Raw genomic sequence first — 57,671 nt, forward strand, 5'->3', positions numbered from 1 at the left:
TCGGCCGAGGTCAGCGTGTAGTCCTCGCCGGCGCGGTTCTCGTCGACGTGGGTCAGGCCGACGCCGAGATGGTCGCCGAACCAGTGTTTGCCGCGCACGCCGGCGGCGACGTCGTCGGCGTCGAAGTCGCTGGGCACCCACTCGTAATCGACGATCAGGCGTTGCGCGAACCCGTCGAGCGGCGCGTCGCGGGTCAGCGTCGGCAGGTTCTGCAGGGTGATCTGCGCCAGCGGGCGGGTCAGCAGCACGCGGCCCTGCAGCTCGTCGATCTCGTAATCGGCGCCGCGCAGCAGTTCCACGCGCTGCTCGACACGGCCGGTGGTGCGGTCGCGCACTTCCAGCACCACCCGGTCGGAGCCGGGCAGCACGTCGGTGTGCCGCAGGTAATACAGGCTGCCGCCGGTGCCGATGAACTCGCTGTGGCCGGGCGCGGTCTGCGCCTCGGAGGCGAACGCGCGCAGTTGCGTCACCGGGTCGCCCCAGGCATTGGCCATGCGCGAGCGCCAGTTCAGCGCGGCGCCGTACAGCGCGCGTGAGTACTGGCCGTACTCGGTGCCGGTGAAGCCGGTGGCGAAGTTGCCCCACAGCGCCTCGTTCTTGTCCCAGTCCGCGCGCAGGTAGAAGCGGCCCATGGTGTCGACGTCGCGCCATACGCGGGAATCGTCGCCGTAGGTCGGGTAGTACAGGTCGGGATCGAGCCGCCGGAACACGTCCTGCGGATCGGCCGAGGTGAAGCCGTCGAACAGGTCCTCGAGCGGACGGTTCTGCGTATCGGCCTGGGCGGTGACCAGGTACTTCCCGCCCAGCTTGGCCTTGCCGTAGAACGCCAGGCGGCCGTCGCTGAGGATGTCGTCCTCGCGGCCGGCCATCGCCAGGGACTGGCCGGGCCCGCTGGCGTCGTTCTGGTAGACGGTGACGTCGGCCATCGCCACGCCGAAGAAGTAGCGGCCGCTGACGTCGACGTCGAGCGCATGCACGATCGGCGCGGCGCCGTCCTGCCCATCGAGGCCGATCTCGAACCGGTGCTGGCCGACCGGCACGAGGTATTCGGCGACGAACTTGCGCTCAAGATCGACCGGATACGACTCGCCATTGATGCGCAGCGAGCGGCCTTCCGGCAGGTTGCGACCCTGCACGCGCACGCGCGAGCCGTAGATCGGGATGTTCTGCTGGCGCAGGCCGTTCCCGGCGAACGCGTCCTCCACGAGTTGCTGGGTCAGCGCCTGGTCGCCGCTCAGCGCGGTGCCGAGCGAACGTTCGACGCTCTCGCGCACCTGTCCGCGGGCGCGCTCCGCTTCGTCGGGGCGCACCAGCTGCAGCTTGCGCGGCGAGGTTTCGTCGAAATTGCCTTGCGCGTCGAACGCACGCAGCACGTAGACCAGTTCGTCGCCGGCGCGCAGGCGCAGGTCCGCCGGAAGTTCGCCGTTCCACTCGCTCTGCACGGCGGCTTCGACCGGGAGGTCCAGGCTCGCCACCGGTGCGACCAGGTCGCCGTCGCTGCCGCGGTAGATCCGCAGTTCGTAGCGGTCGACGAAGGCGGTGTAGTTGCTGCGCACGAACAGGCGCACCGGCTCGACGATCCGCCCCGCGTCGAAGGCGACCATCGACGGCGCGGTGATGCTGAGTTCCGGCACGCCCAGGTCGGGATCCTCGGTGGCCCAGATCGCGCCGCCGCCCGGCAACTGCACCGAGAACGTGCCGCGCGCCACCGCGCGACCCGGCTGGTCGAGCGCGACCGACACGCGCCGGTCCGGCTGCAACGCCTCGGAGGACGACTGCGCGTCCGTCCCGGTGGTCGCCGGCTGGTCGTAGCTGCGCGTGCGCACGCGGAACACCAGCTCGCCGGTCTCGCTGCTGCAGGCTTCATCGCCGCATTCGATCGCGGCCTTCGCCGGCTCGGCCTGTTGCGCCGAGGCGCTGGCGCTCATGCCGGCGAGGATGCCGATCAGGGTGGCGTCTAGCAATTTCATCTTCATGGTCCGGATCCCCCTTACCTGCGTTCCGTGCCGACGGGGGCCGCCGGATCGCTGCTTGCCTCGACCCGCACCTTGGCGCGGACCTCCGGACTCAAGCGCTGCGCGAGCGCCTGCTGCACCGCGCTGGCGCGTCGCAGTCCGAGCGCGGCGTTGTAGGCGTGCGAGCCGCGGACGTCGGTGTGTCCGACGATCGCCACCACGCCGCCGCCGAGTTGCTCGAGCCGTCTCGCGACCGCGTCGAGCAGGTCTTCGAACTCGGGCCGGATCCGCGACTGGTCGGTGTCGAACAGCACCGTGCCCAGCAATGCGCCGCCGGCATCCACGCCCGCGACCAGGCTGTGCGGATCCTCGACGCGCGTGCGCAGGACCACGCTGAGGCCGGCCTGCGCCTCGGCCGCCACCTGCGCCTGCAGCGCATCGCGCACCGCGGCCGCGCGGGCGAAGGCCAGGCCCTCGCTGTCGCCGTCGGCGGTGATCGCCACCTCGCCACCGCGATGGCGCTCGAACTGCTCCGCCATTCGCGTAATCGCCGGCAGGTAGGCCTCGCGCACCTCGGTGCTGCCGGGGGCGAAGATCACCTCGCCCAGTTCCAGTTCCACCCGGCGCTCGCCGCCCGGCAGCACCTGCACCGGCAGTTGCACGCCGAAGTCGAAGCGCACCGGCAGGCCCGGGGTCACGCGCCGCACCAGCGGATTGGCGGTGGTGAACGGCGTGCCCGGCGGCAGCGTGGCCGGATCGACCTTGAGGATGAAGTTGCGGCCATGGCCCCAGTCGCCGCCGTGCACGTCGGCCAGGTGGTAGCGGCCGTACTGGTCGGTCTCGATCAGCACGCCCTCCACCGATGCGATGCGCACGCCGGGAATGCCGCGCTCGTCGATGCCCGCATTGGAGATGACGTAGGCCACGTCGAACCCGCCTTCCACCGCGGACACCACGCGCTCGACCGTCGGCTCTGCCGCGTTCAACCCCTTCGCCGCCTCGCCGCTGCGTTCGAGCGTGGGGTTGCCGGCGGCGTCCATGCGCAGGGTCACGCCCTGGGCGCTGCTCAGCACGAAATCGCCGGTGAAATCGGCCGAGCGCAGGCGCTGGCGGATCACCACCTGGCGCGCCTCCACCGGGTCGGCTTCGGACTGCCGCGCCGCGATCGCACCCACGTCGATGCCGTGCAGCAGCGGTGCGCTGGCATCGGCCACCGGCTGCGGACCGTCGCCACGATCGATCGTGGTCGAACCGGCGACGTAGGCCGCGGGCGCGAAGCCGCCCTGCACGCGCACGTCGCCCAGGTCCGCGCGATCCTGCCAGCCGTCGCCGTCGCGATCGTCGAAGACCGTGCCGAAGACCAGACTGTCGTCGAGCAGCGGATCGGCGTCGAGCGCGACCTGCGCGGTGGCGACGTTCGAGATCGGCGTGTTCGCCCCGTCGACCGCGACCGCTTCGTTGACGTGCGTGCCGGCGCGCACGCCGGCGCCTACGCGCAACAGGTAGACGATGGTCGCCTGCCCGCCGGCCTCGATGTCGAGCCCGCCGATGCGCAGCGGATACCGCCCGTCCAGGGTGAAGGCACCGTCGCGGTCGGTCACCGCCATCGAGCCCTCGACGTAGCTGAAGCCGTCCGGCGGGGTGTCGACGAGGGTGGCGCCGGTCACGTTCACCGCACCGATGTTCTCGACCGCCAGGGTGTAGCGGACCAGGTCGCCGATCGCGACGTTGCGCACGGCCACGCTCTTGACGATGCGCAGCAGCGCGTCGTCGGACAGCTCGTGCCGGGTTTCGCAGACGGTGCATTCGGGCTCGACGTCGCTGGATTCGCCCACCACCACGTTCCCGACGCTGCCGCTGGCGTCCGCCGTGACCGTGGCCGGGTAGGTGAAGGCGTAGTCGCCCGGCACGGTGCCGGTCGGCAGGGTGCAGACCACCGTGGCGCCCTGCGCGGCGCAGCCCGCCGGCAGCGCGCCCAGCGCGAGGCCCGGCCCCGGGGTGTCGACCAGCCGCACGTCGGCGCGCGTGGCGGAGTTCTCCACCGTCGCCGTCAGCGTGTACTCGATGACGTCGCCGACGCCGACTTCCTGGTCCTCGCCGGGCGTCGCCTGCTTGGCGATGACGATCCGCGGTTCGACCAGGGGATGCTGGGTATTGCAACTGCCGCACGTCGGCGGCTGGCCGCCGGTGCCGGTGCCGCCGCTGGCGGCGACCACGTTGCTCACGATGACGGTCGCATCGGCATCCACCGTCGCCGTGTAGGTCAGCGCGTACGTGCCCGGCAGCGTGCCCGCCGGCAGCGTGCAGGTCAGCGTGCCGGTGCAGGCGAACGCGCCCGCATCGGTCACCTCGCCGAAGCTCAGGCCCTCGCCCAGGGTGTCGTCCAGGGTCAGCACCTCGCGCGTCGACGAACGTTCGACCGTCGCCTGCAGGGTGTAGGTGATGACGTCGCCCGCACGCACCGGGGTGTCGCTGCCCGGATCGGAGGACTTGGTCACGGTGACCACCGGCGCGATCACGTCGTGTTCGGTCGCACACGTGGTGCACTCCGGTTCCGGATCGCCGCCCGGCGGGTTGCTCGCCGTCACCACGTTGCCCAGCGTGCCGGCCGCATCGGCGTCCACCGTTGCGGTGTAGGTCAACGCGTAGGTCCCAGGCACCGTCTCCGCGGGCAGCGTGCAGGTCAGCGACCCGGTGCACGCGAACGCGCCCGCATCGGTCACCTCACCGAAGCCCAGGCCCTCGCCGAGGGTGTCGACCAGCGTCAGCACCTGGGTCGTGGCCGAGTGCGCCACCGTCACCGTCAGCGTGTAGGCCAGAGTGTCGCCCGGCGAGACTTCGCTGCCCGGCGCGGGATCGGACGACTTCGCCACCGTGATCGAGGTCGGCAGCACTTCATGCTCGGTCTCGCACGTGGTGCATTCCGGTTCGGGATCAGAACCGCCCGGCTGGTTGCTGGCTGTCACCGCATTTCGCAACGTGCCGGTCGCGTCGGCATCGACGGTCGCGGTGTAGCTCAGTGCATACGTGCCCGGCAGCGTGCCCGCCGGCAGGGTGCAGGTCAGCGATCCGCTGCAGGCGAACGCGCCGGCGCTCGTCACTTCTCCGAAGCCCAGGCCTTCGCCCGGCACGTCGACCAGCGTCAGCACCTCGGTCGTGGCCGAGTTGGCGATCGTCGCCGTCAGGGTGTAGGTCAGGGTGTCGCCCGGCGCCACTTCGCTGCCCGGCGCGGGATCGGACGACTTCACCACCGTGATCGAGGTCGGCTCCACTTCGTGCCGGGTCGAACAGGTGGTGCACTCCGGATCCGGATCGCCGCCGGGCGGGGTCGAAGGGACCACCACGTTGCCGACCGTACCGGTCGCATCGCCATCCACGGTCGCGGCGTATTCGAACGTGTGCACGCCGACCGCGGCACCGGCCGCCAGCACGCAGGTCACCACCTGGCCGCTCGCCGTGCAGCCGGCCGGAAATGCGCCTTCCAGCGTGAGGCCCGCGCCCAGGGTATCGGTCAGCGTGATCGCTTCGGTGGTCGCGGCGTTGGCGACGGTCACCGCCAGCGTGTAGTCGATCGTCTGGCCCGGGGTCACGGTCGCACCCGAGGCCGGGTTCGAACTCTTCGTCACCGTGGTCGCCGGGGTCAGCGGATGTTCGGTTTCGCAGCTCGTGCACTCCGGATCAGGGTCGCCGCCGGGCGGGGTCGTCGCCACGACCACGTTGCCGACCGAACCGGTCGCGTCGGCATCCACGGTCGCGGTGTAGTCGAACGTGTGCACGCCCACCGTGGCACCGGCCGCCAGCACGCAGGTCACCACCTGGCCAGCGGCGGTGCAGCCGACCGGCAGCGCGCCGTCCAGCGTCAGGCCCGCGCCCAGCGTGTCGGTCAGCGTGATCGCCTCGGTGGTGGCCGCATTCGCCACCGTCACCGCCAGCGTGTAGTCGATGGCCTGACCCGGGACCACGGGCGTGCCCGCGGCCGGCGTCGAACTCTTCGCCACCGACGTCGCCGGGGTCAGCGGATGTCCGGTTTCGCAGCTGGTGCACTCCGGGTCCGGGTCGCCGCCCGGGGGTGTCGTCGCGACCACTACGTTGCCGACCGAACCGGTCGCGTCGGCATCCACGGTCGCGGCGTAGTCGAACGTGTGCACGCCCACCGCGGCACCGGCCGCCAGCACGCAGGTCACCACCTGGCCGCCGGACGTGCAGCCGGCCGGCAGCGCGCCGTCCAGCGTCAGGCCCGCGCCCAGCGTGTCGGTCAGCGTGATCGCCTCGGTCGTCGCCGCATTGGCCACCGTCACCGTCAGGGTGTAGTCGATCGCCTGGCCCGGGCTGACGCTGGTACCCGGGGCCGGCGTCGAACTCTTCGCCACCGAAGTCGCAGGCGCCAGTGGATGTCCGGTTTCGCAGCTGGTGCAGTCCGGATCCGGATCGCCGCCCGGCGGCGTGGTCGGGACCACCACGTTGCCGACCGTCCCGGTGGCGTCGCTGTCGACCGTCGCGCTGTATTCGAAAACGTGCGGGCCCACCCCGGCGCCTGCCGCCAGCACGCAGGTCACCACCTGGCCAGCCGCGGTGCAGCCGGCCGGCAACGCGCCGTCCAGCGTCAGGCCCGCGCCCAGCGTGTCGGTCAGCGTGATCGCTTCGGTCGTCGCCGCATTGGCCACGGTCACCGTCAGTGTGTAGTCGATCGTCTCGCCGGCGCTCACCGGGGAGCCGGAAGCCGGGCTCGAGGCCTTCTCCACCGAGCTCGCGGGACCGAGGGGCGTGAGTTCCTCGCAATCGTTGCCGGCCGCGGTGCAGTCGATCGAACCGTTGGGGAAGCTCACCGCATTGGCGATGCTGGTGACGTTCGCCGGCAGGGGATCGTCGACCTGCACCACGAAGTCCAGCACCGCGCTGCCGTTCGCCGGCACGTTGAACGCGCTGGTGTTGGTGCAGGCGCTGCCGGTGCAGGTGAAGTCGTTGCCTGCGGCCACGTAGGCGCTGTTGGCCGGCACGGTCTCGGCCACGTCGCCGGCGAACAGCGTGCCCACGGCGCCACCGGCGTTGTCGATGGTGATCGCGTACGACAGCACGTCGCCCGCGGCGACCGCCGCACCGTCGACGTATGGCGCACCGTTCACTTCGGCCAGCGTCTTGACCACCGACAGCTCGGCCTGGGCGATCTCCGGGAATGCACAGGACGCCAGGTCGCGGGAACCGTTGGCGCTGGTCGGCGCCTGTGCCGCCAGGGTGCCCGTCGCCGGGTCGTAGGCGTAGTACTGGCTGGGACTGGAGTTGTTGGCCACGAACAGGCGCCCGTCGTCCGCGAACGCCACGCCCGCCCACTGGATAGTCGACGGCTGCCCGTCGAGCAGCGGCCGCGTCTGGCGGGTGGCCTGCGGGCTGCCCGGCGTCGAGAAATCGATGCGGTACAGGTCCTGTCCCGCGGCGATCCAGCCGAACCCGTCGGCATCGAAGGCGACGTCGCCCGAGCCCGGATCGGTGGGCGCGAAGTCGTACTGCAGGTTGCCGATGTCCTGCGCGCTGTAGCCGAACCCGGTCGCGTCGGCGGTCAGCCGGATCACCACCGGCGAAGAACCGCTGGCGATCAGGTAGCCGACGCCGTCGGGCGCCATGCCGGCACGCGGGAAGTCGCTGCTCGACAGCCCGGAGGCGAGCGCCTGGTACCAGCCGCCGTTGTCGGCGTCGTAGGCCCAGATCATCGAACCCGTGGTCGCATGGAACAGCATGCGATCGCGCACCGGATCGATCATCAACGCGTTGACGTTGCCACCCACCGTCGGCAGCGCCAGCTCCGGCACCGTCGCATCGGACGCCGCGCCGGGTTCGTAGCGCGAGATCTCCACGCCGTTGACGAAGCTGTAGATCGCGTTGGAAGTCGCGCTTCCACCTGGCGCGGTGCAGAAGCTGTAGGGCGCGGCCGCCGAGACCGTGACCGTCGCGCCGTCGGTGTTGTTGCCGGGATCGGTATCGGTGGTGCCCTCGGGCGCCGCGACCGTCGCCACGTTGGTGAGGGATGCCGATTGCGCGAGGACCGGCGATGCCGCCAGTCCCGCGAAACCCGCGATCAGCGCCAGCACCACCCCTGCGGCGGCCGCCCTGGCCTGCCCGTAACCGTTCGAAAGCACCTGCAACCCCCTAGGAAAGTCCGCGGCAAGCCAGCGCACGGATGTGCGTGGATGCCGCCCTTCGCCATGCGCATGACGATCAGGGGCGAGCAGTCCGTTCCCGGATACCCCGCAGATGCGGGGTGCTGGATCCCCCTGATCCGGACTCGCGGCGCGCGTCAACGACTCATCGCCCGGATGGCGACGCCGAAAGTGCGCGCACTGTAGAAACGCATCCGGCCGCCATCAATCGCGGTTTGCTCACGTTTGCTCACATGGCGTGAGTTACGTACCGGCGCATTTGCGCAATCATTCCCGCCATCCACACGGGAGACGACGCACGATGGTGTTGGGCAAGATGAGGCATTGGCTGCAGGTCCCGGCGATCGCCGACCCGGTCGATCGCCGAAACGCGCCGATGCTGCAGGTGATCCTGCTGGCGCTCGGGACCCTGCCGCCGGCGCTGTGGCTCTACCGCATCCTCGGCACGGACATCGCCTGGCGGCCCGGGGAAACCGTGAGCCTGTCGGCCAGCCTGCTGATCAGCGGCATCGCGCTGTGGTCGGTGGTGCTGATCCGTCGCGGCCGGTTCCAGTGGGCGATCCGCCAGCTGATGACCCTGGTCGCGGTCATCCTCGTGGGCTCGTATGCGCTCAGCGGCCTGGGCGCGCACATGTTCGAGATGCCGGTGCAGGTGCTGTGGCTGTTCGTCGCCGGGATGATGATCGGGCGCAAGGCGCTGTGGGCCATGTACGGCGCCATCGCGCTGGCGCTGATGCTCGGTGCCGGCGCAGACGTCAGGAACGACGTCATGGAGGCGAGCCACGCCTTCGGCGACGCCGTCATCCGCTGCGTGATGTTCCTGCTGATCGCGCTGGTGATCGATCGCAGCGTCGCGGCGCTGCGCGAAAGCCTGAAGGAGGCGCTGGCGCACGGAGCCGGGCTCGAACAGGCCAACATCCGCCTGCGCGACGAGATCGGCGCGCGCGAGCGGGCGCAGGCGCAGTTGCTGCACGCGCAGAAGATGGAAGCGGTCGGGCGCATGGCGAGTGGCCTTGCCCACGATTTCGGCCACCTGCTGACCCTGGTCAACGGCTACGCGGCCAATGCCCTCGAGGCCGACTCGGCCGGGGAGCGCGCAGCGGCGCTGGATGGCGTGCGCTCCGCCACCGCCCGCGCCAGTGCGCAGGTGCGCAAGCTGCTGCATTTCGGCAGGCGCGACATCGCCTTTGCCGAGACCTTCGACGCAGCCGGGACACTGCGCGAAATCGAACCCATGCTGCGCCAGACCCTGGGCGCCGCGATCCGCGTCGATCTGCAACTGCCCGACTCGCAGGCGCCGATCCGGTTCGATCGCGAGCAGTTCGTGCTGGTAATGCTCAACCTCGCCGCCAACGCCGCCGATGCGATGCCCGACGGGGGACGCTTCTCGGTGGCCGCGCGGGTCGTGGACGCCGCGACACTGGAGATCCTCGTTGGCGACGACGGCAGCGGCATTCCCGAGCCGCTGCGGGAGCGCATCTTCGAACCGTTCTTCAGCACCAAGCCGGCCGAGCACGGCACCGGGCTGGGGCTGGCGGTGGGCCGCGACCTGGTGGAGGCCGCGGGTGGCAGCCTGACGCTGGATCCCGCCGCGCGCGGTGCAGGGGCGGTGTTCCGCATCCGTTTGCCGATGGGCGGACGGGAGCTCCCGCCGCACACGTGACCCTCGCCGCCTGCGGCGGCCCGGGCGCGCCTATCGTTCGAACAGGTAGCCCACGCCGCGCACCGCCTTCAGCGGCAGGGCCTCGCCGGACGCGTCCATGCACTTGCGTCGCAACCGGTAGACCAGCATCTCCAGCCGGTGCGGATCGAATCCGTCGACGTCGCTGGTCAGGTGCGCGATCAGCGTTTCGCGGCTCACCGGCTGGTTCGCACGCGCGGCCAGGATGCCCATGATCTGGCGCTCGGCCTGGTTGAGCGTCACCGTGGCGCCGGAAGGCGCCGACAGCGACCAGCCGTGGCGATCCAGGGCCCAGCTCCCCTGGCCGGGCGCATCCGGCGCATCGCGACCCTGCTGTCGCCCCTGGACGTTGCGCAGCGTCTCCACCACCTCCTCCATCTCCAGCGGCTTCACCAGATAGGCGTCGATCCCCGCGCGCAGACCGCGCATGCGGTCGGCGCTGCGGCCATGCCCGGTGCACATCACGATCCCCAGCGAGGGCGACAGCCCGCGCAGGTGGCGCGCGATCTCCACGCCGTCGTCGTCCGGCAGCCCCACGTCCAGCAGCACCAGATCGAAGGGAGAACCGGCCCACATGCGGTAGAACTGCAGCGCACTCTCGAGGCCGACAGCGTCGAACCCGGCCCTGCGCAGGGCCGGCAGCATGATCTGCTCGCGCAGCTCCGCGTCGTCTTCGACGACTGCGAGACGGGTGCCGAGCGGCGTCTGGCCGACCTGACCCGCCATCATCCCTGAACGCGCGTGCGCGGGTGGATCGCCTGCATCACCACGGCCGCATTCCGTGGCGACCCGCCGCAGCGATCCCGGCCATCGCCGTTGCCGGCACCGACCGGGCGTCGCCCGTCGCCACGCTCATGCGGGGGACTTCCTGGCGGCATGCGCCGCGCCGCTGTCCGCGTCCGCCGCCCTGGCCGACCAGTCCATCGCCCGGCTGGCCTCGCCCGCCAGCACTCCCGTGGCCAGCGCCGCAGGCACATCGTCCAGCGCGCGCGCCGCGTCGCCGTCCGCTGCCACCCCCCAGAGCCCGGCCCATGCATTGCCGCCGGCACACTTGGCCACATGCAGTGCACGCTCGGCGGCACGCATCGCATCCCGCCAGTCGCCGCCACCGCCGACGAACAGTGGCAGCGAGGCCACGCCGATGGATACCGAAAGTGGCGGTGGTGGCGCGTCCCGGCCATCTCCGACCTGCAGTCGTTCGATCTGCGCCCGCAGGTGCGCGGCGAGCGCGAACGCCGCCTCGGGCGAAGTGTTCTCGCGCAGCACCAGGAACGCGCCGCCGTCCCAGCGTGCGACCACGTCGCCGGCATCGCAGGATTCGCGCAGGCAACGCGCCACCGCCGCCAGCACGCGATCGCCCGCGTCGTGGCCCTGGCGGTCGTTGATCGCCCGGAAACGGTCGATATCGATCAGCAGCAGCGCGGCGCGCGCCGCATCGTCCGTCGCCATGGCCTCGATGTGACGGGCGGCGCGATGGCGGTCCGGCAGTTGCGTCAGCGCGTCGGTGGCGCTGAGCGCTGCCAGCGCACGTTGCCGGCGTTGCGCACGGGCAAGCAGCAGCAGCGCGACCAGCGCCAGCACCGCCAGCACGACGATCGCGACGTCGCGCCACAAGGCGTCGCGTGCCTCTCCGGCACGGCCGCCCACTTCGGCCGGTGCCAGCTCGCTGGCGGCCCGTGCCTGCAGGCCCGCCAGCCTGCGCGCCGTGGTCCCGCGGTCGATCGCGCGACCGAGCTCGCGCGATCGCGCCGCGTGGCTCGCGGCCGCTTCGCGCTGTCCGAGCGCGGCGTGCACATCCGCCAGCAACCCGAGCGCATCGCGCTGTTCGGCAGTCAGGCGCGCCTGTTCGGCAATGGCCAGGGCCTCGCGCGCCGGTGCCAGCGCCTCCTGCGCGCGATCGAGGTCGAGCCTCGCGCGAGCCAGCCGCTGCAGGGTCACCGACTGACCCGCTACGTCGTGGCTGGCGCGCTGGCGCGCCACGATGTCGGCGAACTGCGGTTGCGCCGCAGCGGGGTCTCCGCGCAGGCGCAGCAGCTCCGCACGGTGACTGGCGATGCGGTCGCGCAGGCCCGCGAATTCAGGGGCGGCGGCGGCATTCGCGGACTCCGCCAGCATCGTGTCGGCCTCGTCGTGGCGACCGATGACGAGCAGGGTATAGCCCAGGTCGTAGGCCACCACGGGATTGGGGCGCGCACCCGAACCGGTCAACTCGCGATAGAGGTCGTACGCCTGGCGGAAATACGGCAACGCACCCTCCGGATCGTCGAACTCGGAGGCACGCACCTGCCCCAGGAAGCGCAACGCCTCCATCTGCATCGGCAGGATGCGCCGCTCGCGCGCGCCGTCCAGCACCGACTCCTGCATCGCCAGCGCTTCATCGAGGCGTCCCACCCGCACCAGCAACCCCGGCAGCCGCGCCTGTCCTTCCAGCCGGCCGATCGGCGTCACGCCCGGCGCCTCCAGCAGCGCCAGGGCCGCATCGATGCTGGCGCCACCGGCCTCTCCGCGACCGGACAGCACTTGCGCCGCCGCCAGGCACGCGGTGGCGATCAGGCGCTGGTCGGGCGAGGTCCCGGAAGCATCGAGCACCTCGCGGGCGGCGGCTTCGGCGGCGTCGGGCTGCGTCCCGACCTGGCGCTCGCAACGCGCCAGTGCCTCGGCTTGCGAGGACAAGGGAAGCACCGTCTGTGCCGCAGCGGCGGCACTCGCCACGAACAGGATCGCCGCCAGCCATGCGGCGCCATGTGGGGAACATCGCACCATCCAGCATCCTTGTGTCGGGGACCGGACGAGGTGCCCGCAATGCCACAACTATAATACCCATCCGCGGCGCAACGCCCGTCCTCGCCGGCCGACACGATCCCGTGCACGATTCCGACTCCACCGGCCGCTCCGATGCACGTGCACCCCGGCTGCTGCAACGCTGGCGTGCGCTTGCGCGGGTCGATCCGGCCGATCGCCGCAACGCATCGATGCTGCAGGCCGTGCTGGTGGCGTCCGCGCTGTTCCAGCCGGTGAGCCTGGCGCTGGCGTGGGCCAGCGCCGTCGGTGTCGACGCGATGGCGGTGGGCATGTCGATCGTCAACATGGCGATGCTGCTCGCCAGCCTGGCGTTGCTGCGCCACGGCGCCTTCGTCGCGGCGGCCCGGCTGTTCGTCGCGGTCACGCTGGCATTGCTGACCGCGGCCTATTTCCACTGGGGTCTGGCACCCCAGGCGCCGCAGCAACTGCTGCAGCTGGTGCCGGTGCTGATCGGCGGAGCGCTGCTCGGCCGCCGGGCGATGTGGACGACGGTCGCCTGGCTGGTAGCCCTGGTCGTGGTCGGGGGCTGGCGCGATGCGGCGGTGCTGGCCCACCGTCCCGACAGTCTGCTGGTGCTCGGCAGCCGCATGCTGGGCAGCATCTTCGGCTTCGTCATGGCCGCTTTCGTGCTCGACCAGGCCCTCGCCGGCCTGCGCGAGAATCTGGCGCTGGCGCGGCGCCGCGGCAACGAACTCGCCGCCGCGCGCGACCGCCTGCAACTGGAAATGCAGGAGAAGGAGCGACAGCGCGACCAGCTGGTACACGCGCAGAAGATGGAAGGCGTGGGCCGCCTGGCCAGTGGCGTGGCCCACGACTTCAACCACCTGCTCACGCTGGTGCTCGGCCATGCCGCACGCGGCCGCGCCAGCACGACCCTGGACGACGCGCACGGCGCATTGCTCGACGTGCAGTCCGCGGCACGCCGGGCCGCGGCCGTCAGTCGCCGGCTGCTGGACTTCAGCCGCATGGAGGATGCACGGCCGGAAGTCTTCGATCCCGCCGCCGCAATCGAGGAGATGCGTCCGATGCTGCGTCAGCTGTTCTCCGCAGGGACCCGCCTGGAATTGCAGTTGCAACCTTCTCCCGGCCTGGTCCGCTTCGACCGCGCTCAGTTCGAGCTGATCCTGCTCACCCTGGCCGCGAACGCCGGGGACGCCATGCCCGTGGGCGGGCGGTTCCAGGTCGCGCTGACCGCCGCCGGTCCGGACATGATCGGCATCTCGGCCCGCGATGACGGCCACGGCATGGACGCCGACGTGCGCGAGCGCTGCCTGGAGCCGTTCTTCACCACCAAGCCCAGTGGACAGGGCACCGGCCTGGGCCTTGCGGTGGCCGCGGGCCTGGTGCAGGCGGCCGGCGGCAGCATCGCCATCGACAGCGCGCCCGGCCACGGCACCAACGTGCGCATTGCCCTGCCCCGGGCGGGCTCGATCGACGCGGAGCGGGGCGTGCCGACGGCGTGACCGGCGCCTTCCGCGCCGCTTCCCCCGACCCGGGAGCCCGGCAACCGTATCCGTTCGGCCCGCGATGGCACCCCCGTGCTGCCGGCTCCTTCTGGCGCCGGGCAGGACGCAGGTGGTCGCGAAAACACGAAAGCCCCCGGGACCGGGGGCTTTCGGTTCGACGCATCACGGATCGCCGTGGCGACGCCGGATCAGAACCTCTGCGCGTAGCGGAAGTAGACCGTGCGGCCGTAGGCGTCGTACAGATCGAAGTTCCAGGGCCGGTTCTCGAAGCCCACCAGCTGCGGGTACTTGTCGCCGGCGTTGTTCACGCCGAGGGTGACGGTACCGTTCCAGGGCATCTCGTAGCTCGCCGAGACGTCATGGGTGGTGTAGCTGCCGACGCGCGTGTTGGCACCGCCGGCCAGGAAGCCGAAGGCCGGCACCGTGCCCGGGTTCTGCTGGTCGCCGATGTAGTTGACGTTCCAGTTGGCGCTCAACTCGCCCCAGCTCCAGGTGTTGCGCAGGCTGGCACGGGTGTCGGGCGCGGTGACCCAGCCGAGACGGTCCTTGACCGTTTCGCCGTCGGTGACGGTGTAGTCGAGCACGCGCGCGACCTGCAGCCAGTTCTCCAGCCGTCCGGCGGCGTCGAGGTCGAACCGGGTACGCAGGTTCAGGTCCAGGCCGCTGGTTTCCAGGTCGCCTTCGTTGGCGAACGCGGTGTTGATCTCGCTCACCGAACCGTTCGCACGCCGCAGCACCGAGGTGCCGGCAGGCAGCGGCATGCCGGCGTTGTCGAAGTTCACCAGTTCCTGGAACTCGATCTGCCGGATCCGGTCCTCGATCTCGATGTTGTAGTAATCGAGCGTCAGGTTCAGCCAGTCGGTCGCGTCCCAGGCCATGCCGATGCTGTACTGCCTGGAACTCTCCGACTCGAGCGCGAGGTTGCCGCTCGAATAGCTGTCGACCTGGTAGGAGACGACGTCCTCGTCCTCCGGTCCGTCGGCGATGTTGTCGTTGTTGGCGTCGCCGCCGCACTGCGCGGGGGTGAAGCCCGTCGCCACGCAGGTGCGGAAGTCCTGCACCTGTTCGGCGGAGAACGCGCGCTTGGAATAGATGAAGGTCAGCGGCGGTGCGCGGAAGCCTTCGCCGGCGGAGGCGCGGAAGGTCAGGTTGGCCAGCGGCTGCCAGCGTGCCGATATCTTGGGCGAGACATCGCTGCCGTAGTCGCTGTAGCGGTCGTAGCGCGCGGCCAGGGTGAAGTCGAAGGTGTCCACCACCGGGAACAGCCATTCCGCATAGGCCGCGTAGACCTCGCGATCGCCCGCGGCGGAGTTGCCGGAGGAACCGGCGACCACGCCCGCCTCCGACAGCGAGTCGTAGATGTCGGCGTAGTCCTCGGTACGGTATTCCGCGCCGAAGGCGAGCACGGAGCTGCCGCCGCCCATCTGGAACAGGTCGAGCGTGGCATTGGCGTAGAGTTCCTCGACGTCGAACCTGCCGTCGCGGCTGGTGGTGGCGGTGAATCCCTTGATCACTTCCTCGGAATTGCCGAACGGGTCGAACAGGTTGTAGGAGCCGTTCGCCGCGGCGGCCTCGGCCAGCGGCGTGACGATGTAGCCGCGGCCGATCTCCTTGAAGCTGGCGTCGCTGCGACGCAGGCCGAAATCGACATACAGCCGTTCCGTCGCCTGCCAGTTGAAGCCGAAGTTGAAGTCGACCACGCTGTTGTCGACGAAGTTGTCGCGGTTGCCGGCCGCGGCGTAGCGGTGGTAGACGAAGGCGCCGAGGCCGTCGCCCGGCACCGGGTCGTTGGGCGTGCCTTCGGGAACGAACAGCACGCCGGGCGTCGGCGCGTAACGGCCGAAGCTGTCGGCGGCGCTGTAGCTGGCCGAGGTATAGACCGACCAGTCCTGGTTGATCTGCCAGGTACCGCGGGCGAACAGCGACTTGTTCTTGACCGAAGCCTCGTTGGCGGCGATCGCGTTGAAGTCGAACACGCAGTTGGCGCCGTTGCGCCAGAAGTTCGGGTCGTCGCAGGCGTAGCCCGGCAACGCGCCGCCGGCCGCGCCTTCCTCGCCCGGCTCGGTCTCGCTCTCGAAGTAGAAGTTGTTGCCGTAGATCGAGCCGCCACGGACGTCGCCGCCGATCTGGTCGCGGGTGAACACCATGTCGCGCGAGTTCATCGAGGCGCCGAGCAGCAGGCTGCCGCGATCGGACGAGGTGCCGAACACCACCGAGGCCTCCTCGGTGTCGCCGCCCTGGACCTTCGGCGTACCGCGGCCGTAGCGCAGCTCGGCGCCTTCGAAGTCGCGGCGCAGGATGATGTTGACCACACCGCCGATCGCGTCCGAACCGTACAGCGCGGAGGCGCCGTCGGACAGGATCTCGATGCGCTCGACCGCGGCCAGCGGGATGGTGTTGAGGTCGGCGTTGGTGCCGGTGGACGGCGCGTACGGGGCGCGTCGGCCGTCGATCAGCACCAGGGTGCGGTCCGAGCCGATGCCGCGCAGGTCGACGTCTGCCACCGCCTGCGCCGAGCTGCCCGAGCGCGGCCGGAAGTTGCCGAACGAGGAGAACGTGGTGTCGCGCAGCAGATCCGACACCGAGACCTTGCCGCTGGCGTCGATGGCCGCGCGGTCGATCACGGTGACCGGGTTCGCCCCTTCGATGTCGGCGCGCGTGATGCGCGAACCGGTGACCTGGATACGGTCGAGGGTCTGCGTGCCCTCGCTCGCCGCGTCCTGTGCGAACGCCGGCATCGCCGGCAGCGCGCAGGCGATGCCGAACGAAAGCGCCGCCAACCGGCAGCCCGGCAGCCCGAAATTGGATGTCATGATGGGTACTCTCCGAATAATCGTTATGGGTGCGTTAAACGCACCCGAGACCTTACGGAGCTCAACCCGCGCTTGCTTGGCGCGCCATGTCGGGTGTGTTTGCGTTTCCTGTCCGTCCGTTCGCGTTGGCGAGCCGGTACAGCGATGGCGGCATCCCGTGCTGGGCACGGAACGCGCGCGAGAAGCTGCAGTTGTTCTCGAAGCCGCAGGCCGCTCCGACCTCGCTGACCGACAGCCGCGTGCGCCGCAGCAGCTTCGCCGCCGAACGCAGGCGCAGGCGCGCCGAGGCGGCCTGCGGACCCTCGCCGTAGAGTGCGTGGAAGGTCTTGGTGAAATACCAGACCGAGACGTTGCTCAGCTCGGCCAGCTCGGCGATGCGCACCGTGCGTCCGAGGTGGCCCTCGATGTGCAGCCAGGCGCGCTGCATCCGGCTGAACACCTGGCGCTTGCGACGCAGCGAGCGCCCCGGGCAGCGATCGACCATCTCCCGGTACGCGTGCTGCTGTGCGGCGAGCAGGCGCAGCACCTGCCCGAGCAGGTGGCGGTCGACCTCGCGCAGCGCCGCTTCGTTGCGCGCGAACGCCGCGCAGCGTCGCCACAGCCGCAGCGCATCCGAGCGCACGCCACGCGCGACTCCGCCGAGCCCGGGGAACACCACCACCTGCGCCGACTGGTGCAGTTGCGTCTGCATCGACGCGGTCATGGCGATGCCCACCAGCAGCGCGCCGGCGCCGGCGTAGACCGTGGGACGGGCGTCGCGTTCGAGCGACAGCCACTGGCCGCGGCCGAGTTCGAAACGGCCCTCCCGGCACTCGACCTCGGCTTCGCCGCGCAGCACCAGCCACAGCGTGGCGACCGGGGTCGAGACCACCAGGCTGCCGCCGCGGCTGAGCAGCATCAGGGCCGGTGTTTCATCGCATCCGGTTCGAGCGGCGAGTTCGAGCGCGGTACCGCGATCGCTCCAGGTGGTTTGCATCTGCATGGCCATTTCCTTGGGGGAGTCTGGCCACCTGTTTGACCCGTTCGGGTCCGAAACACAGGAACGAACGCCGAAATTTTGCCGAGATTGCGCCGCCGCGCATCCGAAAGTCATGCATCGCATGCCGGAACCATGACTTTCGCCATGCCTCGGGGAGACCTGCCACCATCAGCGAGGTACGCGCAGGCCCTGCGGCAGGGCGGCCCAGCCGATGTCGATGTTCTGCGACATCGGCAGTCCCAGGTACAACCACTCGCCGGCGCCGTCGACGCTGGGCGAGCCGGCGATCGCGCCACCGTCGCGCGACACGCAGGCGCCCGCGCTCCCGGCCTCGAGCAGCGGCCGCCAGCTGGTCGCGCAGCCGCCGCCCGGCCCGTTGTAGAACAGCCGTCCTCCGAACACGCCCCAGTGCCGGTAGTGTTGCGGGGTCGGGTCATCCGCCGAGACCCGGGCGATCTCGCGCAACGCGGGATCGGCGCGCCACAGCCCGACCTTCGACGGCCGGGTGAAGTAGATGTCGCCGCCGGTCGCGTCGTAGCGGGCCACGGCGACGTCGTCCACGGACGCGATCTCGCGCCAGTCGCCGCGCGTGTAGAGCACCAGGCGGATCCGGCCCTGGCCGCCGTCGACGCCCACCAGCAACCGGTCGGGATCGCCGGTGTAGGCCGCGAACACGGGATGGGCGTCGGGAACGTCCAGCCACTGGACCCCGCCGCCGACATCCACCTCGAACAATCGGTCGCCTCCGGCGGTCTTGCCCAGCACCAGCAGGGTCCGGCCATCGGACGACCACACCGGCAGGTGGCGCGGGACCGGGCGCAGCCCCTCGATCGCGCGCAGCGTGGCCGGCTGCCCCACTTCGCCCAGCCACAGCTGGACCGCCATCGTCCGGTCGGAAATGAAGGCCAGGGTGCGGCCGTCGGGCGAGACCGCGGGCAGCATGTCCACGCCGCTGGATTCGAACACCGGTTCGATCGGCGGCTCGCGCGCGTCGCCGTCGATGCGGACGCGGAACAGGCCGCTGCGCGACTGGTCGATCTCGAACACCATCGACCACGCCCGCGCGGCCAGGTCCGGATGCACCGCGTTGCCGGTCGACAACGTCGGCAGCGGTTCGATCGAACCGTCCGCGAGCCGGTAGAGATACAGGCCGGCTTCGCTCGTGACGTGGCTGAACACCAGTCCGCTGCCATCGGGCAGCCAGTCCCAGCCGCGGATGTCGCCGCCCAGGTGGGTCAGGCGCCGGGGCGTGCCCCCCGCGGCAGGCATCAGCCACAGGTCGGCGAGCGAGAGGTTGCGACGGAACGCCAGCCAGCGTCCGTCGGGCGAGTAGCGGGGCATGAGGTCGACGTCGCCGTCGGCGATGCCGTACTCGAGCGCCTGCCAACGGCCACTGGCGAGGTCGAGCCGCTGCAGCGGCGCGCTGGCATCCTCCGGCGCGCGCAAACCGCCCATCACGATCCCGCGTCCGTCCGGCGTCCAGTCGAACATCGAATACGCCTGCCGGAGGCAGGGACCCGCCTCCCGCGGCTCTCCACCGGCGGCAGCGACCACCATGACCCGGCAGTCGCCCTGCGACACGCGCACGAACGCGATGCGCGCGCCATCGCGCGACCAGACCGGCATCACGTCGGAGTGTCCCGGCCCGGGCGCGGTCAGGCTGCGCGCAGACACCTGCGCGACCGACTGCAGCATCAGCGAGCTTCCCTCGCCCTGCGCGCCGGTCCGCGCGAAGGCGACCGTCTCGCCGTCCGGCGAGAGGGCCGGCAGGCGCTCCTGGCCGGGGGTCGACGTGATCGCGCGGTACGCGACGTCCGGCGCGGCCGATTGCGGACCGGCCTGCTCCTCGATCGGCGCGGCATCGACCACGGAGCGCTTCGAGAGCGCGAGGACCACCGTCAGCAGGGCCGCGGCGGCCAGTGCCAGTATCGGCCAGGCGATCCGTGGTGCGCGGCGCGGCTCCGCCGCCGGTGCCGGCACGTCGGCACCTTCACCGGCGTCATGGTCGGGCTGCGGCAACGACGCCGCGGCTCGCGGCGCCAAGGCGGGTGCAACCGGGTCCACGTCTTCCGCCAGCCACTGCGCCTCCGCGATCAGCCGGTACCCGGCCTTGGCGATGGTTTCGATGTAGCGCGGCGCATCGCGGTCGTCGCCGAAGGCCTTGCGCAACTGCGCGACCGCCTGGGTCACGACGTCGTCGGTCGGCATCGTGTCCGGCCAAACGCGCTCGAGCAGGGTGCTGCGCGCGACCACCGTGCCGCGCTGTTCGACCAGCACCAGCAGTACCTGCATCGCCTTGACGGTGATGCGCAGCGGTTCGCCGCCATCCGGCCGCGACACCATGCGCCGCATCGTGTCGACCTCGCAGTCCAGGACGCGAAGCCGCGGGGCGGTGGCCGCGATCACGGGCGCGCGACCGCGGACGGCAGCCGCGTGCAGCCAGGGTTCGAAACGGATTGGGTGTCGTCGTGCATTCCCGTGTCCACGGATCCGGGTCGCCGGCGCCCGTCCATTCATCGCAGTACCTGCATGAAGCGTGGCACCAACGCCGATCGCGCGCATGTGTCATTGGTCTGGCTTCGCCGCGCGCCGACGTGCGCCGGCGCACGCCTTGCGCACCCATCCGTGGCGCCGGTCGGGATTCGCGTCCGGACACGCAACCGCGCGCCCGGGATCGCATCCGGCCCAGGTGAAACCGTCCGCATCACGCAGCCGCCGCACGACCGGTCACGCCAGGCCTCGACCGCGTTGCGGGAGTGGCGGGCTTGCATCGTCTGGCGTGAACGCCTGACGCAGGTCACCTGCACTTGCAGCAGATTCGCGGCACGCATGCGGTCCGTAGCCTTGCTCGCGTGGTCCACACCCGCCACGCACAAGAGGTCACGTCATGAAAGCCATCGCCATCCCGTTCGCCACACTGCTGTTCGCCGCGCACCTGCTGCCTGTGGAGGCGAGGCAAACGCAGGCACTGTCCGAATGCGTTGCGCTCTCGGCCGGGCACCAGGGCACGCGCGTGTCCGGGAAACAGTTCCTGCTCAAGGACGGGGACGCCCACTACAGGGTCCAGTTTGCCGGCCATTGCGACGCCGTCGCGCGCAGTTCGAAGATTCGAATCGAAACACAGGGGCAGCTCAACCAGCTTTGTCCGCAGGAAACGTCGGTACGCACAAGCAACGCGAGCTGCAGCGTACGCTCGGTTGAAACCATCGGCGCGGAAGAGTACGAACGTCAGGCGCGCAGAAACCGGCGCTGATCAGGCGGATCCGTCTACGGAACGCGGGTCCGCCGTGCGCGACGCACGGCGGACCCATCGATACGTTTGTCTATTGCGGTGCCGGCACCGAGCCGGCGCGATACGGATACTCGGCGAAGATCTCGGCCATCGTGCTGTCGATGCGGGCGTTGCGCTCCGCAGGATCCTTCCCGCGCGAGACGCGGCCGACCGCGATGCCCTCCCACACCAGGCGGTTGCGCGCAGCATCGACCAGGTCGACGTTGAGCGTTCCCTCGGTGTAGCGATAGACGTCGGTACGATCGCGCCAGTACGGCACCACGTAGTAGCCGCGCGCGCGGTAGCTGTAGTAGTAGGCGTAGTCCACCGTCGGCATGGAGCTCACATCGGTGCGCTGTTGCGCGTATGCGTTGATGTTGAGCCACAGGTCCGGCTGTTCGCTGGTGAAGACGTAGCCACGCGCCTCCATCTGCGCGCGCGCGGCCGCCTTCATCCGTTCGCTGGCCGCCGAACTGTAGCCTTCCTTCTCGATCGCCAGCGGCGAGTAGAAGCCGAAGCTGCGATAGCGGCTGAAATCCGCCTCCGGATCCGCCTCGGTGCTGATGCGTGGACCGGTGGCACAGCCCGCCAGCAGAAGGGCGACCGCCAGCCCCACCACCCAAGTCGAGACGCGGAACGCTTTCATGGCCAATCCCTCCTGTCTGTCGGGACGACGCTAGCACGCAGCCGGCTACGCCGGATGAACGTGCTCGCCGGGGCTACGGGCGGCACGCGGCGCCCGACGGGCGGCGACCGCGTGCCGGAAAACCGACAACCTGTGCACACCGGCTGCACCTCCCGTGCACACCCCGTTGAACCAACGTCGGCCAGACTGTGCCCACAGACAACGTTCCGCACGCTCGCATCGGCTCTCTCTCCCGGTTCGAATCCTGGCGCCGCTTCTCCGCGGCGCCTTTTTTTTCGGTCGGCCCGTGAGGACGCGGATCGGGCGATATGGCCGCTGCCCGCACGGCACCGCTGGACCCCCAGTAAGCCTGCGATCCCGGGCCGCTGCGCACCGGGTGGCCCGGACACCCGTCCGGGCGCGCCGCCGGGCCGGCCCGCCCAGGCGTCAGCCGGGCCGGTAGACCTCCGCCCCCTGTTCCCGGAACTCGGCCGACTTCTCCTCCATCCCGGCCCGCAACGCCTGCGCCTCGTCCATCCCCTGCGCCGCGGCGTAGTCGCGCACGTCCTGGGTGATCTTCATCGAACAGAAATGCGGGCCGCACATGCTGCAGAAGTGCGCCAGCTTGTGCGCGTCCTTGGGCAGGGTCTCGTCGTGGAATTCCCTGGCCTTCTCCGGATCCAGGCCGAGGTGGAACTGGTCTTCCCAGCGGAACTCGAAGCGCGCCTTGCTCAACGCGTTGTCGCGCACCTGCGCGCCGGGATGGCCCTTGGCCAGGTCCGCGGCATGCGCGGCGATCTTGTAGGTCATGATCCCGTCGCGCACGTCCTGCCGGTTGGGCAGGCCCAGGTGCTCCTTGGGCGTCACGTAGCACAGCATCGCGGTGCCGAACCAGCCGATCATCGCCGCGCCGATGGCGCTGGTGATGTGGTCGTAACCGGGCGCGATGTCGGTGGTCAGCGGCCCGAGCGTGTAGAACGGCGCCTCGCCGCACTCGCGCAGCTGCTTGTCCATGTTCTCCTTGATCAGCTGCATCGGCACGTGGCCGGGGCCTTCGATCATGGTCTGGACATCGTGCTTCCACGCGACCTTCGTCAGCTCGCCCAGCGTTTCCAGCTCGCCGAACTGCGCGGCGTCGTTGGCATCCGCGATGCAGCCGGGGCGCAGGCCGTCGCCCAGCGAGAAGGCCACGTCGTAGGCCTTCATGATCTCGCAGATGTCCTCGAAATGTTCGTACAGGAAGCTCTCGCGATGGTGGGCCAGGCACCACTTGGCCATGATCGAACCGCCGCGCGAGACGATGCCGGTCACGCGCTTCGCAGTCAGCGGCACGTAGCGCAACAGCACGCCGGCGTGGATGGTGAAGTAGTCCACGCCCTGCTCGGCCTGCTCGACCAGGGTGTCGCGGAAGATCTCCCAGGTCAGTTCCTCGGCACGTCCGTCGACCTTTTCCAGCGCCTGGTAGATCGGCACCGTGCCGATCGGCACCGGCGAGTTGCGGATGATCCACTCGCGGGTCTCGTGGATGTGCTTGCCGGTGGACAGGTCCATCACCGTGTCGCCGCCCCAGCGGATCGCCCAGACCAGCTTCTCCACTTCCTCGGCGATCCCGGAACTCACCGCCGAATTGCCGATGTTGGCGTTGATCTTGGTCAGGAAGTTGCGGCCGATGATCATCGGCTCGCTTTCGGGATGGTTGATGTTGTTGGGCAGGATCGCGCGGCCGCGCGCGATCTCGTCGCGCACGAACTCCGGGGTGATGAATTTCTGGATGCTCGCGCCGAAGCTTTCGCCCGGATGCTGGACCAGCAGCCCGGCATCGCGCACCGCGTCGAGGCGCTGGTTCTCGCGGATGGCGACGAACTCCATCTCCGGCGTGACGATGCCGCGCCTGGCGTAATGCATCTGGCTGACATTGGCGCCGGCCTTCGCGCGCCGCGGCAACAGGCGGTTCGGGAAGCGCACGGCATCGAGCTTCGCGTTGTTCTCGCGCGAGCGGCCGAACTCGGAACTCAGCGACGGCAAGGCCTCGGTGTCGCCGCGCTCCGCGATCCAGCGCGCGCGCAGCGCCGGCAGCCCCAGCGACAGGTCGATGCGCGCCTCCGGATCGGTATACGGCCCCGAAGTGTCGTACACCGTGACCGGCGGGTTGTCCTCGCCGCCGAACAGGGTCGGCGTCTGGGCCAGGGCGATCTCGCGCATCGGCACGCGCAGGTCGGCGCGCGAACCTTCGACGAAGATCTTGCGCGAGCCGGGAATCGGGCTGGTGACCGACCCGGACAAATGGTCGGTCTGCTGGATCAGCGAGGCGGGCACTGCGTTCATCGGCATCGTCCGGTACGCCGGCCGCGAGGGATTCGCAGGCCGCGAACGAAGCGAAGGCGCAACGGCGTGACGGGTGCCGTGGCGAAGCTTCCCTACGCCGGTCTGAACCGGATCAGGTTCGAAGGGACTGTCTCAACCTGCCGCCGGCATGCCGGCGGCGGGTACCCCCGCTTCACTGTCTATTAGACTCCGGCCGCGCGCCGCGCGCCACCCGCCTGCGACCCCACCGACGCGCAAGGCAGGCGCGGCTGCAGGCATCCGCGGGAGGTGCCGGATCGCTTGCTGCGCCCGTGGACGCCGGCCTGGGCCGTTCCGGCCATCGCCACGCTGCGGCGTGCGCCCGGCGATGGTTGCCGACGCAAGCGAATTGCCGCCTTGACGCGCCGCATCATTGTCCGGTATTCATGCCGGCCATGCCGAACGCAGCCGCCACCGCCGCCATACGCACCGACGCCGCACGCCGCGGTTCGGTTGCGGTTGCGGTTGCGACGATTTTCGCCACCACCGGTACCATTCGGACCGGGGTGCGGACGCGCGTGCAGGACTGATCACCACGCCGCTCCGCACCCGATCCGGGTGCGGGCCGCACGGCTTCCCACCCGACCGGACGCGGAGCCCCAACCGGAGCTTCCCCAGCATGTCGTCCGCGCCGTCCCAGACCCTTGGCGATGCCGTTTCCTCAGCTGCCTCGTCGGTGCTCGCCGCGCTGCACCCGGCGACCGCCACCCGCGTCCACAAGTTCGGCGGCAGCAGCGTCGCCGACGCCATCCGCATCCTGTCCCTGGCACCACTGGTCGACGATGGCGCGGACGTGCGCGTGGTCGTGGTCTCGGCGATGGCCGGCACCACCAACGCCCTGGTCGCGATGGCAACCCAGGCCGCTTGCGGCCAGGACTGGAGCGCGGACTGGTCCGTCCTGCGCGAGCGCCACCTGCTGGCCGCGGACGCGATCGACCCCTCCTCCCGTCATGGCCTGCGCGATGCGGTCACCCGCGACTTCGACGGCCTGCGCGACGACCTGCTGGCGCTGGCGTCCGCGACCGGCGACACCGCGCCGCTGGTCGCGCAGGTGCACGGCCTCGGCGAGCTGGTGTCCTCGCGCCTGGTGCAGGCGGCGCTCGGCGGCGAGCCCGCCGGCTGGCAAAGGCTCGATGCGCGCGAGGTGCTGGTCGTGCATCCGGGCGAAATGGGCGCCGGCGTCGAATGGGATGCCTCGCGCGAGCGTTTCGCCGACTGGCGCGCCCGCCACCAGCCCATCCGCGTCGTGGTCACCGGTTTCATCGCCCGCGACCTGGCGGGCCGCAGCACCACCCTCGGACGCAACGGCAGCGATTACTCCGCCGCGATCTTCGCCAACCTGTTCGACGCCGGCGAGCTGGTGATCTGGACCGACGTCGACGGCGTGCTGTCGGCCGACCCGCGGCTGGTGCCCGATGCGGTGTGCCTGCCGTCGATGACCTACGCCGAAGCCTGCGAACTGGCCTACTTCGGCGCCAAGGTGCTGCATCCGCAGACCCTGGCGCCGGTCCAGTCGCGCGGCATCCCGCTGTGCATCCGCAACACCCTCAACCCATCCGCGCCCGGCACCCGCATCGTCGAGCGGCTGGAGCATGGCGACGACGACAGCCTGGTCAAGGGTCTCACGATCGTCCGCGAGATGGCGGTGCTCGAGCTGGTGGGCAACGGCATGGTCGGCGTGCCGGGCACGGCGGAGAAACTCTTCGCCGCGCTTCACGGGGCCGGCGTCTCGGTGACGATGATCTCCCAGGGCTCGTCCGAGCATTCGATCTGCTGCGTGGTACGCGCCAGCCAGGTCGAGCATGCGCGCGCCACCGTCGAGGCGGCATTCGCCGATGCCATGGCCGACGCGCGCACCCAGGCGGTGAACGTCACTCCCGGCATCGCCATCCTCGCCGCGGTCGGCGACGGCATGGTCGGCATGCCCGGCGTGGCGGCGCGGCTGTTCGCGGCGCTGGCGCAGTCGCGGGTGAACATCCGCGCGATCGCGCAGGGCGCGAGCGAACGCAATATCTCAGTCGCCATCGCCGATGCCGATGCCACCCGCGCGCTGCGCGCCGCGCACTCCGCGTTCTGGCTGTCGCCGCAGACGGTGTCGGTGGGCGTAATCGGCCCGGGACAGGTCGGCCGCGCGCTGCTGTCGCAGATGGCGGCGGTGCTGCCGAAGCTGCGGGCCGCCTCCCAGGTCGACCTGCGCCTGCGCGGCATCGCCAACAGCGGCTACATGGCGCTGGACCATTTCGCCATCCATCCCGACGAAGCGGTCGCGCGCCTGACCGGGATGACCACCCAGGCCTTCGATGCCGACGCCTTCGCCGCGCACGTTCGCGCCGAGCACCTGCCGCATGCGCTGATCGTCGATTGCAGCGGCAGCGACGCGATCGCGCGACGTTATCCCGAATGGCTGGCGGCCGGCATCCACGTGGTCACGCCCAGCAAGCATGCGGGCAGCGGCGACTGGTCGCGCCATGTCGCGATCCGCGAGGCCCAGCGCAACGGCGGCGCCCGCTTCATGTACGAGGCCACGGTCGGCGCCGGCCTGCCGGTGATCCAGACCCTGCGCAACCTGCTCGATACCGGCGACGAGCTCGAGGCGATCGACGGCATGCTTTCGGGCACGCTGGCGTGGCTGTTCAACAGCTACGACGGCAGCCGGCCGTTCTCGGCACTGGTGCGCGAGGCACGCGAGCTCGGCTACACCGAACCCGATCCACGCGACGACCTCTCCGGCCTCGACGTGGCCCGCAAGCTGGTGATCCTCGCGCGCGAGGCGGGACAGGCACTCTCGCTGGACGACGTGGCGATCGAAAGCCTGGTGCCCGCGCACCTGCAGGAGGTATCGCGCGACGAATTCCTGGCGCGGCTGGAGGAGCTCGATGCGCCGATGCAGGCGCGCCTGGACGAGGCCAACGCAGGCGGGCTGGCCCTGCGCCACATCGCGCATCTGTCGCGCGGCAACGGCGCCCGCGTCGGCGTGGTCGCGTTGCCGGCCGCGCACGTCTGCTGCCACACCCGCCTGACCGACAACCTGGTGCAGTTCACCACCGCACGCTACGCCAGCAATCCGCTTGTGGTGCAGGGACCGGGCGCCGGCCCGCAGGTCACCGCGGCCGGCGTGTTCGGCGACGTGCTGGCGATCGCGCATTCGCTCAGCAACGGCATCGGCGCGCACGCATGAGGACATCCGCGAGTGCGTTCGCGCCGGCCAGCGTCGGCAACATCGGCGTCGGCTTCGACCTGCTGGGCCACGCGGTCGACGGTCCGCGCGACGTGGCGACCGTGCACCGGATCGACGAGCCGGTGGTGCGCATCGAGGCGATCCACGGCACCATCGCCGGCGTCGAGCAACTGCCGCTGGAGCCCGCGCGCAACACCGCGGGCGGCGCACTGATCGCGCTGCGCCAGGCGCTGGCGCTGCCGTTCGGCTTCGCCCTGACCCTGGACAAGGGCATCCCGCTGGGCTCCGGGCTGGGCGGTTCGGCCGCATCCTGCGTGGCTGCGCTGGTCGCGGCGAACGCGCTGCTCGATGCACCGCTGCCGCGCGAAGCGCTGTACGGGTGCGCGCTCGCCGGCGAATCGATCTCGAGCGGCAGCCGCCACGGCGACAACGTCGCGCCGATGCTGCTCGGTGGCGTGGCGCTGGCGACCGCCACCCGCGCGCTGCGCCTCGATGCCCCGGACTGGCTGCACGCGGTGGTGGTGCACCCCGACCAGATGCTCGAGACGCGACGCTCGCGTGCGGTGCTCGCCGAGCCTTACCCGCTGCACACGGTGGTCGAGCAGACCTCGCACCTGGCCCAGTTCCTGCTCGGATTGCAGCGCGGCGACGCGGCGCTGATCCGCGACGGCCTGCACGACGTGCTGGTCGAGCCGCGGCGCGCACCGCTGATCCCGGGCTTCGCGCAGGTGAAGGAGGCGGCGCTCGCGAACGGGGCGCTCGGCGCCAGCATCTCCGGCGGCGGCCCCAGCGTGTTCGCCTGGTTCGCCTCGAAGGCGGAAGCCGATGCCGCGGCCCCGGCCATGCGCGGGGCGTTCGTCGAGGCCGGGTTCGAGGCGCGTGCGTACGTGACCCCGGTCAACGCGCCACGTGCCGAGGTGCTTTCCTGACCGGACCGGTGGCGGGCCGGCGATCGACGGTCGGGGTCGACTTTTTCGCCAGGGCACAGCCGCATCGCGGCAGCGCGGAGAAAAGTCGACCCTTACGCTGGTGTTTCCGGCATTCCCCCTAGAACCCGCACAACGAGGCCTTGCGTTCCATGCAGTTCACCAGCACCCGCGGACAGGTTCCACCGACGTCCATCGATGTCGCCCTCGTCGCCGGACTGGCGCCCGACGGCGGCCTCTACGTGCCCGAACGGTTCCCGCGGCCCGACTTTTCCGCGCCTGCGACGACGCTCGCGGCGATGGCGACGCGCACCCTGTCGCCCTACTTCACCGCTTCCGCCCTGCGCGGGCGGCTCGACGCGATCTGCGCCGACGCCTTCTGCTTCGACGCGCCGCTGCAACCGCTCGGAGGGACGGGCGACCATCTGCTGGAACTGTTCCACGGCCCCACCGCCGCGTTCAAGGACTACGCCGCGCGCTTCCTCGCGCGCGCGCTGGAGGCCCTGCGCGATCCGGACGCGCCACCGACCACGATCGTCGTCGCGACTTCCGGCGACACCGGCGCGGCGGTCGCCTCCGCGTTCCATCGCCGAGAGGGGTTCCGGGTGCTGATCCTGTATCCGGAGGGCAAGGTCTCGCCGCGACAGGCGCATGGCCTGGAGTGCTGGGGCGACAACGTCGCCGCGTACCGCGTCGACGGCAGCTTCGACGACTGCCAACGCCTGGCCAAGCAGGCGCTGTCGGACGAGGCGCTGCGCGCACGGGTGCCGCTGGGTTCGGCCAACAGCATCAGCCTCGGCCGGCTGCTGCCGCAGGCGGCCTACTACGCGCACGCGGCGACCAGCTTCCATGCCCGCCACGGCCAGCCACTCAACTTCATCGTGCCCACCGGCAATCTCGGCAACGCCAGCGCCGCGTTCGTGGCGCGGGCGATGGGCGCAGCGGTCGGCGAGATCCGCCTGGCCTGCAACGCCAACGACACCCTGCCCCGCTACTTTTCCGGTGGCGACTATACCGCCCAGCCCACCCGTGCCACGCTGGCCAACGCGATGGACGTCGGCGCGCCGAGCAACTTCGAGCGGCTGCGGCACTGGCACGCGGACGATGCCGCGCTGCGCGCCGCCTTCATCGCCCGTTCGATCGACGACGCGACCATCCGCGACGCCATCCGCGACGCGCCGGCACGCCACGGCATCGTCGCCTGCCCGCACACCGCGACCGGTCTGAAGCTGCTGGAAGACCTGCGCGCGTCCGGGGACGCACGGCCCTGGGCGGTGGTGGCCACCGCGCATCCGGCCAAGTTCGAGGGCATCGTCGAACCGCTGGTGGGACATCCGGTGCAATTGCCGGCGGCACTGGCGGAGTGCCTCGCACGCCCGGCGACGTCGTCGCGGCTCGCGAACGACTATGGCGCGCTGCGCACATTGCTCGCGGGCTGAGCCGCGAGCACCTGGCAGGCAGGACCTTCGCCTGCCCCGCCGGCACCCGTCCGCTTCGGGCGGCAGCCGTGATCAACGCGCCGCCATGAACGCCTCGATCTCCTCCGCGCTGCGCGCCAGCCCGTAGCCCGGGTAAGCGAAGCGCACCCGGGACCCACCGGCAGTGCGCCCCATCGCGATGACCGATGGGGCTTCGGCCGTGCCCGGCTCATCCGCGCGCATGTCGACACGAGCCTGGCCGCGGCCCTCAACGTGCCGCCATGAACGCTTCGATCTCGTCCGCGCTGCGTGCCAGCCCTTGCGTCAGCAGTTCGTGGCCATCCTGCGTGATCGCCACGTTGTCCTCGATGCGGATGCCGATCCCGCGCCATTTCGCCGGCACGCCGGTGTCGTCGACCGGAACGTAGAGCCCCGGTTCGATGGTGAAGACCATTCCCGGTTCCAGCAGGCGCGATTCTCCATCGATGCGGTAGTCGCCGACGTCATGCACGTCCAGGCCGAGCCAGTGCCCGGTCTTGTGGCGGTAATAGCGCTTGTAGCCGCCGTCGGCGATGGTCTTCTCCAGCTTGCCCTTGAGCAGGCCGAGCGACAGCAGGCCTTCGGTCAGCGTCTCGACCGCGGCATGGTGCCCGGCCTCGTAGGGCACGCCCGGGCGCGCCTGCGCCAGCGCCGCGGCCTGCGCCGCCGCGACCAGGTCGTGCAGCGCACGCTGCTCCCGGGTGTAGCGGCCGTTGGCGGGGAAGGTGCGGGTGATGTCGGCGGCGTAGCCGCGGTATTCGGCGCCGGCATCCACCAGCACCAGGTCGCCGTCGCGCGCCTGCCCGCGGTTGGCGCGGTAATGCAGCACGCAGGCATTGGCGCCGGCGCCGACGATACTGGCGTAGGCGGGCTCCGCATCGGCGGCGCGGAACACGCGTTCCAGTTCCGCCTGCAGCTCGTACTCGTGGACGCCCGGCCGGGCCGCGCGCATCGCCGCCTCGTGCGCCTGCACGCTGATCCGCGCCGCGCGGCGCATCAGCTTCAGCTCGTCGCGCGACTTGAACAGCCGCATCTCGTCGAGCAGGTGGCCCAGCTCCAGGAACTCGTGTGGCGGCTGCGCCCCGAGACGCACCTGCGCGCGCACCCGGTTGAGCCAGCCGATCAGCTTGAGGTCGAACTCGGTGTCGAGCCCGAAGTGGTAGTAGACCCGGGTGCGGCCTTCGAGCAGGCCCGGCAGGATCTCGTCGAGGTCGTCGATCGGATAGGCATCGTCCATGCCGTAGGCCTCTACCGCACCTTCCGGCCCGGCACGCGGTCCGTCCCAGCCCTCGCGTTCGGGATCGCGTTCGCGGCAGAACAGCAACGCCTCGCCATGGCGGCGGCCGGGCACCAGCACCAGCACCGCCTCCGGCTCCGGGAACCCGGTGAGGTACCACAGGTCGGAATCCTGCCGATACGGATAGTGGGTATCGCGGCTGCGGACCCGCTCCGGCGCGGAGGGCAGCACCAGGATCGCGTCCTCGCCCGCCATCCGCATCAGCTGCCGGCGACGGCGGACATAGCCCTGGGCCGGGATCCCGGTGACCGCGCGCATCGCCACCGCCCCTAGTTCAGGCGCCCGCGATGACGCGGACCCAGGGTGCAGTCGCCATGCAGCAGCAGCGCCGCCACCCGCACGTATTCCTCGATCTCGGCCAGCGCGTCCTCGTCCTCCTGGTCGCCGCCCGCCTCGGGCGCGGCCGCGGCCAGGCGCACCAGGTCGGCGAGCGCTTCGCCGCCCTCCTCCGACAGTGGCGGCGACGCGCCGGCCGCCAGCCCGAACGCGCCGACGAAACCGCGGCACCAGTCGAACAGCGCGCCGCTGCGCACCAGCAACGACGCCTCGTCATCGGGCAGCAGCAGCGCGAAACCGAAGTCGCGATCCTCCAGCTGCGACGCCGTGGCCGCGCGCAACCGGTCGAGCGTATCGCCCGGGGCGACCGGCGCCAGTTCCTGGTCCACCAGCACCTTGCCGAGCCAGTCGGGACCATCGGAACCGCCGCCGGCCAGCCAGCCGCAGAGCGCGCCGTGCAGCTCGCTGGCGCCCACGCCCAGCCGCCGGTCGCGACTGGCCGAATCGACGTCCTGAAGCGGCGGCAAGGGCTCGGACACGGATGGTTCCTCCTGCGGATGCGACAAGTCTAGAACGTCGTCCGCGCCGCTGCATGCGACCATGCGCCATCGCATGTCCACGCCGGACGCGCCGCCGCTTGTTGCCGGCCGCCGCGGGCGCCTACACTCGGTCATTCAAGGACGCAAAGCGCAGGGGTTCTCCGCGTGCCGACCAATCCGGGGGACCTGCAGTTGCTGCTCGCGGCGGTGGTCGCGTCGCTGCTGCTGCTCGCCCTGCTGTTCATCAGCCTGCGGCGGCGACAGAGCGAGCGGTCCTACATCGATCGCCTGCGCGACGGCGAGGAGCGCCTGAAGCTCGCGCTCTGGGCGACCGGGGAGCGTTACTGGGCCTACGACGTCGGCAACGGCAACATCCACCGTCTGGCCGCGGAGTCCCGCGAGAACCCGTCCGGGGAGCTGGCCGAGGAGATCTCGGCGGTGGGCGACGTGGTCCATCCCGACGACCTGCCGATGGTGCGCCAGCGCGTTGAGGACTACCTCGCCGGCCACACCGACACCTTCCTCGCCGAGCTGCGCGTGGCCGATGCCAAGGGCGGCTGGGTGTGGATGCGCGCCCGCGGACGCGCGGTGGCGCGCGACCCGCAGGGCCACATCCGGCGGATCGCCGGCACCGCGCTCAACATCACCGGCACCCGCGCGGCCGAGCGCGAACTGCGCATCTCCAGCGAAGTGCTGCGCAGCATGAACGAGGCGGTGGCGGTGATCGACCGCAACTTCGACTTCGTCTCGGTCAACCCGGCGTTCCTGCGCATGACCGGCTACGACGAGGAGGACGTGATCGGCCGCAATTCCAGCGTGCTCGACAGCCTCCAGCACGACGCCGCCTTCTACCAGCACATCCGCGAGCAGATCCGGCGCAAGGGTCGCTGGAACGGCGAGATCTGGCAGCGGCGCAAGGACGGCGAGGAGTTCCTGTGCCAGATCGAGTCGAGCACGGTCTACGACAAGAACGGCCAGCTGATCCTGTACGTGGCGGTGCTCAACGACATCACCCAGCAGAAGCGCGCCGAGCAGGAGCTGCGCTACCTCGCCAACTTCGACACCCTGACCAACCTGCCCAACCGCTCGCTGCTCTCGGAGCGCCTGTCGCGCGCGATCGTGCGCGCGCATCGCGAGGACAACCGGATCGCGGTGCTGTTCCTCGACCTGGACCGCTTCAAGGACGTCAACGATTCGCTCGGCCACGCCGCCGGCGACCGGATCCTGCGCGCGGCCGCCGCGCGCCTGCAGCAGACCGTGGGCATGCACCACACCGTCGCGCGCCTGGGCGGCGACGAGTTCACGGTGGTGCTGGAGAACCTGGAGACCCCGGAAGAGGCCGACCGGGTGGCGCGCGAGATCATCATGGCGTTCGAGGCGCCGCTGCTGCTCGACGACCGACGCGAGATCGCGATCTCGCCCTCGATCGGCATCAGCCTCTACCCCGACCACGCCCACGTGCCGACCGAGCTGCTCAAGCAGGCCGACACCGCGATGTACCAGGCCAAGGCCGCGGGCCGGCGCACCTTCATGCGCTACGACGACGCGATGGACGTGGTGGTGCGCCAGCGCGCCACCATTTCCGGCGCGCTGCGCAAGGTGCTCGACCGCGGCGAGCTGCGGCTGGTGTTCCAGCCGCAGCTGGCGCTGGCCGAAGGCCGGATCACCGGGGTCGAGGCGCTGCTGCGCTGGCACAGCGACGAGCACGGCGAGATCCCGCCGGCGGACTTCATCCCGATGGCCGAGGAAAGCGGCCTGATCCTGGAAATCGGCGAATGGGTGCTGCGCGAGGCCTGCCTGACCCTGCAGCGCTGGCGCCAGCACGGTCTGACCGACCTCACCGTCTCGGTCAACGTCTCGGTGCTGCAGTTGCTGCGCGGCGATTTCCCGGAGGTGGTGAGCCGGGTGCTCGCCGACATCGACCTGCCGCCGAGCGCGCTCGAGCTCGAGCTCACCGAGAGCGTGCTGATGGCCAATGCCGAGCACACGGCGGCCAAGCTGCAGGCGTTCCGGAAACTGGGCGTCTCGCTGGCGATCGACGATTTCGGCACCGGATATTCCTCGCTGGCCTACCTCAAACGGCTGCCGATCACCACGATCAAGATCGACAAGGCCTTCATCGGCGACCTCACCCACGACCCGGAAGACGCCGCGATCACCAGCACGGTCATCACCATGGCCCACTCCCTGGGCCTGAACGTGGTCGCCGAGGGCGTGGAAACCGAGGCCCAGGTCCGCTTCCTGCGCGGCCAGCAGTGCGACGAGGTGCAGGGATTCTGGCTGTCGCAACCGCTCGACGCCCATACCTGCCTGGCCTTCATCCGCAACTGGCGACCCCCGGCCCAGGAGGCGACGCCGCCGCGGTCGCTGGCGGCGCCTTGACCGCCCCCTGCCCGCTGCCTATCGTGCCGATATGGACCGCCCGGACGTCATCGCCCAGCTCCGCGCCCTGACCGGGCGCATCGACGCGCTGGTCGAGCGCGCCCAGAAGCTGGCCGAGGAGAACCGGTCGCTGCGCCAGCAGCACGAGCAGATCTCCGGCGAGCGCTCGCAGCTGCTGGCCAAGAACGAGCAGGCGCGTTCGCGGGTGGAGGCGATGATCGCGCGGCTCAAGTCGCTGGAACAGCACACGTGAGCGCGCGCGCATGAGCGGCACCAGCGAAGCGGTCAGCGTCCACGTCCTCGACCGCGAGTACACCGTCGGCGTCGCCGCCGACGAGCGCGAAAGCCTGATGGCCGCGGCGAAACTGCTCGACGGGCGCATGCGCGAGGTGCGCGGCAGCAACCGCATGGCGGCGGTGGACCGGGTCGCGGTGCTCGCGGCACTCAACCTCGCGCACGAACTTCAGCAGGTGAGGGTGGAGAACGAGCAGCGCGATCGCGAGATGGCGCGCCTGCTCGAGGACCTGCAGCGCAAGCTCGACGGCCTGATCGACGCGCGCTGATGCCGCGCATGCGCGGCATGAACCGCGGCATGCCACTGCCGACGAACGGGCTTGGCAGGAAATGGCGGCGGGCTATACTGCATTCGCGTCCTCTGCCCTGTCCGACGGCATGCGCAACATTCGCCTTGTCCCTTAATGACGACCACGGGGGCGCGAGGAATCCGGGAGTGCAGGTCCGCCTTGTAGCGGGAAGCCCGATGGAAACCGAACGCTCCCACTTGAACCCCGGGTTCAAGGTCGTTTCGCAGGCATCGGCATGGCGGAGGACGTATCCATTCTGCGGCGGACTCGACGCCCCATCGGGCGGAACCGCCAGGCCGCTTCGCACGCCGCGCTTCCGGCGGCCATGCCGCCCCCGGCACAATGGCGGGCATGACCCCCGCGCAATCCCTCGATGACGTCTGAACGCGACGCGCTGCGACGCGAGATGCGCGCGCGCCGTCGCGCGCTGCCGGCGCCCGCGCGCATCGCCGCGGCCGAGCCGCTGGCCGAACGGCTCCTGGCATTGCCCTTCGCCCCGCGCTCCGGCTTCGTCGGCGGCTACTGGGCGATGGACGGCGAGATCGCGCTGCACGCCTGGCAGTTGCGCCTGCCCGGGGGCGTGCGCTACTGCCTGCCGGTGTTGCACGGGGACCGGACGTTGCGCTTCGCGCCATGGACGCCGGGCGCGCCGCTGGCGAACAACCGCTACGGCATCCCCGAGCCGCAGGTGCCTGCCGACGCCCTGCTGCCACCGTCCGCGCTCGGACTCGCCATCGTGCCGCTGGTGGCGTTCGACGCGCGCGGACACCGGCTCGGCATGGGCGGCGGCTGGTACGATCGCAGCTTCGCGTTCCGTGCCGCGCAAGCCGGCCCGCCGCGGCTGGTGGGCGCGGCGTTCTCCATGCAGCAGGCCGACGCGATCCCGTCCGAACCCTGGGACATCCCGCTCGACGCGGTCTGCACCGAATCCGACACCTTCCTGGTCCCCGCATGAGTTCCCGCAAGCGCTACTGGCTGATGAAATCCGAGCCGACCGACTTCTCGATCGACGACCTCGAGCGCGTCGGCACCGAGCCCTGGACCGGCGTGCGCAACTACCAGGCGCGCAACTTCATGCGCCAGATGCAGGTCGGCGACGGCGTGCTGTTCTACCACTCCAATACGCAGGTGCCGGGGATCTACGGCATCGGCGAGGTGGCGAGCACCGCCTATCCCGATCCGACCCAGTTCAGGAAGAAGTCCAAGTACTACGACCCCAAGGCGACGCAGGAACAGCCGCGCTGGGACCTGGTGGACGTGAAGTTCGTCCGCAAGTTCGATCGCGGCATCCCGCTGGACGAGATCCGCGGTCACGCCGAGGCGCTGGGAGAGGAATTCGCGCTGATCCGCAAGGGCACGCGGCTGTCGGTGATGCCGGTGACCGCGGCGCAGTGGAAAGTGCTGCTGGCGCTCGAGTAGCGGTGACCGGTGATCCGGGGGATTCGTGGTTGGTGATTCGGAAGAAGCCCGTGTCATCCCGAGCGCAGCGAGGGATCTCGCTCCCGATGCCACGTCGCCCGGATCCCTCGCTGCGCTCGGGATGACAGCCTGCACCGCGAATTTCGACCCCTAATCACGAATCACCAGTCACCAATCCCCACAACCCATGTCCGAATCCAAGCGCCTGGCCGGCGAAAAAGCCATCGAGTTCGTCGAGGACGGCATGGTCGTCGGGGTCGGCACCGGCTCGACGGTCGCGTTCTTCATCGATGCGCTGGGGCGGATCCGCGACCGCATCGCCGGCGCCGTGTCCAGCTCGGAGCAGAGCACGGAGCGTCTGCACCGGCACGGGATCGAGGTCCTCGACCTCAATGCCGCCGGCCCGCTGCCGCTGTACGTGGACGGCGCCGACGAATGCGATCCGCACAGGCGGCTGATCAAGGGCGGCGGCGCGGCGCTGACGCGCGAGAAGATCATCGCCCAGGCCAGTACGCGCTTCGTCTGCATCATCGACCCGGCCAAGCAGGTCGACGTGCTCGGCCGCTTCCCGCTGCCGATCGAGGTGATCCCGATGGCGCGCAGCCTGGTGGCGCGCGAAGTCCTGGCCAGGACCGGCGGGCAACCGGTGTGGCGCGAGGGCGTGGTCACCGACAACGGCAACTGGGTGCTGGACGTGCATGGCCTGCGTATCGTCGATCCGGTCGCGCTGGAGGCCGAACTCAACCAGATTCCGGGCGTGGTCGCGGTGGGCCTGTTCGCGCGCCGCCCTGCGGACGTGGTGATCGTCGGCGGGGAGCCACCGCTGGTGCTGCGCTAGCCGGTACGCGATGCTCCGGGCGCGGCCCGCTGTCTGCGTACCCGCCCGGACAGCAGCGGCGCCAGGAGCCGCACATCGGCGGGGAGCCCACCCGTTGCGGCAGGGGGCAGGGTGAGGGCTGGACCAGCATGCAGCGGCATCGGCGCGCCAACACGATTCCCGGTTCCCGGACAAGCCCGTCCCTGGGCCCACCCGGAAGACGAAGACTCAGCGCAGCGCGATCGCCGCGAGTGCGCGCGCGGCCTGTCGCCGTGGCATGGCGCGGCGACGCGCGCCCGGTATCGCCGGCGCACGGCGACGCGACGGCAGCGCCACTGCGGCTCCGGTCGCGACGCCGCGGCGCGACCACGCCAGCAGTCGCGTCGCAAGCAGGCTGGTGGCCGGGAGCGCAAGCAGCCAGAACGGCGTCCAGCCGAGCATCTGGCCGGCGCCGCGCGCGGCGGGAAACGACAGCAGGACGACCGCGGCCAGGAACAAGGTGCCGAGCAGCAGCCGCTCGACGACGGGAAGGGCGTCGCGGCGTGGGGGACGGGCTTCGGTTCGGGTCATGGCGGTCGCTCCTGTCGTGGCGCACAGCCTCGCCGGCCGTCATCTCAGGGACTGCGACGCCTTCCCGGCGCCCGCGGACGATGCCGCCGCGCTATCAGTAGCCGGCAGTGTCGAGCGCCCTGGTCGCGGTGGCGCGCCCGAGGTCGATCAGCTCCGCGGCGCGCCAGAACTCGTAGAACTGGCAGGCATCGCGCGGGATCCGGATCAGCAGTTCGGGCGGATCCATCGCCAGCTGCACGCGTGCGATCTGCGCCTGCATCGTGTCCAGCGACCGCGACATGATCTCGGGCAGTCCCATGCGCAGCGCGTCGCGATCGACGGCGGTGTCCTCGCCATCGGCCATGCGCAGGGCCGCGCGTTCGAGCCAGTCGCCGAAGCGCCCGGCCAGGGACGGATCTTCGCCGGCCTGCGGCTGCGCGGGCTCGCCGGGCGGGCGACGCGGCCAGCCGTGCATGTCGACGGCGACCAGCCGGTGCGCGTCCGACATCCGCGTCGCCGCGATCGGCAACGGCGCCAGCAGCCCCCCGTCCACCAGCGCGCGCCCATTGATCCGGTGCGGGGTGAACAGCCCCGGGATCGCGAACGAGGCGCGCAGCGCGTCCCACAGCCGCCCATCGCGGATCCAGACCTCGCGCTGGCGCTGCAGGTCGACCGCGACCGCGGTGAACTCCACCGGCAACGACTCGATCAGCGGATCGCCGACCACCTCGCGCATCGCCTCGACCAGGCGCAGGCCGCGCAGCAGGCCCGAGCGCCGCCAGCCGGGGTCGAGCAGGCGCAGGAAGTCGCGTCGCGACATGGCACGCAGCCTCTCGTCGAATTCGCGCAGCCTGCCCGCGGCGAAGATGCCGCCAACCAGGGCGCCGCTCGAAGAACCACAGACCGCGTCGATCCGGAAGCCGCGTTCCTCCAGCACCTCGATCACGCCGATCTGCGCCAGCCCGCGCGCGCCGCCGGCGCCGAGCACCAGCGCGATGCGCTCGCGCTGCGCCCGCGACGGCGCGCCTTCCGCTGCCTCGCCCACCGCCATCAGCGGTCGTAGTTCGACAGGGCGAGCTGGAGCAGCGACTTGGCCTGCTCGCGCAGCGCCGGCGGCTCGACGATCTCGGCGTCCGCGCCGTAGTGCAGCACGTCCATCAGCAGTTCGCGCGATGCGCTGTAGGGCAGCTTGAGCTCGTAGCGGCCGTCGGCCAGGTGCCGGCCCTGCTGCTGCGAGTGCCAGTGTTCGTCGGCCACCCAGCGCGCGGCCTTGGCGCTGAACACGATCGTCGCCACGCCTTTCGGCGGGCCGGAGAAGATGCCGTAGCTGCCGGCCAGGTGGGTGTCGAGCTGCGTCTCTTCGACATCGCGCGCGACGGCATCGAGCACGCGCGCGGCGCCGATGCGGTCGACCGAGAAGCTGCGCAGCGCCTCGCGCTCGTGGTCCCAGGCATCGAGGTACCAGTTGTCGCGGTAATGGGTGATGCGCTGCGGCGACACCGTGCGCCGGGTCTTCTCGTCGGTCGAGCGCGCGCGGTAGTCGAACGCCAGCTGCTTGCGCTGCAGCACCGCGGAACAGACGGTGCGGAACGCGTGCTCGTCCATGCGCCGGCCGCGGTGCGGGATCACCCGCACACGTTCCACCGGCCAGTGCTTGCCGGCCGAGTGCTCGTCGAGCAGCTTGTCGATGCGCGCCTGCAGCGGCGCCAGCGCATTCGACAGCACGCCGCCACCGCTGCGCGAGAGCAGTTGCTGCGCGGCCAGAAGCGCGTGCAGCTCGTCGGAATTGAGCCACAGGCCGGGCAGCTCGAAACGCCCGCCCTCCTCGGCGTCGTAGCGGAAGCCGGCTTCGCCGTCGCCGACCACCGGCGCCATCAGCGCGTCGCGCAGGAACGCCAGGTCGCGGTAGACCGTGGCGCGCGAGCATTCGAGCTCCTGCTGCAGGCGCGCGACCGTCACCGGGTAGCGCGAGGTCTTGAGGATGCGGTGCAGGGAAAGGATGCGTTCGTATCGGTCCATGGCCGGATTATGCGCCCGTCGGCCACCGGTTGGCGTCGCCCGGGGCGCATTGCGCCGTGGTTTCGGGCGCGCGGGATTGCAGCGTCGCGGCAGGCGTCCCACCATGTCCGTCGGGACGGATGAAGGACGACGGCGGATCGGCGTGGCCAGCAGGACGACAGCAACCGCGCCGCAGGCGCGCATCCCCGCATCCCGGCCGCCACGACCGGGCGCGGCCGCGCACGCCCCGAGCCACGGGAGGCCGGCATGGCCCTGTGGCTGACGCTGGCCATCCTGGCCGGCGCCATCTACCTGTTCGTCACCGAGAAGGTGCGGATGGACGTGGTGGCGCTGCTGGTGATGACCGCCCTGCTGGCGAGCGGCGTGGTCACCGTGCCCGAAGCGCTCTCGGGCTTCAGCAGCCAGGCCACGGTCATGGTCGGGGCCATGTTCGTGCTGAGCGCGGCGCTGCAGCGCAACGGCGCGCTGGTGGCGATCGGCGAGCTGCTCTCGAAGATCCGCTGGCGCTGGCTGTTCCTGCTGCTGATGCTGGTGCTGGTGTCGTGCGTCTCGGCCTTCATCAACAACACCGCCACGGTGGCCGTGTTCCTGCCGCTGGTGATCGCCGCGAGCACCGCCAACAGGTGGGCGCCCTCCAGGTTCCTCATCCCCCTGTCGTACATGTCGCAGGCGGCCGGGGCCTGCACCCTGATCGGCACCTCGACCAATCTGCTGGTGGACGCGATGGCGCGCGAATCGGCGGGCATCGGCTTCACCCTGTTCGAATTCGCGCCGCTGGGCATCGTCTTCGTCGGCATCTGCATGCTCTACCTGATGACGGTGGGCCGCTGGCTGCTGCCCGACCGCGGCATTCCCGGCAGCGACGACACCGAGCACGTCGGCCGCTACGTCGCGGAACTGCTGGTGCCGGCGGACTCCGACGCCATCGACCTGCGCCGCGAACAGGTGGTGCCCGCGACCATCGACGACGTCCTGGTCCTGGAGATCCTGCGCAACGGCGACCCGGTCCACGGCGAGGCCGCCGTGGTGCGAGAGGGCGACCGGTTGCTGCTGCGCGGCGAGTGGAGGCAGATCGCGGCGGTGCGCAAGGCGCGCAGGCTCCGGTTCGATCACGTCTCGCGCGACCTGGACGGCGACATCACGGCCGGGCGGGTGCAGGTGGAGGCCATGGTCTCCCCGGGTTCGCACCTGATCGGGCATACCCTGGCGGGAATGCGCTTCGGGCACATGTACCGGACCCGCGTCCACGGCATCCATCGCCGGCTGCTCGACATCCGCCAGCCGCTCGACCATGTCGAGCTCAGCGTCGGCGACGTGCTGCTGCTCGACGCCCCCGAGAAAGCGATCGAGGACCTGCGCGCAGACAAGGGCATGATCGTGCTGGGCACCCACAAGGAAGCCAAGGTCGACGTGTTCCGCGCGCTGATGTCGGTGCTGGTGATGATCGCCACCATCGGCGCGGTCGCGCTGGGCTGGCTGCCGATCGTGGTCGCCGCACTGATCGGCTGCGGAGCGCTGCTGGTGTTCCGGCTGATCGATCCGGACGAGGCCTACCGCGCGATCGACTGGCGGGTGATCCTGCTGCTGGCGGGGATCATCCCGCTCGGCATCGCGCTGCAGAAGACCGGTGGCGCGGCGCTGGCCGCGGAGTTCATGATCGATTCGCTCGGCGGCTACGGGCCATTGGCGGCGCTGGCGGCGGTGTACCTGATGACGGCGATCGCCACCGAGTTCATGAGCAACAACGCCTCGGCGGTGCTGGTGGTGCCGATCGCGCTGGCCGCGGCCGAATCGCTCGGCGTCGACCCGAAGCCGCTGCTGGTCGCGGTGGCCTTCGCGGCGTCGACCAGCTTCGCCACGCCGATCAGCTACCAGACCAACACCATGGTCTTCACCGCCGGCGGCTACCGCTTCTCCGATTTCGTGCGCATCGGCCTGCCGCTCAACGTGGTGTTCTGCACCGCCGCGATCCTCCTGATCCCGCGGTTTTTCCCGTTCTGATCCTGCCCCGCCCGCGCGGTCGCCGCTGGACGTAGAAACCGGCCTACGGGCACACCGTTCATTTGCAATCATGGTGCGCCGCGTCACAATGCCCGGGTAATCGTTTCCACCGGAGTCGGGATGTTCGCCAGTTGGTGGCTGGCCGTGGTCGGCCTGCCGGTATTCATGCAGCCTTTGCCCGAAGCGCCGGCCCTGCCGGCGGCGATTGCGGTCGCCTCCGGGCAGGTTTCGCTGCGTCAGCCCTGCCTGCGCTTGGCCTGCGCCGATGCCGAATGGACCGCCTCGCGCGTCACGAGGCGCACGCTTGTCCGCGCGCCGGTACCGGGCGCGATTCCGGCGATCGAGCCGCAGCGCCTGCCCCGCCTGGCCACGCGCCGCTACATCGGCCTGCATTCGCCGGCGTCGCGCCGCGACTGGTTCTATTCCACCGGCGGCGCCGCCCTCGTCGACACGCGCTATGGCCTCGAGCCCGTGCGCAGCGGGCAGACCCAGGTCCAGATCGAGTTCGGTACCGGCTATCGCCTGCAGCCTTATGCGAACTACGGGACGGCGGCGCAGGGACCGGTGGCGACCGGCCAGCTGCGGCTGTCGCAGCGCGTCGGCGAGCGCGCCGAGATCAACCAGCAGGTCCGGGTGGAACGCGGCCGCGAGAATGCCTTCGTGCGCCAGACGATCGGCCTCGACCTGCAGCTCGACCCGCAGTGGTCGCTGCTCGGGGACCTGGAGGTACGCCACGACAGCGCCGGCAACGGCGGCGACGGGCGCACCGATCGCGAGGGCTCGGTGCGACTGCGCTACGCCTTCTGAGGCACCCGTCAGGTTTCTCGCCAGCCTGCCGGGATGCCAATTGCCGGCGCTCGGCCGTCTCCATCCGCGCTCCGGTACGTTGTCCGGCGTTCCGCCAACGAATCTGCTGTTCCACAGACGCCCGAACGACGCCGGACACCTGCTCAGCCAGGCAGATCGAGCAGTTCGCCGGCGCCGGCGTCGAGCAGCCGGCGCGCGGTTTCGCGGCCGAGCACCTCCGCCTCGTCGCCGACCACATCGGCGCGAACCAGGCGTCCGTCGACGGCGCTGCCGACCAGCCCCTGCAGGTGCAACCGGCCTTCGCGCTCGCGCGCGAACGCCGCCACCGGCACGTGGCAGCTGCCGTGCAGTGCGCGGTTCATCGCGCGCTCCGCCTCCACACAGCGCCGGGTCGGCGCATCGTCGAGCACGCGAAGGAGCGCCTGCACGGCGGAGGCGTCCCTGCGGCATTCGATCGCGATCGCGCCCTGCGCGGGTGCCGGCAACCAGTCCGGCGCTTCGAGACGCGCGCGGATGCGCGCTTCGAACCCGAGCCGCTGCAGGCCGGCACAGGCGAGCACGATCGCGTCGTAGTCGCCGGCGTCGAGCTTCGCCAGCCGCGTGTTCACGTTGCCGCGCAGGTCCAGCAGTTGCAGGTCCGGGCGGCGCGCGCGCAGTTGCGCCTGCCGCCGCAGCGACGAGGTGCCTACACGGGCGCCCGGCGGCAGGGCGTCGATCCCCTCGAAACGGTTGCTGACGAAGGCATCGGCGGCATCGGCCCGCGCCAGGATCGCCGGCAGTACGAAGCCGGGCTCGAGCTCCATCGGCACGTCCTTGAGCGAATGCACCGCGCAGTCGGCACCGTGGCGCTGCATCGCCACCTCCAGCTCCTTGAGGAACAGCCCCTTGCCGCCGATCGCGGCGAGCGAGCGGTCGAGCACCTCGTCGCCGCGGGTACTCAGCGGCACCAGCGAGACGTCGAGCCCCGGATGCTCCGCACGCAGGCGCGCAGCCACGTGTTCGGTCTGCCACAGGGCCAGGGGACTCTTGCGCGTGGCGATGCGGAGCGATGCGGTCATGCGGGCATTATCCCGCAGGAACGCGCCACGCGCCCGCACGCTGGCGGTGTCCATCAGGTTCGCGGGAACGCCGGCTACAGTTGCCGGATCGTGTCGCGCAACTGTGCGACGCAGCGACGGCTGACTTCCAGCGGCTTGTCGCCGTGGCGCAGGATCGCGTGCACGTGGCCATCGAGGCCGCGCTTGAGCTCGACCAGCTCGTGCCGCGCGACCAGGCAGTTGCGGTGGATGCGCACGAAGCGGTCGCCGAACTCGTCCTCGAGCGCCTTCAGCGATTCCTCGATCAGGTCCTCGCCACGCGCGTGGTGGACGACGACGTACTTTTCCTCCGCCTGCAGGTAGCGCACGTCCTCGACCGGGATCAGGCGCAGGCTGCCGCGCAGTCGCGCGCACAGATGGGTTCGCCGCTTGCCCCCGCGCGCGCCTTCGGTACCCGCCTGGCGACCCGCGGTGAGCGCACGCGCGCGCTGCAACGCCGAAGCCAGCCGCTCCGGGCGCACCGGCTTGACCAGGTAGTCCACCGCCTCGGCGTCGAACGCCGACAGCGCGTGCGCATCGTAGGCGGTGCAGAACACCACCACCGGGCGCGGCTCGAACGCCTGCAGGTGGCGCGCGACCTCCAGCCCGTCGATGCCGGGCATGGCGATATCGAGCAGCACCAGTTCCGGATCGTGCGCGGCGCAGGCATGCAGCGCCTCGTGGCCGTCGCCGACCTCCGCCACGACCTCGACCCCCGGCTGCTCGGCCAGCAGGGTCCGCAGCCGTTCCCGGGCGAGCGGTTCGTCGTCGGCGATGACGATCTTCACTGGGGCATCCGGTCCAGCGGTCGTGAACTCGCCACCATGTTAGCCGCGGCCAAGGGGTGGCACCATCCCGCGCGCGGCGGCCCGGGCATCGATCAGCCCGCGGCCAGCCGGCGCGACATCCAGTCGCCGAGTTCCTTGATTTCCTCGATGCAGACCGAATGCGGCATCGGATAACGGTGGAATTCCACGTCGAACCCCTGCTGCCGCATCCACGCCGCGCTCTGCTCGCCGGCGGCGAAGGGGACCACCGGATCCGCGGTGCCGTGGGCCATGAACAGCGGCTGCGCTTTCGCCGCGGGCGTCACCGCGCGGGCGGCATTGGCGGCGTCGGGGAGGTAGGTCGACAATCCCACCAGGCCGGCCAGCGGCTCGCTGCGGCGCAGGCCCGCGGCGAGCGTGATCGCGCCGCCCTGGGAGAAGCCGGCAAGGAAGATGCGCGAGGCGGGGATGCCGCGCGCGACCTCGCGGTCGATGAGCGCGCCGACCTGCGCGACCGATTCCGCCACGCCCTGGGCATCGGCGCGATTGGCCAGGTCGTCGAAGTCGCGGATGTCGTACCAGGCGCGCATGCGCATGCCGTTGTTGATCGTCACCGCGCGCACCGGCGCATGCGGGAACACGAAGCGCATCGCCGGCCAGTCGCGGCGCACCAGCTCGGGCAGGATCGGCACGAAGTCGCTGCCGTCGGCGCCGAGTCCGTGCAGCCACAGCACGCTCCATGCCGGATCGGGTCCGGTTTCGCGTTCGATCGCTTCAAGCAAGGCGTGTCCGCCTTCGGCCATGATGGTCCCCGTGACGATGCAGGGCGGGAATATACCGCGCGCAAGCTTGGCGCGTTGGCGTTCGCTCAGTCGCGCAGGCCGTGGCTCCGCCATGCGCCGGAAACCTGCGCACGCGTTTCCGCCAGCGCCGGGTCCTGCGCCACCAGTCGCGGCCGCCGGTCGAGCGTGCACTCCAGCCCCGCGGTCACCAGCAGCGCATGCGCCGCATGCAGGTCTCGCGCCAACGGCGCATCCAGCACGCCTGCCTGCGCGAGAGCGTCGATCAGTGGCGGAGTCGCGCGCGGCGACAGCAACGCCGGGTGGGTGGCCGCCTCGCGCAGCACCAGGTACTGCAGCAGGAACTCGAGGTCGACCAGGCCGCCTTCGCCCTGCTTCAGGTCGAACAGTCCGTCGCGGCTGCGATCGAGTTCGCCACGCATGCGCGCCCGCATCGACACCACGTCCTCGCGCAGCTTGCCGGCATCGCGGGCGCGTCCGAGGGTGCCGGCGCGGATCCGCTCGAAGGCGGCGCGCAGCGTCTCGTCGCCGGCGATGAAGCGGGCGCGCACCAGCGCCTGGTGTTCCCAGGTCCAGGCGCGCTCGCGCTGGTACTCGTCGTAGCTGGCGATCGTGGACACCAGCAGGCCCTGGCCGCCGTCGGGCCGCAGGCGCACGTCGATGTCGTACAGGCGCCCGCCACCGGTGACCGCGCCCAGCAATGCGACGATCTTCTGCGCCAGACGCGCGAACCAGCGCGGCGGGTCGAGCGGGCGCGCGCCGTCGGACTGCGCGTCCGGCGGCGCGTCGTACACGAACACGAGGTCGAGGTCGGAGCCGAACCCCAGCTCCTCGCCGCCCAGGCTGCCGTAACCGAGCACCGCGAACCCGGACGACGGGATCGTGCCGTGCGCGGACTCGAGCTCGCGCCGCGCCAGCACCAGCACCGTGCCGACCACGGCGTCCGCCAGCCACGCCAGCTGGCGGGTGCTGTCCTGCGCCGGCTGGCGGCGGTCGAGCGTGGCCAGCGCGATCCGGAAGCTGAGCTGCTGGCGGATCTCGTTGAGCGAGAACAGCGCCGCCTCGGTCTCCAGCCCGCACGCCGGGCGACAGGCTTCGGCGAACAGCTCGCGCTGCGGCAGCGGTCCGTCCGCGCGCGCGTCGAGCAGCTCGTCGAGCAGCAACGGATGTGCGGCCAGGCGCTCGGCCAGCAGTGCGCTGCGCGTGACCACGTCGACCAGGCGGGCCAGGGCAGGCGGCTGCTCGTCGAGCAGGGCCAGGTAACTCGCGCGGCGCAGGATGTTCTGCAGCAGCGCCAGCAGCCGACGGATCGCCTGCAACGGGAAGGTGGCCGGGGCGGTCGCCTGCAGCAGCACAGGCATCACCCGGTCCAGCCGCGCGCGGGTGGCGTCGGGCAGCTCGCGCACCGCGGGCGACCGGGCGAAGTCGCGCAACACGGCATCGACGTTGGCCGCGTCCGCGTATCCGGCCTGGGCCAGCGCCGCGGCGGCGCCACCGCCGGGCAGCGCGCGCCAGTAGTCCGCGACGTCGACGGCGACGGCCGGCTGCTGCTCGCGCTGCGAGAGCAATGCGTCGAATTCCCGCGACACGCGCTCGCGGTGGCCGGCGAGAACCTGCACCAGTGCATTCCAGTCGCCGTGGCCGAGGCCGCGCGCGACCCGCTCGCGATCGACCGGGGACTCCGGCAGCGCATGCGTCTGCGCGTCGCGCAGCATCTGCAGCCGGTTCTCCAGCCGGCGCAGGAAGCGGTAATCCTCGGCCAGCGCCTGCGCGGTGTCGGCGCCGACCTGCTCCGCGTCGCGCAACGCCGCCAGCGCATGCAGCAGGCGCGGCTCGCGCAGCGCGGGTTCGCGCCCACCGCGGATCAGCTGCAGCGCCTGGGCCAGGAACTCGATCTCGCGGATCCCGCCCGGGCCGCGCTTGATGTCGTCGGCCAGCTCCTTCCGCGCCACTTCCGCGGCGATCATCGCCTTCATCCCGCGCAGGCCGTCGAGCGCGCCGAAATCCAGGTAACGCCGGTACACGAAGGGGCGCAGCGTTTCCAGGAAGCGCCGGCCCGCCTCGACGTCGCCGGCGACCGGGCGTGCCTTCTGCCAGGCGTAGCGTTCCCAGTCGCGGCCCTCGCGCTGGAAGTACAACTCCAGCGCGGCGAAGCTCAGCGCGACCCGGCCGGCGTTGCCGAACGGGCGCAACCGCAGGTCGACGCGATGGCAGAAGCCGTCGACGGTCGGTTCGTCGAGCAGCCCGGCCAGCTGCTGTCCCAGGCGCGCGAAGTAGTCCTCCGCGACCAGCGATCGCGCGCCAGGACCCGCTTCCGGCCGACTTTCGCCGCCGTGTTCGTAGGCGTACACCAGGTCGATGTCGGAGCTGAAGTTGAGTTCGCCGCCGCCGAGCTTGCCCATGCCGAACACCACCAGCCGCACCGCGTTGCCCTCGCCGTCGCGAACCAGCCCGTGACGCCGTGCGAAATCCTGCTCCAGCGCCTCCAGCGCGATCTCCAGGCACCGTTCGGCCAGTCGGGTGGTGCCGGCCAGGGTGGCGTCGACGTCATCCAGGCCGAGCACGTCGCGCCACACCAGCCGGGTGGATTCGGCAGCCCGGTAGAGACGCAGCTGGCGCGGCCAGTCGTCGCGCCGGCCGGCATCGAGGACCGGTGGCGGCAGCGGCCCGGCGCCGACGTCCGTTGCGAGCCGCGCCAGCAACTCCGGCTGGCGCACCAGGGTGTCGATGGCGAAATCGCTGGCGATCGCCACGCGCCTGAGGCGCTCGCGCAGTTCCCCTTCCTGCGCGGGTCCGGGGAAGCGGGCGAGCGCGCGGTCGGCGATCGCGTCGGTTTCGTCGCGTGTGGCATCCATGCAGGGATTGTGGCATCGCGTCCGTGCGAGGGATGCGGATCGGATTGCGGCCACGGGGGCGGGAACCGGTCGACGCGCGGCACGGACAGGCCCTCGACGGCGACCGGACGTGCGCCACTCCGTCGCGCAACGACGCGTTCCCTCCGGGCGCTTCGGGTCCGGGCGGCGCAATAAAAAAGCCCGCTTGCAGTTGCCTGCCAGCGGGCTTTGCTCCCTCCCCCACGTCGGGTGCGGAGCCATCGTGAACGATTCGTTACCCCCGTTGCACGCTGCAGCGCAAAACGATACCGGTCGGTTTATTAAGCCACCGGCGCCCGATGTTGCAGGCGGCCGGGCTGCAAACGATTTCATGCGCCTCGACGCATCAACGCGCTTCGGGGAGCGCGCGGCGCGAGCGACTCAGGCGGGGCGCGGGCCGCGCCGCAGGTCGCGCAGGATTTCGCGCGCCGCGTTGCGTCCGGGCAGGCCGGTGACCCCGCCACCCGGATGCGTGCCGGAGCCGCACAGGTACAACCCCGGCAGCGCACCCCGGTAGTCGCCCTGCCCCAGCAACGGCCGCGCACTGAACATCTGGTCGGGGCCGAGCGCGCCGTGGAAGATGTCGCCGCCCACCAGTCCGAACTCGCGTTCCAGGTCCAGCGGCGAGAGCGCGCGGTAGCCGAGCACGCTGCGCGCGAAGTTCGGCGCATGCGCGTCGACGGTGTCGATCATCAGCCTCGCCACGGCGTCGCGGTGCGCGTCCCAGCCACCGTCGGGCTCGCCGCTGTCGGCCAACTCCGGGCTCACGTGCTGGCAGAACAGGCTGGCCACGTGCTGCCCGGGCGGCGCCAGGGTGTCGTCCAGCGTCGAGGAGATCACCAGCTCCACGATCGGCGCGCGTGCCCAGCCGGGGTTGTGCGCCTTCGACTTGGCATCGAAGTAGGCGTTCTCGAAGTACTGCAGCGACGGGCCGATCAGGATGCCGCTCTGGTGGTGCGGCTGCAGCTGCGTGCCGGGCGCGGCGCTGAAGTCCGGCAGTTCCGACAGCGCCACGTTCATGCGGAACGTGCCCGAACCGCAGCGATAGCGCGCGATCCGCTGCGCGGTATCGTCGTCCAGGTGTTCGCGCGCCACGAGCCTGGTGTACAGCAGCTTCGGGTTGAGGTTGGAGACGATGGTCTTCGCGTGCAGCTCGCGACCGTCGGCCAGCACCACCCCGACCGCGCGCCCCCCGCGCACCAGCACGCGTTCGACCGCCGCGTCGCTGTGCACCCGCACGCCGCGCGCGATGCACTCCTTCGCGATCGCCTGGGTGATCGCGCCCATTCCTCCGATCGCGTGACCCCAGACGCCGGTCTTGCCGTTGACCTCGCCGAACACGTGGTGCAGCAGCACGTAGGCGCTGCCGGGCGTGTAGGGACTGGCGAAATTGCCGACCACCGAATCCCAGCCGAGCGCGGCCTTGAGCGGTTCGGATTCGAACCAGTGGTCGAGCAGTTCGCCGGCGGATTTGGTGAACAGGTCGAGCAGGTCGCGGCGGCCGCGCAGGTCGAGCTGCCTGAGGCGCTTCGCCGTGTCCCACGAGGCCAGCCAGTCGGCCAGCGACAGCCGTTCGCCGAGGTTGGGCGGCGTGCGCTGCATCAGTTCGCGCAGCACCACCACCACGCGGTCGAGCATCGCGTTGTAGGCGACCAGCCGTTCGCCATCGCGTGGCGACCAGGCCTGCAGCGACTCTGCCGTGTGCGCGCCGCCGAGCCGGAATGCGCGCCCGTCCGGCAGCGGCAGGAAGTTCGCGTACGGCCGCTCGACCACGCGCAGGCCGTGCTCGGCCAGGCGCAGGTCGGCGATCACCTTCGGGTTGAGCAGGCTGACGGTGTAGCTCGCGGTGGAATTGCGGAAGCCGGGATGGAACTCCTCGGTCACCGCCGCCCCCCCGACCACGCCGCGACGCTCGAGCACGGTCACCTTCAACCCGGCGCCGGCCAGGTAGGCGGCGCAGACCAGGCCGTTGTGGCCGCCGCCGATGATCAGGACATCGTGCTCCTCGCGCATCTGTCAGGGCTTCCCGTGCGTGGCCATGCCGCGTCCCGGCATTGTAGGAGCGCCTCCAGGCGCGATGGCCCGCCGCATCGTTTCCCGGGGTGCAGGAGCGCGCCCGCAGCCGCGGCTACGGCGCCGGCAGCAGCCGCTCCACCGCATCGGCCAGGCGCGCCGCGGCATCGGGACGCCCCAGCGCCGCCGCGGCGCGCGCGGCCTCGGGCAGCCGCGTCGGCGAGTCGAACGCCTCTCGTAGTACGCGCGCCAGCGATTCCGGGGTGAGCTCGGCCTCGGGGAGGTGCCAGCCCACGCCCGCCTGCGCGAGGGTCTGCGCGTTGCGGCGCTGCTCCTCGCGCGCGCCGCCGTGCGGCAGCGGCACGAAGATCGCGGGGCGACCGATGGTCAGCAGGTCCGCCGCGGTGGTCGCGCCGGCGCGGGTCACCACCAGGTGCGCCTCGCGCAGGCGTTCGCCCATGTCGTCGAAGAAGGGACGCACGACGGCGTCGATGCAGGCATCGCGCAACTGCGCCACCAGCGCATCGGCATCCTCGCCGCGGTACTGCAGCGACAGGTGCAGGCGATGGCGCAGCGGCTCGGGCAGCAGCGCCAGCGCGGGCGGCACCACCCGGCCGAACACCGCCGCGCTCTGGCTGCCGCCCACCACCAGCAGCCGCAGCGGGCCGTGCGCGTCGAACGCCGGGTAGTCGCCGCGCGCCTCGAGGATCGCGCGCCGCACCGGATTGCCGGTCTCGACGATCTTCGCGGCGTCGATGCCCTCTGCTCCGGCGACCACCGGGAAGGAGGTCGCCAGCCCGTTGGCGAAGCGCAGCAGCTGCGCGTTGGCCTTGCTCAGCCGCGTCGCCTGTTCGTGCAGCAACAGCGGCAGTCCGAGGCTCTTCGCCGCCAGCGCGGGCGCGAAGCTGGGGTAGCCGCCGAAACCGACCACCAGCGCGACGCCCCGCCGCTTCAGGTCGCGCCGCGACGCCAGCAGGCCGTGCAGGATCGTCAGCGCCGCCCTGGCCTTGGCCACGACGCCGCCTTCGAGCGAACTCGCCGGCAGCACCACGTGTTCGATGCCCGCGAGCGCCTGTGCGTACTGCGCGCCGCGGCGCTCGGTGTGGATCGCGACATCGAACCCACGCGCGAGCAGTTCGCGCGCCAGCGCCTCGGCCGGGAACAGGTGGCCGCCGGTGCCGCCGGCGGCGAGGACGATGCTGGCGCGGCGGGAAGGAAGAAGCGACGACATCGCGCGGGGAAGTATCCGGCAGGACGGCGGCGCACTATAGAACGTCGCCGCGCGGCCCGCAGGCAGTGCGGCGCTGCCACCGGCGCATCGCGCATGCGCCCGATGGGGCAATGCGCGCGAACCCGTCGGTCACGCGCAAGGCAACCGCATCCCCGGCCACATGGCGGTCGCAAACCGGGCACGCCCGGCCGTGGTGCGATTGCGCGGTGTGCGGCGCCTGTCCGCAGCGCATGACTTTCGTCATGGGGCGCTCCGGACGCTGCCTGTACCATACGGCTGCCAGATGCCGTGCCGCCGCCGGCCAGCCCCCGCCCACCCCGCCGAAGCGCCCCCTTCGCCCGACCGCGCCGCGGCCGGCCGCTTCGCTTGCACCATGGATGCCCGGATGAACCGCACAGGCCTCGTCAAACCCGCCCTGATCGTCGTGGCCGCGCTCTTCGCGGGCGTGCTGCTGTGGCAGGGCGTCGGCAACCGCGGCGACGAGGCCGAAACCCGAAGCGGCCGCGGATGGGGGCCGGACGGCGAGCGGCCGCCAACGCCGGTGCGGGTGGCGACCGCGACGCGCGAAGCGCTGGCAGTGGAACTCAAGGCGCTGGGCACGGTGACGCCGCTGAAGTCGGTGACGGTGCGTCCGCGCGTGGACGGCGAGCTGCGCCGGGTGGTGTTCGAGGAAGGCCAGCAGGTGGACGCCGGCGACCTGCTGGCCGAGATCGACCCTGCCCCGTTCCGCATCCAGCTGGCGCAGGCGCAGGGCCAGCAGAAGCAGAACCTGGCCGAACTCGAGAACGTGCGCATCCAGCTGCAGCGCTACCGGGACCTGTCCGAAGGCTCGTACGTGTCGGCGCAGGACGTGGCCAACCTGCAGGCGCAGGTTCGCCAGCTGGAGGGACGCCGCGAGATCGACCAGGCCTCGGTCGACGAGGCACGGCTGCAGCTGCAGTACACCCGCATCGTCGCGCCGGTCGGCGGACGCGTCGGCCTGCGCATGGTCGATGCCGGCAACCTGGTCGCCAGCGGCGACGAGGACGGCATCGCCAGCATCGCGCAGACGCGGCCGATCAGCGTGCTGTTCTCGCTGCCGGAGAACGTGCTGGCCTCGGTGATCGAGGCGATGCGCGGCGATTCCGCGCTGCCGGTGGAAGCCTGGGACCGCGAGGAGCGCAACGTGCTGGCCACCGGCACGCTGTCGAGCGTCGACAACCGGATCGACACCGAGACCGGCACGCTGCGCCTGCGCGCGCTGTTCGCGAACGACGACGACGGCCTGTTCCCCAACCAGTTCGTCAACGTGCGCCTGCAGCTGGGCGACGACGAAGCGCTGGTGATCCCCGATGCCGCGGTCCAGTTCGGCGGCGACGGCACCTACGTCTACGTGGTCAACGACGACAACACCGCCGCGGTGCGGCCGGTGGTGCTCGGTGCCGGCAGCGGCGGCCGGGTCGCGGTGCTCGACGGCATCGCGGCGGGCGATCGCGTGGTGCTCGAGGGCATCGACCGGCTGCGCGAAGGCGCCGAGGTCGAGGTCGTTCAGACGGACGACGTTGAAGCCGCGCCACCCCCGCCCGCCCAGGACGACGGGCCGGCCACGTGAATCTCTCGCGCCCGTTCATCCTGCGGCCGGTGGCGACCACGCTGCTGATGCTGGCGCTGCTGCTCTCGGGCCTGTTCGCCTATCGCCTGCTGCCGGTCGCGGCGCTGCCGCAGGTCGACTATCCGACGATCCAGGTGCTGACGCTCTACCCCGGCGCCAGTCCCACCGTCACCACCAGCGCGGTGACCGCGCCACTGGAGCGCCGGCTCGGGCAGATCCCCGGGCTCAACCAGATGTCGTCGACCAGTTCCGGCGGCGCCTCTGTGATCACCCTGCAGTTCGCGCTCGAGATCGACCTGGGGGTGGCCGAGCAGGAGGTACAGGCCGCGATCAACGCCGCCGGCAGCTTCCTGCCCGACGACCTGCCGATGCCGCCGGTGTACCGCAAGGTCAATCCGGCCGACACCCCGATCCTGACCCTCGCCATCACGTCCTCGACGATGGCGCTGCCGGAGGTCTACGACCTGGTCGACACGCGCATGGCGCAGCGGCTGTCGCAGCTGCCGGGCGTGGGCCTGGTGAGCATCGCCGGCGGCCAGCGTCCCGCGGTGCGGATCCAGGTCAATCCATCGGCGCTGGCGTCGGCGGGCGTGGGCATGGCCGACATCCGCGCGGCGATCGCCGCGGCCAACGTCAACATGCCCAAGGGCAGCTTCGACGGCCCGACCCGCGCGATCATGCTCGACGCCAACGACCAGATGCGTTCGGCCGATGAGTACCGGCGACTGGTGGTGAGCTGGCGCGAGGGTGCGCCGCTGCGGCTGGGCGATGTCGCCACCATCAGCGAGGGCGCCGAGAACCGGCAGCTCGCGGCCTGGTCGGGCGAGATGCCCGCGATCCTGCTCAACATCCAGCGCCAGCCCGGCGCGAACGTGATCGAGGTGGTCGACGGCATCCACGAACTGCTGCCGCAGCTGCGTGCGTCGATGCCGGCCGCGGTCGACGTGGCCGTGCTCAGCGATCGGACCGAATCGATCCGCGCCTCGATCCGCGGCGTGCAGCACGAGCTGCTGCTGGCGATCGGGCTGGTGGTGCTGGTGACCTTCGTGTTCCTGCGCACGATTCCGGCCACCATCATCCCGAGCCTCGCGGTACCGCTGTCGCTGGTCGCGACCTTCGGCTTCATGCTGCTGGCCGGGTTCTCGCTCAACAACCTCACGCTGATGGCGCTGACCGTCGCCACCGGCTTCGTGGTCGACGATGCGATCGTGATGCTGGAGAACGTCGCCCGGCACCTGGAAGAGGGCAAGTCGCGGATGCAGGCCGCGTTCGACGGCGCGCGCCAGATCGGCTTCACCCTGATCTCGCTGACGGTCTCGCTGATCGCGGTGCTGATCCCGCTGCTGTTCATGGGCGACGTGGTGGGGCGGCTGTTCCACGAATTCGCGATCACGCTCGCGGTCGCGATCGGCATCTCGCTGGTGGTCTCGCTGACGCTCACGCCGATGCTGTGCGCCCGGTTCCTCAAGGCCGGCCGCGACCACGGCATTGCCGACCACGCGAGCGGCGATGCCCAGGCCGCCGGCTCCGAGGGCGACATGTTCGATCGTGTGGTCGCGCGCTACGACCGCGCCCTGCACTGGACCCTGGCGCGGCAGCCGCTGATGCTCGGGGTCACCGTGGCCACGCTGGCGCTCACGGTCGCGCTGTACCTCGCGGTGCCGAAGGGGTTCTTCCCGTCGCAGGATGCGGGCCTGATCCAGGGGATCAGCGAGGCGCCCGCGTCGATCTCGTTCCAGGCGATGGCGCAGCGGCAGCAGGCGCTGGCGACGGCGATCCTCGAGGACCCGGACGTGGCGACGCTGTCCTCGTTCATCGGCGTCGACGGCAGCAACCCCACGCTCAATACCGGCCGCTTCCTGATCGAGCTCGAGCCGCATGCCGACCGCGACGCCGGCGCGCACGCGATCATCGAGAGGTTGCAGGAGCGCGTCGCGCAGGTGCCCGGCATCGCCCTGTTCCTGCAACCGGTGCAGGAGCTGTCGATCGAGGACCGCGTCAGCCGCGGCCAGTACCAGTTCGCGCTGACCAGCCCCGACCACGCCGCGCTGGCGCAGTGGACGCCACGGATGACCGGACACCTGCGCGACACCGGCGCGTTCGCCGACGTCTCCAGCGACCTGCAGAACGAAGGGCTGCAGGCCTGGGTCGACATCGACCGCGATGCCGCCGCGCGCCTGGGCATCCAGGCTTCGGACGTGGCCGACGCGCTCTACGACGCCTTCGGCCAGCGCCAGATCTCGACCATCTTCACCCAGGCCAACCAGTACCGCGTGGTGCTGGAAGCCGACGCGCAGTTCCAGCTCGGTCCGGAGGCGATCGAACGCATCTATGTGGCCACCGCCGACGGCGGGCAGACGCCGCTGGCGGGCATCGCCCGCGTCTCGACCCGCAACGCGCCGCTGCTGGTCAGCCACATCGGGCAGTTCCCGGCTGCGACCGTCTCGTTCAACCTCGCGCCCGGCGCCTCGCTCGGCGAGGCGGTCGAAGAAATCGAGGCGGCCTCCGCGGCGATCGGCCTGCCGGCGTCGGTCGAGCTGCGGCTGCAGGGCGCGGCCCAGGCCTTCCGCAACTCGTTGTCCAGCACGCTGTGGCTGATCCTGGCCGCGGTGGTGGTGATGTACATCGTGCTGGGCGTGCTCTACGAGAGCTTCATCCACCCGGTGACGATCCTGTCCACCCTGCCCTCGGCCACCGTCGGCGCGCTGGCCGCGCTGCTGCTCAGCGGACGCGGCCTGGACCTGATCGCCGTGATCGGCATCATCCTGCTGATCGGGCTGGTGAAGAAGAACGGCATCATGATGGTCGACTTCGCGCTGGAGGCCGAGCGCGAGCAGGGCCTGTCCCCGCGCGAGGCGATCCACCGCGCCGCGCTGCTGCGCTTCCGCCCCATCCTGATGACCACGCTGGCGGCGTTGTTCGCCGCGGTGCCGATGATGCTCGCCAGCGGCTCGGGCGCCGAGCTGCGCCAGCCGCTGGGCCTGGTGATGGTGGGCGGCCTGCTGGTGAGCCAGGTGCTGACCCTGTTCACCACGCCGGTGATCTACCTGTTCTTCGACCGGCTGACGCGATCGAGGGCGCAGGCAGCAGCGGCCGATGGCGAAACGGCTGCGCGCTGATGCATGCATCGCGCTCCAGGTGCGTCGACGGTTCCCTCCCTTCTCCCGCTTGCGGGAGAAGGTGCCCCGTAGGGGCGGATGAGGGCGCTTGGCCTCGGGTCGGGCTTGCCCCCATCCGCCTGCGGCACCTGCCCGGCCCGACGCAGCGCGCCGTGCGTTCGGTCGGCCGGCGCGGCAATGCCGCGCGAGCAGGCCGTTCTCGCCCCCCGCAAGCGGGGGAAGCAGAAGTGCGAGGCCGACGCTGATGGAGACGCAGCGCGTCAACCTCTCGCGGCTGTTCATCGAACGCCCCGTCGCGACCATCCTGCTGGCGATCGCGGTGGTGCTGGCGGGCATGCTCGCCTACCGCATGCTGCCGGTGGCGCCGCTGCCGCAGATCGATTACCCCGCGATCCAGGTCAGCGCCAGCCTGCCGGGCGCCAGTCCCGAATCGATGGCATCGACCGTGGCCACGCCGCTCGAGCGCGCGCTCGGCACCATCCCCGGCATCACCCGGATCAGCTCCACCAGCAGCCAGGGCAACGCCCGGATCGACCTGCAGTTCGCGCTCGACCGCAACGTCGACGAGGCCGCGCGCGAGGTGCAGGCCGCGATCAATGCCGCGCGCGCGCAACTTCCGTCGGGCATGCCCGGCATGCCGCAGTACCGCAAGATCAACCCCTCGCAGGCGCCGATCCTGGCGCTGGCGCTGAGTTCGTCGACGATGACGCCGGGACAGGTGTACGACGTCGCCTCGACCGTCATCGCGCAGAAGATCGCGCAGATCCCCGGCGTGGGCCAGGTCGAGGCCGGCGGCGCTTCGCTGCCGGCGGTGCGGGTATCGCTGAACCCGAACGCCCTCAACCAGTACGGCATCGCGCTGGACGAGGTCGCCGGCGCGATCCGCGAGGCCAACGCGTTGCGTCCGCTTGGCCACGTGGTGCGCGGCGATCGCCAGTGGCAGGTCGAGGCCGGACTGCAGCTGCGCACCGCGGCCGAGTATCGCGACCTGGTGGTGGCCTGGCGCAACGGGCGACCGGTGCGGCTGCGCGATGTCGCCGACGTCAACGAGGGCACCGAGGACCGCTACGCCGCCGGCTTCCACAACGACCGCGACGCGGTGCTGCTGGTGGTCAGCCGCCAGCCCGGCGCCAACATCATCCGCACGGTCGATGCCATCCACGCGCAGATGGACGGCCTGCGCGCACTGCTGCCGCCGGACATCGACATGGCGCTGGTGATGGACCGCTCGCCGGTGATCCGCGCCACCATGGCCGAGGCCGAGACCACCCTGCTGCTGGCGGTGGCGCTGGTGGTGCTGGTGGTGCTGGCGTTCCTCGGCAGCTGGCGCGCGGCGCTGGTGCCGACGCTGGCGATCCCGGTCTCGCTGTTCGGCGCGCTGGCGATCATCTGGATGCTCGGCTTCTCGCTCAACACCATGTCGCTGATGGCGCTGATCGTGGCCGCGGTGCTGGTGGTGGACGATGCGATCGTGGTGCTGGAGAACATCTCGCGCCACATCGACGCGGGCCTCTCGCCGTGGCAGGCCTCGATGCGCGGCGCCGGCGAGGTCGGCACCACCCTGCTGTCGATGAACGTGGCGCTGGGCGTGGTGTTCGTGTCGATCCTGTTCCTCGACGATTTCGTCGAGCGCCTGTTCCGCGAGTTCTCGCTGACCCTGGTGGCGGCGATGACGGTCTCGCTGCTGGTCTCGCTGAGCCTCACGCCCACGCTGTGCGCGCGCCTGCTCGGCCGCCATCGCCGCACCGCCGACGTGCCGAAGTGGCAGCGCATGGGTACCCACGTGTCCGACCGGCTGCGCGGGCTGTACCTGCGCTCGCTCGGCGGCACGCTGCGGCACACCACCCTTGCGCTGGCGATCCT

Annotated in this window: 37 protein-coding genes, 1 other RNA gene, 1 pseudogene and 1 riboswitch (2 of these 40 running past the window's edge); of the genes and pseudogenes, 18 read left to right on the top strand and 21 right to left on the bottom strand. The window is 71.0% G+C overall.

The features are described from left to right. Window positions 1-1,970: the 5' portion of a TonB-dependent receptor gene (locus FZO89_RS06930; protein WP_149104079.1), read on the bottom strand. It extends 1,690 nt beyond the left edge of the window; the window shows 1,970 of its 3,660 coding nt (coding positions 1-1,970); it begins with the start codon at window positions 1,968-1,970; its stop codon lies beyond the left edge, outside the window. 20 nt (window positions 1,971-1,990) lie between these two features. Further along, entirely contained in the window at window positions 1,991-8,086 is a 6,096-nt protein-coding gene (locus FZO89_RS06935; RefSeq protein WP_149102557.1) for an OmpA family protein, read from the bottom strand. Between the two features lie 337 nt (window positions 8,087-8,423). On the opposite strand from FZO89_RS06935, the gene FZO89_RS06940 reads away from it, so the two are divergent. Further along, window positions 8,424-9,770 carry a sensor histidine kinase gene (locus FZO89_RS06940; protein ID WP_187471066.1) on the top strand — a complete coding sequence of 449 codons (1,347 nt, stop codon included), beginning with the start codon at window positions 8,424-8,426 and terminating at the stop codon, window positions 9,768-9,770. 30 nt (window positions 9,771-9,800) lie between these two features. Here the strand turns inward: FZO89_RS06940 and FZO89_RS06945 are convergent, their stop codons facing one another. Together FZO89_RS06945 and FZO89_RS06950 are read right to left on the bottom strand one after the other, a co-directional pair. Beyond that, window positions 9,801-10,517: a response regulator transcription factor gene (locus tag FZO89_RS06945; protein WP_149102559.1), complete on the bottom strand. Its 717-nt coding sequence runs from the start codon at window positions 10,515-10,517 to the stop codon at window positions 9,801-9,803. 123 nt (window positions 10,518-10,640) lie between these two features. Beyond that, entirely contained in the window at window positions 10,641-12,551 is a 1,911-nt protein-coding gene (locus tag FZO89_RS06950; RefSeq protein ID WP_149102560.1) for a diguanylate cyclase domain-containing protein, read from the bottom strand. 101 nt (window positions 12,552-12,652) lie between these two features. Between FZO89_RS06950 and FZO89_RS06955 the strand changes: the two genes are divergently transcribed. Continuing rightward, the gene (locus FZO89_RS06955; RefSeq protein WP_149102561.1) at window positions 12,653-14,053 is read left to right on the top strand and encodes a sensor histidine kinase; all 1,401 of its coding nucleotides are present in this window, start codon (window positions 12,653-12,655) and stop codon (window positions 14,051-14,053) included. A 191-nt stretch (window positions 14,054-14,244) separates the two neighbouring features. On the opposite strand, the gene FZO89_RS06960 is transcribed toward FZO89_RS06955, so the two are convergent. The 3 genes and pseudogenes from FZO89_RS06960 to FZO89_RS06970 form a co-directional block, all read right to left on the bottom strand. Next, the gene (locus FZO89_RS06960; RefSeq protein WP_149102562.1) at window positions 14,245-16,869 is read right to left on the bottom strand and encodes a TonB-dependent receptor plug domain-containing protein; all 2,625 of its coding nucleotides are present in this window, start codon (window positions 16,867-16,869) and stop codon (window positions 14,245-14,247) included. 145 nt (window positions 16,870-17,014) lie between these two features. Next, window positions 17,015-17,971, bottom strand: a pseudogene (locus FZO89_RS06965) (helix-turn-helix domain-containing protein); the annotation flags it as partial. 45 nt (window positions 17,972-18,016) lie between these two features. Beyond that, entirely contained in the window at window positions 18,017-20,191 is a 2,175-nt protein-coding gene (locus FZO89_RS06970) for a winged helix-turn-helix domain-containing protein (RefSeq protein WP_187471068.1), read from the bottom strand. Window positions 20,192-20,735: 544 nt separating this feature from the next. Here FZO89_RS06970 and FZO89_RS06975 point away from each other — a divergent pair. Beyond that, window positions 20,736-21,101: a hypothetical protein gene (locus FZO89_RS06975; RefSeq protein WP_149102565.1), complete on the top strand. Its 366-nt coding sequence runs from the start codon at window positions 20,736-20,738 to the stop codon at window positions 21,099-21,101. A 70-nt stretch (window positions 21,102-21,171) separates the two neighbouring features. On the opposite strand, the gene FZO89_RS06980 is transcribed toward FZO89_RS06975, so the two are convergent. After that, window positions 21,172-21,765, bottom strand: a complete 594-nt coding sequence (locus FZO89_RS06980; RefSeq protein WP_149102566.1) for a DUF4136 domain-containing protein — start codon at window positions 21,763-21,765, stop codon at window positions 21,172-21,174. A 426-nt stretch (window positions 21,766-22,191) separates the two neighbouring features. Then, complete coding sequence (thiC, locus tag FZO89_RS06985; RefSeq protein ID WP_149102567.1) at window positions 22,192-24,069, bottom strand: phosphomethylpyrimidine synthase ThiC; 1,878 nt, start codon at window positions 24,067-24,069, stop codon at window positions 22,192-22,194. Window positions 24,070-24,140: 71 nt separating this feature from the next. Beyond that, a riboswitch (TPP riboswitch) is annotated at window positions 24,141-24,248 on the bottom strand. A gap of 458 nt (window positions 24,249-24,706) precedes the next feature. Between thiC and thrA the strand changes: the two genes are divergently transcribed. From thrA to thrC, 3 genes are all read left to right on the top strand, one after another. Then, a complete protein-coding gene (thrA, locus tag FZO89_RS06990; protein WP_149102568.1) occupies window positions 24,707-27,265 on the top strand; it encodes a bifunctional aspartate kinase/homoserine dehydrogenase I in 2,559 nt (852 codons plus the stop codon). Continuing rightward, window positions 27,262-28,194 carry a homoserine kinase gene (locus FZO89_RS06995; RefSeq protein ID WP_149102569.1) on the top strand — a complete coding sequence of 311 codons (933 nt, stop codon included), beginning with the start codon at window positions 27,262-27,264 and terminating at the stop codon, window positions 28,192-28,194. The genes thrA and FZO89_RS06995 overlap by 4 nt, the downstream gene beginning before the upstream one ends. 149 nt (window positions 28,195-28,343) lie before the next feature. Continuing rightward, the gene (gene thrC, locus FZO89_RS07000) at window positions 28,344-29,630 is read left to right on the top strand and encodes a threonine synthase (RefSeq protein ID WP_149102570.1); all 1,287 of its coding nucleotides are present in this window, start codon (window positions 28,344-28,346) and stop codon (window positions 29,628-29,630) included. Window positions 29,631-29,702: 72 nt separating this feature from the next. Here the strand turns inward: thrC and FZO89_RS18475 are convergent, their stop codons facing one another. Genes FZO89_RS18475 through FZO89_RS07010 form a run of 3 tightly spaced genes read right to left on the bottom strand, consistent with a single transcriptional unit; the run spans window position 29,703 to window position 31,760 of the window. Then, window positions 29,703-29,852, bottom strand: coding sequence for a hypothetical protein (locus tag FZO89_RS18475; RefSeq protein WP_187471069.1), 150 nt, complete (start codon window positions 29,850-29,852; stop codon window positions 29,703-29,705). A gap of 25 nt (window positions 29,853-29,877) precedes the next feature. Next, a complete protein-coding gene (locus FZO89_RS07005; protein WP_149102571.1) occupies window positions 29,878-31,203 on the bottom strand; it encodes an aminopeptidase P N-terminal domain-containing protein in 1,326 nt (441 codons plus the stop codon). 11 nt (window positions 31,204-31,214) lie between these two features. Further along, the gene (locus FZO89_RS07010; protein ID WP_425480425.1) at window positions 31,215-31,760 is read right to left on the bottom strand and encodes a UPF0149 family protein; all 546 of its coding nucleotides are present in this window, start codon (window positions 31,758-31,760) and stop codon (window positions 31,215-31,217) included. 165 nt (window positions 31,761-31,925) lie between these two features. Here FZO89_RS07010 and FZO89_RS07015 point away from each other — a divergent pair, with 165 nt between their 5' ends. The 7 genes from FZO89_RS07015 to rpiA all read left to right on the top strand — a co-directional run bounded on the left by FZO89_RS07015 (window position 31,926) and on the right by rpiA (window position 36,983). Continuing rightward, the gene (locus tag FZO89_RS07015; protein ID WP_149102573.1) at window positions 31,926-34,142 is read left to right on the top strand and encodes a putative bifunctional diguanylate cyclase/phosphodiesterase; all 2,217 of its coding nucleotides are present in this window, start codon (window positions 31,926-31,928) and stop codon (window positions 34,140-34,142) included. Between the two features lie 31 nt (window positions 34,143-34,173). Further along, window positions 34,174-34,395: a TIGR02449 family protein gene (locus tag FZO89_RS07020; RefSeq protein WP_149102574.1), complete on the top strand. Its 222-nt coding sequence runs from the start codon at window positions 34,174-34,176 to the stop codon at window positions 34,393-34,395. Between the two features lie 10 nt (window positions 34,396-34,405). Continuing rightward, window positions 34,406-34,705 (top strand): cell division protein ZapA, encoded by a 300-nt coding sequence (locus FZO89_RS07025; RefSeq protein ID WP_149102575.1) that lies wholly within the window; start codon window positions 34,406-34,408, stop codon window positions 34,703-34,705. Window positions 34,706-34,791: 86 nt separating this feature from the next. Continuing rightward, a non-coding RNA gene (ssrS, locus tag FZO89_RS07030) (6S RNA) lies at window positions 34,792-34,975 on the top strand. A gap of 124 nt (window positions 34,976-35,099) precedes the next feature. Further along, the gene (locus FZO89_RS07035; protein ID WP_149102576.1) at window positions 35,100-35,681 is read left to right on the top strand and encodes a 5-formyltetrahydrofolate cyclo-ligase; all 582 of its coding nucleotides are present in this window, start codon (window positions 35,100-35,102) and stop codon (window positions 35,679-35,681) included. After that, window positions 35,678-36,145 carry an EVE domain-containing protein gene (locus FZO89_RS07040; protein WP_149102577.1) on the top strand — a complete coding sequence of 156 codons (468 nt, stop codon included), beginning with the start codon at window positions 35,678-35,680 and terminating at the stop codon, window positions 36,143-36,145. The genes FZO89_RS07035 and FZO89_RS07040 overlap by 4 nt, the downstream gene beginning before the upstream one ends. Before the next feature lie 187 nt (window positions 36,146-36,332). Continuing rightward, entirely contained in the window at window positions 36,333-36,983 is a 651-nt protein-coding gene (gene rpiA / locus FZO89_RS07045; RefSeq protein ID WP_149102578.1) for a ribose-5-phosphate isomerase RpiA, read from the top strand. A 207-nt stretch (window positions 36,984-37,190) separates the two neighbouring features. On the opposite strand, the gene FZO89_RS07050 is transcribed toward rpiA, so the two are convergent. The 3 genes from FZO89_RS07050 to FZO89_RS07060 all read right to left on the bottom strand — a co-directional run bounded on the left by FZO89_RS07050 (window position 37,191) and on the right by FZO89_RS07060 (window position 39,530). Beyond that, the gene (locus tag FZO89_RS07050; protein WP_149102579.1) at window positions 37,191-37,532 is read right to left on the bottom strand and encodes a hypothetical protein; all 342 of its coding nucleotides are present in this window, start codon (window positions 37,530-37,532) and stop codon (window positions 37,191-37,193) included. A gap of 94 nt (window positions 37,533-37,626) precedes the next feature. Beyond that, window positions 37,627-38,562, bottom strand: a complete 936-nt coding sequence (locus tag FZO89_RS07055; protein ID WP_149102580.1) for a patatin-like phospholipase family protein — start codon at window positions 38,560-38,562, stop codon at window positions 37,627-37,629. Further along, window positions 38,562-39,530 (bottom strand): helix-turn-helix transcriptional regulator, encoded by a 969-nt coding sequence (locus FZO89_RS07060; protein ID WP_149102581.1) that lies wholly within the window; start codon window positions 39,528-39,530, stop codon window positions 38,562-38,564. Before FZO89_RS07060 ends, FZO89_RS07055 begins: the two co-directional genes overlap by 1 nt. Window positions 39,531-39,776: 246 nt before the next feature. Here FZO89_RS07060 and FZO89_RS07065 point away from each other — a divergent pair, with 246 nt between their 5' ends. Continuing rightward, entirely contained in the window at window positions 39,777-41,531 is a 1,755-nt protein-coding gene (locus FZO89_RS07065) for an SLC13 family permease (protein WP_149102582.1), read from the top strand. A 120-nt stretch (window positions 41,532-41,651) separates the two neighbouring features. Further along, complete coding sequence (locus tag FZO89_RS07070) at window positions 41,652-42,338, top strand: DUF481 domain-containing protein (protein WP_149102583.1); 687 nt, start codon at window positions 41,652-41,654, stop codon at window positions 42,336-42,338. A 143-nt stretch (window positions 42,339-42,481) separates the two neighbouring features. Here the strand turns inward: FZO89_RS07070 and hemC are convergent, their stop codons facing one another. The 6 genes from hemC to FZO89_RS07100 form a co-directional block, all read right to left on the bottom strand. Beyond that, window positions 42,482-43,396, bottom strand: coding sequence for a hydroxymethylbilane synthase (gene hemC, locus FZO89_RS07075; RefSeq protein ID WP_149102584.1), 915 nt, complete (start codon window positions 43,394-43,396; stop codon window positions 42,482-42,484). A gap of 74 nt (window positions 43,397-43,470) precedes the next feature. Then, window positions 43,471-44,202: a LytR/AlgR family response regulator transcription factor gene (locus tag FZO89_RS07080; protein WP_149102585.1), complete on the bottom strand. Its 732-nt coding sequence runs from the start codon at window positions 44,200-44,202 to the stop codon at window positions 43,471-43,473. Window positions 44,203-44,294: 92 nt separating this feature from the next. Further along, complete coding sequence (locus tag FZO89_RS07085) at window positions 44,295-44,963, bottom strand: alpha/beta hydrolase (protein WP_262378559.1); 669 nt, start codon at window positions 44,961-44,963, stop codon at window positions 44,295-44,297. An 86-nt stretch (window positions 44,964-45,049) separates the two neighbouring features. Beyond that, window positions 45,050-47,836 carry a bifunctional [glutamate--ammonia ligase]-adenylyl-L-tyrosine phosphorylase/[glutamate--ammonia-ligase] adenylyltransferase gene (glnE, locus tag FZO89_RS07090; protein WP_149102587.1) on the bottom strand — a complete coding sequence of 929 codons (2,787 nt, stop codon included), beginning with the start codon at window positions 47,834-47,836 and terminating at the stop codon, window positions 45,050-45,052. Window positions 47,837-48,235: 399 nt separating this feature from the next. Beyond that, window positions 48,236-49,867: a phytoene desaturase family protein gene (locus tag FZO89_RS07095; protein ID WP_149102588.1), complete on the bottom strand. Its 1,632-nt coding sequence runs from the start codon at window positions 49,865-49,867 to the stop codon at window positions 48,236-48,238. A gap of 115 nt (window positions 49,868-49,982) precedes the next feature. After that, window positions 49,983-51,098 carry a UDP-N-acetylglucosamine--N-acetylmuramyl-(pentapeptide) pyrophosphoryl-undecaprenol N-acetylglucosamine transferase gene (locus FZO89_RS07100; protein WP_149102589.1) on the bottom strand — a complete coding sequence of 372 codons (1,116 nt, stop codon included), beginning with the start codon at window positions 51,096-51,098 and terminating at the stop codon, window positions 49,983-49,985. A 385-nt stretch (window positions 51,099-51,483) separates the two neighbouring features. Between FZO89_RS07100 and FZO89_RS07105 the strand changes: the two genes are divergently transcribed. From FZO89_RS07105 to FZO89_RS07115, 3 genes are all read left to right on the top strand, one after another. Beyond that, window positions 51,484-52,689, top strand: a complete 1,206-nt coding sequence (locus tag FZO89_RS07105; protein WP_149102590.1) for an MdtA/MuxA family multidrug efflux RND transporter periplasmic adaptor subunit — start codon at window positions 51,484-51,486, stop codon at window positions 52,687-52,689. Next, window positions 52,686-55,808: a multidrug efflux RND transporter permease subunit gene (locus tag FZO89_RS07110; protein ID WP_149102591.1), complete on the top strand. Its 3,123-nt coding sequence runs from the start codon at window positions 52,686-52,688 to the stop codon at window positions 55,806-55,808. Before FZO89_RS07105 ends, FZO89_RS07110 begins: the two co-directional genes overlap by 4 nt. A gap of 244 nt (window positions 55,809-56,052) precedes the next feature. Then, a protein-coding gene (locus tag FZO89_RS07115; protein WP_149102592.1) for an efflux RND transporter permease subunit crosses the window boundary here: on the top strand, window positions 56,053-57,671 show its 5' portion. Its footprint extends 1,504 nt past the window's final position; 1,619 of the gene's 3,123 nt are visible here — the first part of the coding sequence; it begins with the start codon at window positions 56,053-56,055; its stop codon lies beyond the right edge, outside the window.

Source organism: Luteimonas viscosa (assembly GCF_008244685.1).
GTDB lineage: Bacteria > Pseudomonadota > Gammaproteobacteria > Xanthomonadales > Xanthomonadaceae > Luteimonas > Luteimonas viscosa.

Coding starts and splice junctions, on each gene's coding strand:
- FZO89_RS06940 (WP_187471066.1), top strand. CDS start 8,424: ATGAGGCATTGGCTGCAGGTCCCGGCGATCGCCGACCCGGTCGATCGC.
- FZO89_RS06945 (WP_149102559.1), bottom strand. CDS start 10,517: ATGATGGCGGGTCAGGTCGGCCAGACGCCGCTCGGCACCCGTCTCGCA.
- FZO89_RS06950 (WP_149102560.1), bottom strand. CDS start 12,551: ATGGTGCGATGTTCCCCACATGGCGCCGCATGGCTGGCGGCGATCCTG.
- FZO89_RS06960 (WP_149102562.1), bottom strand. CDS start 16,869: ATGACATCCAATTTCGGGCTGCCGGGCTGCCGGTTGGCGGCGCTTTCG.
- FZO89_RS06970 (WP_187471068.1), bottom strand. CDS start 20,191: ATGGTGTCGCGGCCGGATGGCGGCGAACCGCTGCGCATCACCGTCAAG.
- FZO89_RS06975 (WP_149102565.1), top strand. CDS start 20,736: ATGAAAGCCATCGCCATCCCGTTCGCCACACTGCTGTTCGCCGCGCAC.
- FZO89_RS06980 (WP_149102566.1), bottom strand. CDS start 21,765: ATGAAAGCGTTCCGCGTCTCGACTTGGGTGGTGGGGCTGGCGGTCGCC.
- thiC (WP_149102567.1), bottom strand. CDS start 24,069: ATGAACGCAGTGCCCGCCTCGCTGATCCAGCAGACCGACCATTTGTCC.
- thrA (WP_149102568.1), top strand. CDS start 24,707: ATGTCGTCCGCGCCGTCCCAGACCCTTGGCGATGCCGTTTCCTCAGCT.
- FZO89_RS06995 (WP_149102569.1), top strand. CDS start 27,262: ATGAGGACATCCGCGAGTGCGTTCGCGCCGGCCAGCGTCGGCAACATC.
- thrC (WP_149102570.1), top strand. CDS start 28,344: ATGCAGTTCACCAGCACCCGCGGACAGGTTCCACCGACGTCCATCGAT.
- FZO89_RS18475 (WP_187471069.1), bottom strand. CDS start 29,852: ATGCGCGCGGATGAGCCGGGCACGGCCGAAGCCCCATCGGTCATCGCG.
- FZO89_RS07005 (WP_149102571.1), bottom strand. CDS start 31,203: ATGCGCGCGGTCACCGGGATCCCGGCCCAGGGCTATGTCCGCCGTCGC.
- FZO89_RS07020 (WP_149102574.1), top strand. CDS start 34,174: ATGGACCGCCCGGACGTCATCGCCCAGCTCCGCGCCCTGACCGGGCGC.
- FZO89_RS07025 (WP_149102575.1), top strand. CDS start 34,406: ATGAGCGGCACCAGCGAAGCGGTCAGCGTCCACGTCCTCGACCGCGAG.
- FZO89_RS07035 (WP_149102576.1), top strand. CDS start 35,100: ATGACGTCTGAACGCGACGCGCTGCGACGCGAGATGCGCGCGCGCCGT.
- FZO89_RS07040 (WP_149102577.1), top strand. CDS start 35,678: ATGAGTTCCCGCAAGCGCTACTGGCTGATGAAATCCGAGCCGACCGAC.
- rpiA (WP_149102578.1), top strand. CDS start 36,333: ATGTCCGAATCCAAGCGCCTGGCCGGCGAAAAAGCCATCGAGTTCGTC.
- FZO89_RS07050 (WP_149102579.1), bottom strand. CDS start 37,532: ATGACCCGAACCGAAGCCCGTCCCCCACGCCGCGACGCCCTTCCCGTC.
- FZO89_RS07055 (WP_149102580.1), bottom strand. CDS start 38,562: ATGGCGGTGGGCGAGGCAGCGGAAGGCGCGCCGTCGCGGGCGCAGCGC.
- FZO89_RS07060 (WP_149102581.1), bottom strand. CDS start 39,530: ATGGACCGATACGAACGCATCCTTTCCCTGCACCGCATCCTCAAGACC.
- FZO89_RS07065 (WP_149102582.1), top strand. CDS start 39,777: ATGGCCCTGTGGCTGACGCTGGCCATCCTGGCCGGCGCCATCTACCTG.
- FZO89_RS07070 (WP_149102583.1), top strand. CDS start 41,652: ATGTTCGCCAGTTGGTGGCTGGCCGTGGTCGGCCTGCCGGTATTCATG.
- hemC (WP_149102584.1), bottom strand. CDS start 43,396: ATGACCGCATCGCTCCGCATCGCCACGCGCAAGAGTCCCCTGGCCCTG.
- glnE (WP_149102587.1), bottom strand. CDS start 47,836: ATGGATGCCACACGCGACGAAACCGACGCGATCGCCGACCGCGCGCTC.
- FZO89_RS07095 (WP_149102588.1), bottom strand. CDS start 49,867: ATGCGCGAGGAGCACGATGTCCTGATCATCGGCGGCGGCCACAACGGC.
- FZO89_RS07100 (WP_149102589.1), bottom strand. CDS start 51,098: ATGTCGTCGCTTCTTCCTTCCCGCCGCGCCAGCATCGTCCTCGCCGCC.
- FZO89_RS07105 (WP_149102590.1), top strand. CDS start 51,484: ATGAACCGCACAGGCCTCGTCAAACCCGCCCTGATCGTCGTGGCCGCG.